This window comes from Bradyrhizobium sp. LA6.8, from assembly GCF_040547935.1.
Taxonomy (GTDB): domain Bacteria; phylum Pseudomonadota; class Alphaproteobacteria; order Rhizobiales; family Xanthobacteraceae; genus Bradyrhizobium; species Bradyrhizobium barranii.
The window spans coordinates 56,708-113,519 of the sequence record NZ_JBEPQQ010000011.1 but is presented as its reverse complement, the minus strand read 5'-3'; the positions used below and the strand labels follow the sequence as shown (position 1 = coordinate 113,519).

At 65.1% G+C, this 56,812-nt stretch carries 49 protein-coding genes and 1 pseudogene (2 of these 50 cut by a window edge); 19 read left to right on the top strand and 31 right to left on the bottom strand.

The features are described 5' to 3' along the window. From phnE to phnC, 3 genes are all read right to left on the bottom strand, one after another. Window positions 1-671 carry the 5' portion of a phosphonate ABC transporter, permease protein PhnE gene (gene phnE, locus ABIA90_RS38205; protein WP_166348426.1) on the bottom strand. 214 nt of this gene lie to the left of the window's left edge, so only the first 671 of its 885 coding nucleotides appear in the window; its start codon is at window positions 669-671; its stop codon lies off the left edge, out of view. A 76-nt stretch (window positions 672-747) separates the two neighbouring features. Further along, complete coding sequence (gene phnD / locus ABIA90_RS38200) at window positions 748-1,683, bottom strand: phosphonate ABC transporter substrate-binding protein (RefSeq protein WP_063979768.1); 936 nt, start codon at window positions 1,681-1,683, stop codon at window positions 748-750. Window positions 1,684-1,742: 59 nt separating this feature from the next. After that, a complete protein-coding gene (gene phnC, locus ABIA90_RS38195; protein ID WP_354121424.1) occupies window positions 1,743-2,552 on the bottom strand; it encodes a phosphonate ABC transporter ATP-binding protein in 810 nt (269 codons plus the stop codon). Between the two features lie 174 nt (window positions 2,553-2,726). On the opposite strand from phnC, the gene ABIA90_RS38190 reads away from it, so the two are divergent. The 3 genes and pseudogenes from ABIA90_RS38190 (at window position 2,727) to ABIA90_RS38180 (ending at window position 5,304) form a co-directional block, all read left to right on the top strand. Next, window positions 2,727-3,398: an LbetaH domain-containing protein gene (locus ABIA90_RS38190; RefSeq protein WP_354121423.1), complete on the top strand. Its 672-nt coding sequence runs from the start codon at window positions 2,727-2,729 to the stop codon at window positions 3,396-3,398. After that, window positions 3,395-4,587 (top strand): annotated as a pseudogene (locus ABIA90_RS38185) (alpha-D-ribose 1-methylphosphonate 5-triphosphate diphosphatase). The gene ABIA90_RS38190 and the pseudogene ABIA90_RS38185 overlap by 4 nt, the downstream one beginning before the upstream one ends. Before the next feature lie 18 nt (window positions 4,588-4,605). After that, window positions 4,606-5,304: a DUF1045 domain-containing protein gene (locus ABIA90_RS38180; protein WP_354121422.1), complete on the top strand. Its 699-nt coding sequence runs from the start codon at window positions 4,606-4,608 to the stop codon at window positions 5,302-5,304. A 3-nt stretch (window positions 5,305-5,307) separates the two neighbouring features. Here the strand turns inward: ABIA90_RS38180 and ABIA90_RS38175 are convergent, their stop codons facing one another. The 7 genes from ABIA90_RS38175 to ABIA90_RS38145 all read right to left on the bottom strand — a co-directional run bounded on the left by ABIA90_RS38175 (window position 5,308) and on the right by ABIA90_RS38145 (window position 12,882). After that, window positions 5,308-5,916, bottom strand: coding sequence for a hypothetical protein (locus ABIA90_RS38175; protein ID WP_085965313.1), 609 nt, complete (start codon window positions 5,914-5,916; stop codon window positions 5,308-5,310). An 83-nt stretch (window positions 5,917-5,999) separates the two neighbouring features. Further along, entirely contained in the window at window positions 6,000-7,400 is a 1,401-nt protein-coding gene (locus ABIA90_RS38170) for a selenium-binding protein SBP56-related protein (protein WP_028159106.1), read from the bottom strand. Window positions 7,401-7,692: 292 nt separating this feature from the next. Continuing rightward, window positions 7,693-8,631: a dihydrodipicolinate synthase family protein gene (locus ABIA90_RS38165; RefSeq protein ID WP_354121421.1), complete on the bottom strand. Its 939-nt coding sequence runs from the start codon at window positions 8,629-8,631 to the stop codon at window positions 7,693-7,695. Between the two features lie 117 nt (window positions 8,632-8,748). After that, window positions 8,749-10,830, bottom strand: a complete 2,082-nt coding sequence (locus tag ABIA90_RS38160) for a methyl-accepting chemotaxis protein (protein ID WP_354121420.1) — start codon at window positions 10,828-10,830, stop codon at window positions 8,749-8,751. A 121-nt stretch (window positions 10,831-10,951) separates the two neighbouring features. Beyond that, window positions 10,952-11,722: an enoyl-CoA hydratase gene (locus tag ABIA90_RS38155; RefSeq protein WP_354121419.1), complete on the bottom strand. Its 771-nt coding sequence runs from the start codon at window positions 11,720-11,722 to the stop codon at window positions 10,952-10,954. An 11-nt stretch (window positions 11,723-11,733) separates the two neighbouring features. Beyond that, a complete protein-coding gene (locus tag ABIA90_RS38150; protein ID WP_354121418.1) occupies window positions 11,734-12,183 on the bottom strand; it encodes a MarR family winged helix-turn-helix transcriptional regulator in 450 nt (149 codons plus the stop codon). A gap of 45 nt (window positions 12,184-12,228) precedes the next feature. Continuing rightward, the gene (locus ABIA90_RS38145) at window positions 12,229-12,882 is read right to left on the bottom strand and encodes a TetR/AcrR family transcriptional regulator (RefSeq protein ID WP_354121417.1); all 654 of its coding nucleotides are present in this window, start codon (window positions 12,880-12,882) and stop codon (window positions 12,229-12,231) included. A gap of 91 nt (window positions 12,883-12,973) precedes the next feature. Here ABIA90_RS38145 and ABIA90_RS38140 point away from each other — a divergent pair, with 91 nt between their 5' ends. Continuing rightward, window positions 12,974-14,233: an HlyD family secretion protein gene (locus tag ABIA90_RS38140; protein ID WP_354121416.1), complete on the top strand. Its 1,260-nt coding sequence runs from the start codon at window positions 12,974-12,976 to the stop codon at window positions 14,231-14,233. Continuing rightward, a complete protein-coding gene (locus tag ABIA90_RS38135; RefSeq protein WP_354121415.1) occupies window positions 14,181-15,794 on the top strand; it encodes an MDR family MFS transporter in 1,614 nt (537 codons plus the stop codon). The genes ABIA90_RS38140 and ABIA90_RS38135 overlap by 53 nt, the downstream gene beginning before the upstream one ends. Window positions 15,795-15,948: 154 nt before the next feature. Here the strand turns inward: ABIA90_RS38135 and ABIA90_RS38130 are convergent, their stop codons facing one another. Next, on the bottom strand, window positions 15,949-17,610 hold the full coding sequence (locus ABIA90_RS38130; protein WP_354121414.1) for a tannase/feruloyl esterase family alpha/beta hydrolase: 1,662 nt from the start codon (window positions 17,608-17,610) through the stop codon (window positions 15,949-15,951). A 307-nt stretch (window positions 17,611-17,917) separates the two neighbouring features. On the opposite strand from ABIA90_RS38130, the gene ABIA90_RS38125 reads away from it, so the two are divergent. The 4 genes from ABIA90_RS38125 (at window position 17,918) to ABIA90_RS38110 (ending at window position 22,397) form a co-directional block, all read left to right on the top strand. Next, the gene (locus ABIA90_RS38125; protein ID WP_354121413.1) at window positions 17,918-18,976 is read left to right on the top strand and encodes a toxic anion resistance protein; all 1,059 of its coding nucleotides are present in this window, start codon (window positions 17,918-17,920) and stop codon (window positions 18,974-18,976) included. A gap of 65 nt (window positions 18,977-19,041) precedes the next feature. Continuing rightward, window positions 19,042-20,631, top strand: coding sequence for a substrate-binding domain-containing protein (locus ABIA90_RS38120; protein ID WP_502916673.1), 1,590 nt, complete (start codon window positions 19,042-19,044; stop codon window positions 20,629-20,631). Further along, entirely contained in the window at window positions 20,632-21,288 is a 657-nt protein-coding gene (locus tag ABIA90_RS38115) for a 5-bromo-4-chloroindolyl phosphate hydrolysis family protein (RefSeq protein WP_354121412.1), read from the top strand. Continuing rightward, window positions 21,288-22,397, top strand: coding sequence for a hypothetical protein (locus ABIA90_RS38110; RefSeq protein WP_354121411.1), 1,110 nt, complete (start codon window positions 21,288-21,290; stop codon window positions 22,395-22,397). Before ABIA90_RS38115 ends, ABIA90_RS38110 begins: the two co-directional genes overlap by 1 nt. A 26-nt stretch (window positions 22,398-22,423) precedes the next feature. Here ABIA90_RS38110 and ABIA90_RS38105 read toward each other — a convergent pair whose 3' ends face one another. From ABIA90_RS38105 to ABIA90_RS38070, 8 genes are all read right to left on the bottom strand, one after another. Continuing rightward, on the bottom strand, window positions 22,424-23,878 hold the full coding sequence (locus ABIA90_RS38105) for a GntP family permease (RefSeq protein ID WP_354121410.1): 1,455 nt from the start codon (window positions 23,876-23,878) through the stop codon (window positions 22,424-22,426). Between the two features lie 3 nt (window positions 23,879-23,881). Next, a complete protein-coding gene (locus ABIA90_RS38100) occupies window positions 23,882-24,901 on the bottom strand; it encodes a patatin-like phospholipase family protein (protein WP_354121409.1) in 1,020 nt (339 codons plus the stop codon). A 109-nt stretch (window positions 24,902-25,010) separates the two neighbouring features. Beyond that, the gene (gene serA / locus ABIA90_RS38095; protein WP_354121408.1) at window positions 25,011-26,255 is read right to left on the bottom strand and encodes a phosphoglycerate dehydrogenase; all 1,245 of its coding nucleotides are present in this window, start codon (window positions 26,253-26,255) and stop codon (window positions 25,011-25,013) included. A gap of 120 nt (window positions 26,256-26,375) precedes the next feature. Then, window positions 26,376-27,608 carry a rhodanese-like domain-containing protein gene (locus ABIA90_RS38090; protein ID WP_354121407.1) on the bottom strand — a complete coding sequence of 411 codons (1,233 nt, stop codon included), beginning with the start codon at window positions 27,606-27,608 and terminating at the stop codon, window positions 26,376-26,378. 73 nt (window positions 27,609-27,681) lie between these two features. Further along, entirely contained in the window at window positions 27,682-28,863 is a 1,182-nt protein-coding gene (locus tag ABIA90_RS38085; RefSeq protein WP_354121406.1) for a PepSY-associated TM helix domain-containing protein, read from the bottom strand. Then, entirely contained in the window at window positions 28,856-29,881 is a 1,026-nt protein-coding gene (locus tag ABIA90_RS38080; RefSeq protein WP_354121405.1) for an extracellular solute-binding protein, read from the bottom strand. The genes ABIA90_RS38085 and ABIA90_RS38080 overlap by 8 nt, the downstream gene beginning before the upstream one ends. Before the next feature lie 2 nt (window positions 29,882-29,883). After that, a complete protein-coding gene (locus tag ABIA90_RS38075) occupies window positions 29,884-32,220 on the bottom strand; it encodes a TonB-dependent siderophore receptor (protein ID WP_354121404.1) in 2,337 nt (778 codons plus the stop codon). Window positions 32,221-32,422: 202 nt separating this feature from the next. After that, window positions 32,423-33,307 carry a dihydrodipicolinate synthase family protein gene (locus tag ABIA90_RS38070; RefSeq protein ID WP_354121403.1) on the bottom strand — a complete coding sequence of 295 codons (885 nt, stop codon included), beginning with the start codon at window positions 33,305-33,307 and terminating at the stop codon, window positions 32,423-32,425. A 178-nt stretch (window positions 33,308-33,485) separates the two neighbouring features. Here ABIA90_RS38070 and ABIA90_RS38065 point away from each other — a divergent pair, with 178 nt between their 5' ends. Together ABIA90_RS38065 and ABIA90_RS38060 are read left to right on the top strand one after the other, a co-directional pair. Further along, a complete protein-coding gene (locus tag ABIA90_RS38065) occupies window positions 33,486-34,898 on the top strand; it encodes an FAD-binding oxidoreductase (protein WP_354121402.1) in 1,413 nt (470 codons plus the stop codon). 8 nt (window positions 34,899-34,906) lie between these two features. Then, window positions 34,907-35,602: a GntR family transcriptional regulator gene (locus ABIA90_RS38060; RefSeq protein WP_354121401.1), complete on the top strand. Its 696-nt coding sequence runs from the start codon at window positions 34,907-34,909 to the stop codon at window positions 35,600-35,602. 6 nt (window positions 35,603-35,608) lie between these two features. On the opposite strand, the gene ABIA90_RS38055 is transcribed toward ABIA90_RS38060, so the two are convergent. Both ABIA90_RS38055 and ABIA90_RS38050 read right to left on the bottom strand, forming a co-directional pair. Then, window positions 35,609-35,749, bottom strand: a complete 141-nt coding sequence (locus ABIA90_RS38055) for a hypothetical protein (protein ID WP_162131457.1) — start codon at window positions 35,747-35,749, stop codon at window positions 35,609-35,611. A gap of 190 nt (window positions 35,750-35,939) precedes the next feature. Continuing rightward, window positions 35,940-36,878 (bottom strand): DMT family transporter, encoded by a 939-nt coding sequence (locus ABIA90_RS38050; RefSeq protein WP_354121400.1) that lies wholly within the window; start codon window positions 36,876-36,878, stop codon window positions 35,940-35,942. A 348-nt stretch (window positions 36,879-37,226) separates the two neighbouring features. Between ABIA90_RS38050 and ABIA90_RS38045 the strand changes: the two genes are divergently transcribed. From ABIA90_RS38045 to ABIA90_RS38035, 3 genes are all read left to right on the top strand, one after another. After that, complete coding sequence (locus tag ABIA90_RS38045) at window positions 37,227-39,248, top strand: YgiQ family radical SAM protein (protein ID WP_354121399.1); 2,022 nt, start codon at window positions 37,227-37,229, stop codon at window positions 39,246-39,248. A gap of 227 nt (window positions 39,249-39,475) precedes the next feature. Next, on the top strand, window positions 39,476-39,934 hold the full coding sequence (locus ABIA90_RS38040; protein ID WP_247313775.1) for an Rrf2 family transcriptional regulator: 459 nt from the start codon (window positions 39,476-39,478) through the stop codon (window positions 39,932-39,934). Next, on the top strand, window positions 39,931-40,644 hold the full coding sequence (locus ABIA90_RS38035; RefSeq protein WP_354121398.1) for a class I SAM-dependent methyltransferase: 714 nt from the start codon (window positions 39,931-39,933) through the stop codon (window positions 40,642-40,644). The genes ABIA90_RS38040 and ABIA90_RS38035 overlap by 4 nt, the downstream gene beginning before the upstream one ends. 60 nt (window positions 40,645-40,704) lie before the next feature. Here the strand turns inward: ABIA90_RS38035 and ABIA90_RS38030 are convergent, their stop codons facing one another. The 3 genes from ABIA90_RS38030 to ABIA90_RS38020 all read right to left on the bottom strand — a co-directional run bounded on the left by ABIA90_RS38030 (window position 40,705) and on the right by ABIA90_RS38020 (window position 42,611). Next, on the bottom strand, window positions 40,705-41,499 hold the full coding sequence (locus ABIA90_RS38030; RefSeq protein WP_224516823.1) for an alpha/beta hydrolase: 795 nt from the start codon (window positions 41,497-41,499) through the stop codon (window positions 40,705-40,707). 590 nt (window positions 41,500-42,089) lie between these two features. Next, window positions 42,090-42,407 (bottom strand): DUF1488 family protein, encoded by a 318-nt coding sequence (locus tag ABIA90_RS38025; protein WP_256376441.1) that lies wholly within the window; start codon window positions 42,405-42,407, stop codon window positions 42,090-42,092. Between the two features lie 3 nt (window positions 42,408-42,410). Continuing rightward, window positions 42,411-42,611: a hypothetical protein gene (locus tag ABIA90_RS38020; RefSeq protein WP_224580952.1), complete on the bottom strand. Its 201-nt coding sequence runs from the start codon at window positions 42,609-42,611 to the stop codon at window positions 42,411-42,413. Window positions 42,612-42,942: 331 nt separating this feature from the next. Here ABIA90_RS38020 and ABIA90_RS38015 point away from each other — a divergent pair, with 331 nt between their 5' ends. Continuing rightward, a complete protein-coding gene (locus tag ABIA90_RS38015; RefSeq protein WP_354121397.1) occupies window positions 42,943-44,034 on the top strand; it encodes an AraC family transcriptional regulator in 1,092 nt (363 codons plus the stop codon). A gap of 78 nt (window positions 44,035-44,112) precedes the next feature. Here ABIA90_RS38015 and styB read toward each other — a convergent pair whose 3' ends face one another. Both styB and styA read right to left on the bottom strand, forming a co-directional pair. Next, window positions 44,113-44,598 (bottom strand): styrene monooxygenase NADH-dependent flavin reductase subunit StyB, encoded by a 486-nt coding sequence (gene styB, locus ABIA90_RS38010; RefSeq protein WP_248880360.1) that lies wholly within the window; start codon window positions 44,596-44,598, stop codon window positions 44,113-44,115. Between the two features lie 24 nt (window positions 44,599-44,622). After that, complete coding sequence (gene styA, locus ABIA90_RS38005) at window positions 44,623-45,873, bottom strand: styrene monooxygenase subunit StyA (protein ID WP_354121396.1); 1,251 nt, start codon at window positions 45,871-45,873, stop codon at window positions 44,623-44,625. Between the two features lie 107 nt (window positions 45,874-45,980). Between styA and ABIA90_RS38000 the strand changes: the two genes are divergently transcribed. Together ABIA90_RS38000 and ABIA90_RS37995 are read left to right on the top strand one after the other, a co-directional pair. After that, window positions 45,981-46,910: a LysR family transcriptional regulator gene (locus tag ABIA90_RS38000; RefSeq protein ID WP_354121395.1), complete on the top strand. Its 930-nt coding sequence runs from the start codon at window positions 45,981-45,983 to the stop codon at window positions 46,908-46,910. Between the two features lie 30 nt (window positions 46,911-46,940). Next, entirely contained in the window at window positions 46,941-47,963 is a 1,023-nt protein-coding gene (locus ABIA90_RS37995) for an LLM class flavin-dependent oxidoreductase (RefSeq protein WP_354121394.1), read from the top strand. 40 nt (window positions 47,964-48,003) lie between these two features. Here ABIA90_RS37995 and ABIA90_RS37990 read toward each other — a convergent pair whose 3' ends face one another. The 5 genes from ABIA90_RS37990 to ABIA90_RS37970 form a co-directional block, all read right to left on the bottom strand. Further along, on the bottom strand, window positions 48,004-48,444 hold the full coding sequence (locus ABIA90_RS37990; RefSeq protein ID WP_354121393.1) for a hypothetical protein: 441 nt from the start codon (window positions 48,442-48,444) through the stop codon (window positions 48,004-48,006). A 165-nt stretch (window positions 48,445-48,609) separates the two neighbouring features. Next, window positions 48,610-49,911 carry an aminotransferase class V-fold PLP-dependent enzyme gene (locus ABIA90_RS37985; protein ID WP_354121392.1) on the bottom strand — a complete coding sequence of 434 codons (1,302 nt, stop codon included), beginning with the start codon at window positions 49,909-49,911 and terminating at the stop codon, window positions 48,610-48,612. 136 nt (window positions 49,912-50,047) lie between these two features. Further along, complete coding sequence (locus tag ABIA90_RS37980; protein ID WP_354121391.1) at window positions 50,048-50,371, bottom strand: hypothetical protein; 324 nt, start codon at window positions 50,369-50,371, stop codon at window positions 50,048-50,050. Between the two features lie 148 nt (window positions 50,372-50,519). Further along, on the bottom strand, window positions 50,520-50,678 hold the full coding sequence (locus ABIA90_RS37975) for a hypothetical protein (RefSeq protein WP_231143684.1): 159 nt from the start codon (window positions 50,676-50,678) through the stop codon (window positions 50,520-50,522). Window positions 50,679-50,821: 143 nt separating this feature from the next. Next, window positions 50,822-52,978, bottom strand: a complete 2,157-nt coding sequence (locus ABIA90_RS37970) for a GumC family protein (RefSeq protein ID WP_354121390.1) — start codon at window positions 52,976-52,978, stop codon at window positions 50,822-50,824. Between the two features lie 155 nt (window positions 52,979-53,133). On the opposite strand from ABIA90_RS37970, the gene ABIA90_RS37965 reads away from it, so the two are divergent. Together ABIA90_RS37965 and ABIA90_RS37960 are read left to right on the top strand one after the other, a co-directional pair. Next, on the top strand, window positions 53,134-53,319 hold the full coding sequence (locus ABIA90_RS37965) for a hypothetical protein (protein WP_354121389.1): 186 nt from the start codon (window positions 53,134-53,136) through the stop codon (window positions 53,317-53,319). Between the two features lie 311 nt (window positions 53,320-53,630). Further along, a protein-coding gene (locus tag ABIA90_RS37960; RefSeq protein ID WP_354121388.1) for an NAD-glutamate dehydrogenase crosses the window boundary here: on the top strand, window positions 53,631-56,812 show its 5' portion. The gene runs 1,645 nt beyond the window's last position; 3,182 of the gene's 4,827 nt are visible here — the first part of the coding sequence; the start codon lies at window positions 53,631-53,633; its stop codon lies off the right edge, out of view.

Genomic DNA, 56,812 nt, shown 5'->3' with positions numbered 1-56,812 from the left:
GCGTAGCTGGCATAGCCCGCGGTCACCTGCGGCACGATGGCGAAGCGCATGCAGGACAGCCAGCTCGCACCGGTCGAGCGGATGCCTTCGACCGGCTTCATGTCGGCATTCTCGACGATCTCGGAGAACAGCTTGCCGAGCGCGCCGGTGGAGTGGATCGCGATCGCGAGCACGCCGGCCATCGGCCCGAGGCCGAACGCGATCACGAAGATCAGCGCGAAGACGATGCCCGGCACGGTGCGGGCGAATTCGAGCAGGCGACGCACCACGAAGCGCAGCCAGGGCGACGGTGACGTGTTCTCGGCCGCGAAGAAATTCAAGGCGAAGGCGAAAGTCGCGCCGATCAGCGTGCCGACATAGGAGATCAGCAGCGTCTCGCCCAGCATCTTCAGCCATTTGCGCCAGCCCCACAGCCACTCGCCGGCATCGGTCCAGACCCGCTGGCCGCTGTCGAGCGTGAGGATGCGGTCGAAATAGCTGATGAAATTGCCGAAATGGGCAAAGAAGGTGCGCAGGTTCACTTCCGCGCCGATCGCGGCAAGAAACAGCGCTGCGGCAAAGATCACCAGCCCCAACAGGAGTCGGAGCCGCTTGCGCGCGACCGCCTGGCGATAGGCCGCGTTCAGCACGGCGAGCTGCTGCTCGGGAAGGATCGAAACCGCGACGGTCATCTGGCCAGGAAAGGTGGTCGATCAAAGAGAAAGAGCCGGGTCCATCGACCCGGCTCCAGTGCTATCGTCCCGAAACTCAGGACGCCTTCTTCTTACGCAGTGCATCGACGAACTTGATCAGCTCGATCGTGCCATCCCAGTCCTTGGTGGTGGCGGGATGAAAACCCTTCTTCTGGCCGTCCTGGAGGCGATCGAAGGCCGCCTTGTCCTTGGCCGGCGCGTCGAAGAACGCCTTGGCGATCGCCGCCTTGGCATCTTCCGGCAGGTCGGAATTGTAGGCGTAGGGGCCGTTGATGATCGGCGCCGACTTGTGGATGATGCGGAAATCGTCCTTCTTCATCGGCGAGCCGTCGGCGTTCTTCAGCATGCCCTTGGTCAGCATCTGCGCCAGCGTGGAATCGTCATCGCTGGTCCACTGGTTGGCCGCAACGTCGACCGTGCCCTGCGCCAGCGCCAGGATCGCGTTCTCGTGGCTGCCGGTGAAGACGACCTTGCTGAAATAGGTGTCGGCATCCGTGATGCCCATCTTGTCGAGCTCGAAGCGCGGCACGTTGTTGCCGGAGGTCGAGTTCGGGTCAACGAGGCCGAGGTTCTTGCCCTTGAGCTGGTCGACGCTCTTGTAGGGGCTGCTCGCCTTGACGAAGAACACCGAGTAGTAGCCGGTCGAACCGTCGGCATTGATGTCGTTGGCGAAGGCATCGGTCTTGACGCCGGTCAGGCGGGCGCGGGCGAACGACGCCGAGCCGTAGCTGGCGATATGGATGTTGCCGGCGCGCTGGCCTTCGATGACCGCGGCGTAGTCGTTGGCGATGCGTAGCGTGACCTTCACGCCCAATTCCTTGGAGAGATAGTTCATGAACGGCGCCCAGCGCTCGGTCACGCCCGAGGCGTTTTCCGCCGGAATGACCGCGAAGGTCAGTTCGGGATATTTGGCTTTCCAGTCGTCGGCGGAGGCCGAGGTCGTGAACGCGAGCGCGGCGGCGCCGGCAAGAACCAGTCTGCGAGTGATCATGATACCCTCTTCATCGGTTGGGGTCGGTTGACGCAAAAATTGGCAGTTACAGGCGCAGCTCAGGCGGCCGCGGCCGTTCCGAGCGCCGGCACGCCTTCAGGCGCCGGCACAGGCATTCCGCCCATGACGTCGGAGGCTTCGAGATCGTAGAGCTCGCGCGCGACGTGGTCGGTCAATTCGGCCGGCGCGCCGTCGAACACCACGCGCCCCTGCGCCATGCCGATCAGGCGATCGCAATAGCTGCGCGCGAGATCGAGCGAATGCAGGTTGCAGAGTACGGTGATGCCGAAGTGCTTGTTGATGCGCAGCAGCGCATCCATCACGATCTTGGTGTTCCGCGGGTCGAGCGAGGCGATCGGCTCGTCGGCCAGGATGATGTCGGGCTGCTGCACCAGCGCCCGGGCGATCGCAACACGCTGCTGCTGGCCGCCGGAGAGCTGGTCGGCGCGCTGGGCGGCGAGTGAGGCGATATCGAACTGTTCGAGCGCCGACATCGCCAGCGCCTTGTCGTGCTCGGGCCAGGTCTGCGTCAGCGAGCGCCAGGCCGGCATCGTCGCGAGGCGTCCCATCAACACGTTGGTGAGCACATCGAGCCGGCCGACCAGGTTGAACTGCTGGAAAATCATCGCCGCGCGCGCCCGCCACTGCCGCAATTCCTTGCCGCGCAGCGCGGTAACGTCGAGGCCGTCGAACAGGATACGGCCCTGCGTCGGCGTCGCCAGGCGATTGATCATGCGCAGCATGGTCGACTTGCCGGCGCCGGAGCGCCCGATCACACCGACGAAGCCGCCGGGGGAGATTTGAAACGAAGCGTCGTCCACCGCGGCTTTTGCGCCGAAGCGGCACGTCAGACCTTCAACCACCAGCATAGAGGGCTCCAGAGTAGCTGGCTGCCACCGCTAACGCTGGCGCTTGACACTTGTGTGACACCGGCGCTGCGGTGCGGCGATCCTACACACCTCTTCCCCTGTCATCGCATCGTCATGACATTGTCATCAGGCCGCTCGAAGAGGTACGCCCGCCCTCGACCTATCGGATGTAGCATGGCCGGCAAGACGCTCTCGGTTCAACCGACCATCGACCCTTCGGCGAAGCTGCATGAGACCAGTCTCGGCACCTATACCGAAGTCGGTGCGCGCACGATCCTCACTGAAGTCACGATGGGCGATTACTCCTATGTCGTGAACGACGCCCAGATCACCTACACCACCATCGGAAAATTCTGCTCGATCGCGGCGATGACGCGCATCAATCCCGGCAATCATCCGATGCATCGCGCCACGCAGGCGCATTTCACCTATCGTTCCAGCGCCTACTTCGAAGGCGAGAGCGACGACACCGAGTTCTTCGACTGGCGGCGCCAGCATCACGTCCATATCGGCCACGACGTCTGGATCGGCCATGGCGCGATCGTGCTGCCCGGCCGCAACATCGGCACCGGCGCCGTGATCGCGGCCGGCGCCATCGTCACCAAGGACGTGCCGGCCTACACCATCGTCGCCGGCAATCCGGCGCGCATCGTGCGGCGGCGGTTCTCGGAAGACGTCGCCGGACGGCTGGCCCGGCTCGCCTGGTGGGACTGGGATCACGACAAATTGCGTGAAGCACTGCCCGATTTCCGCAAGCTCGGGATTGAAGATTTCCTCTCGGCATATGAAGCACGGGCAAGCTCCCTCACCCGTTCCCCTGCCAGCAAACGAAGCGCGGTCGCTTGACAGACATCTTCCTTGAGGGCGGCCGGGCCCTGATCGGCTCCGAGCTCGTCGAAACTTCCATTCTGGTGTCCGGCGCGGACATTGCGCAGGTCGATGCCTCTCGCGGCCGTGCGCGGCTGGCGATCGATGCGCGCAACCTGCTGGTGCTGCCCGGCATCGTCGATCTGCATGGCGATGCCTTCGAGCGCCAGATGATGCCGCGCGCCGGCGTCGACTTTCCGATCGACGTCGCCCTCGCCGACAGTGACCGCCAGGCGATCAGCAACGGCATCACCACCGTGTTTCACGCCACGACCTGCTCATGGGAGCCGGGCCTGCGCAGCGCCGGCAATGCGCGCGCCCTGATGGAGGCGATCGAGCGGCAGCGACCGCATTTCGCCGCCGACACCCGATTCCACCTGCGGCACGAGACCTACAATCTGGATGCCGAGACCGAGATCGGCCAGTGGCTCGCCGAGGGCCGCGTCGACCTGTTCGCCTTCAACGACCACATGGACGGCACCGTTGCCGACATGGCCAAGCCGCGCAAGCGCAACCGCATGGTCGAGCGCACCGGCCTCTCGGGCGAGGAATTCGACCGGCTGGTCGAGCGTGTGCTTTCGCGGGCCAGTGAAGTGCCGGCTTCCGTGTCGCGGCTTGCCGCAACTGCTCGCGCAGCCGAGGTGCGGATGCTCTCGCATGACGATGCGACGCCGGCGATGCGGCAGGAGTTTCGCGAGCTGGGCGCTGACATCGCGGAGTTTCCGATCAACGAGGAGACCGCGCGGGCGGCCGCGTCCGCCGGCGATGCCATCGTCTACGGTGCGCCGAACGTCGTGCGCGGCGGCAGCCATACCGGCTGGACTCGGGCATCCGACATGATCGCGAAGGGGCTCTGCTCGGTGCTGGCGTCTACTATTACTATCCCGCGCAGCTGCTCGCCGCGTTCCGCCTTGTCGCCGACGGCGTGCTGCCGCTGCCGAAGGCCTGGGATCTGGTCTCTGCGGGACCAGCGCGCGCGACCGGCCTTGCCGATCGCGGCGTGCTCGCGGAAGGATGCCGCGCCGACATGCTGCTGGTCGACGACAGCATACCGCTGCGGCCGCGGCTGATCGCGGTGGTATCAGGCGGAAAGCTCGTGCATCTCACCGATGCGACGCGACTGCTCGCTGCGGCGGCGACGCCGCGCGAGGCTGTCGTTGCGGCCTGAACCGGTTATGCTCGGGCGATGACAGATTTTCCCCGCTACGCGATCTACTTTGCCGCCGGCGCCGACAGCGCCCTCTCCCGCTTCGGCGCCGAGCTGCTGGGCTACGATGTCTACACCGGTGACGAGATGCCGTTCCCTGCCGACGCATCGCGTGTTGCGCCGGACTGGCGCGACGTCACGGCCGATCCCCGCAAATACGGTTTCCACGGCACGCTGAAGGCGCCGATGGCGCTGGCGCCAGGCAGGACTGAAGCCGAGCTCGTCGCAGCCTGCGTGGCCTTTGCCGGCAAGGCGCGGCCGATGCCGTCAATCCGTCCGGTCGTCGACTCCATCAGCGGCTTCATTGCGGTGATTCCGACCGAGCCGGTGGGTGCGCTCCAGCAACTTGCGGCCGATTGCGTCCGCGAATTCGACGACTTCCGTGCGCCCATGACGGCGGAAGACCGCGCGCGGCGCAAGCCCGACAAGCTCACCGAGCGGCAGCGCGACTATCTCGACCGCTGGGGTTACCCGTACGTGATGGAAGAATTCCGCTTCCACATGACGCTGACGGGACGGCTGGATGCGGAACGGCGCGGGCCGATCCTGGAGATGCTGCGCGCGAGGTTTGCGGCGCTCAGTCTCGAGACGCTGGCGATCGACCGGATCGCGCTGTTCAAGCAGGATGATACCAAAGCGCGCTTCCGCTTTGTCGGCGAGTGGGCGTTGGCGAAATAGGCCTCAGCGCCAGCTCGCGAGATTGAAGGCGAGCGCCACGGCGCCAACCAGAATGAGGCTGGTCGCCCAGATTGCATCCAGATTGAACCAGCTTCGCGCGACGAACCTCAATCCCAGATAACGGTAGACCAGCCAAGCCAGACATCCGCCGGCACTGACCATGGCGACAACGTGCACCAGGGACACCAGCACCGCCATCCCGAGACTTGTCTTCAGAAGACTTGCCTTCATCAGCGCGCCCGCCGCCTCATGGCCGGCATCGAGCTCGAAGGCCTGGCAGAGCCCGAGATAGATCGGCACGAGCATCAAGGCCGCGCCGTGAGCAATGGCAACGGCGAATGACCAGAGCGCCAATTGCGTTGGCGGAATTCGTGCCAGCGTGCGCGGATGGCGCCGCTCGATCAGCCGATAGACGCCGAAGCCGATGACGAGAAGGCTCGCGCCGAGCTGGATCGAACGCTGCCACTCGGCCAGGACGAGCAGGAACGCAAACGGCAGCAGCACGAGAAGTGTTGCCAGGAGATGTCCGGCCGCCAGAGCCCACAACGCGCGGAACAGCGCGCGCGGGCTCTTGTCCATGAGCCCGGCCGAAACGGCGAGCGGCCATCCCATTCCCGGATTGACGCCGTGATAGAGACCGCTCGCAACAAGAGCGAGCCACAGCCAGCCGAGCGGCCAACTCCCGTGCTGCCAGCCTAGGCCGACGGGTAGCAAAAGGAGTCCGTCGAGCAATCGCCGCCCTCCAGCCTGATCTGGTGCGCACGATATCCGTCGGGGAAGCTCACGAAATAGTCCTTGGCGAGCTCGAGGCCGCCGTCGCGACCGACATTGGCCATGACTTCCACACCCGGAACTCCATCGGGATAGAATTGGTCGTCCCAGGTGGAATACAGCGAATTGGTCCAGTACACGCGCTTGCCGTCGCGGCTGATCTCGACCATCTGCGGACCGGCCGCAAATGCCTTGCCGTTCGGATGGGGCGTGCGGCGCGCGATGCCGCCGATGTGAACCGAGCCCGCAAGCTTCGGCTTTCGCGGATCACTCACATCGTACTGGCGCATTTCACCCGTGCCCCAGCACGAGACATAGAGAAACCGGTCATCCATCGACAGGTCGATGTCGGTCACCAGCGGCGGCACGGCGCCAAATCCCTGCAGCAGCGGCGGGAGCTTTTCCTTTGGCGCGGGTTCGGGCGGAATCGTCGCCGTCTTCTCCGCATGGAATTTTCCGCCTTCGCGCCACCAGGTCCAGATCGATGCTTCGAGGTTGGTGGTGTCGACCACAACGCCAACGAAGCCGTATTCGCGAACCGGATCGTGCGCGGGCCGCACCTCCAACGCCATCTGATGATTGGCGCCGAGGTCGATGGTCTGCACGTTGCGACGGGCGCGGAGATCCCAGAAGTGGAGACGATGGCCATATTTGTTCGCCAGCAGATCTTCCGCGACGATCCCGTTCTCGAACTGCGGCGGCAACGCCCATTCGCTCGTCACCATGTAGTCGCGCGGCAGGTTCCACCAGAAATCATAGTGCAGCGTCTGCGGACCGCGGTCGATCTCCCACCGCCCAAGGACCTCGAACGTCTCGCAATCCATGATGAAGACGCCTGGAGGCCCGTTGGTGCCGTCCTTGCCGCCGCCGCCCAGCGTGCTCACATAGACGCCGTCCGGCCCGCAATGGATGGTATGCGGCCGCGAGTAGCCGGTCTTCTTGAAGATTTCCTCGGGCTCGATGATCTTGTGGATTTTGGCTTTGGTCGGATCGGGCTTGGTATCGATGATGTAGATCCGCGACGAGCGTATCCCGGGGATGATGAGATAGCGCCGCTCGATGAAGGCGTGTCCGGCGAGCGGCGACAAGGCGGAGGAACAGGCATTCCAGCCGAAGTGATGAAACTCATCGCCCTTGTTGGGCATCGTCACCGTGTGGACGATTTGGCTGTAGGTCGGCGATCCCGGCTTGACGTCGATGACCGCGAGAGCATCCGGTTTTGAGAAATCCGGACTGAGCAGCAGCGTGTAGGCAAAGTTCTCTGCAGGTGCTTCCATCGCCAGCTTGGGCGATGCGTGAAAGGTGGGATCCGGCCTCATCGTCATGGCACTGCCTCCCTGTTTCGTCGGCTCGCTCCAACCTGGCTCGAAATAGCGGCATAATGAAGAGCTGCTCAGCGACGTCTTGAGAAGCTCCGCGGACCTGGTTGGCGAGCGTGCAAGGAGCGTACAATATGTCATCGCCGGCGTGCGGAAAACCGCCCGAACCGCGCTAATTCGACGCCCTCAGCCAGACGGAAGCCGGCGGGATCAGGCCAGCGCGCACCTCACACTCGGCATCGTCCCCGCGTAGGCGGGGACTGCCGAGAGACCTGGCGACAACCGAGCGGGTACGGCGCTACTTGCCCCACCGCAACGCCAGCGCATCCCGCTCCTTCGCCAGCTCCAGCAGCCCTGCCCGCGTCGCCGGGTGCAGCGGCTGGAGCGGATGCCGCACGGCGTCCGATTTGATCACGCCGCCGGCCTGCATCATGGCCTTGCAGGCGATCAGGCCGCATTGGCGGTTTTCGTAGTTGATCAGCGGCAGCCAGCGCTCGTAGGCGGCCTTTGCCTCCTCACGCTTGCCGGCGAAATAGGGATCGATGATCTGGCGGATGCCGTCGGGATAGCCGCCGCCCGTCATCGCGCCGGTGGCGCCGGCGTCGAGATCGGCGAGCAGCGTGATGGCTTCCTCGCCGTCCCACGGGCCTTCGATATCCTTGCCGCCCGCCTCGATCAGGCTGCGCAGCTTTGCAGCCGCGCCCGGCACCTCGATCTTGAAATAGCGGATGTTGGCGAATTCGCGCGCCAGCCGCGCGAGCAGCTCGACCGACAGCGGTGTGCCCGCCACCGGTGCATCCTGGATCATGATTGGAATGTTGATCGCACCCGAGAGCACCTTGAAGAACTCGACGATGCCTTTCTCGGGCACGCGGAAGGTCGCGCCGTGATAGGGCGGCATCACCATCACCATGGCGGCCCCCGCCGCCTCCGCCTGTTGGCTGCGCGCCGCGCAGACGGCGGAGCTGAAATGCGTGGTGGTGACGATCACGGGAACCCGGCCCGCGACATGCTCCAGCACCGCATGCATCACGGTTTCGCGCTCGGCATCGGTGAGCACGAACTGCTCGGAGAAGTTGGCGAGGATGCAGAGACCATTCGAGCCCGCATCGATCATGAAATCGATGCAGCGGCGCTGGCCCTCGAGGTCGAGCTCGCCGCGCTCGTCGAAGATGGTGGGCGCAACCGGGAACACGCCGCGATAGGGGCGCTGGGCGTTGTGTGGGGTGGCCGGCATCGAACTCTCCATCCTTGATACGTCTGTTGCTGCACTCCCGCAGCGGCACAGATGTACCCGCCGCGTGAAGCGGCGGCAATGCCGTTCGCGCGACGCCCAGACGGATGACGATCGAAGTTATGCGGTCTTCACGGCCCCCAGAAAACCTTCGACCGCGACGCGAAGACGATCGGCATCGCCCGACATCTTCTTCACGGATTCGGACAGCACCGTGCCGGCGTTGCCGGTTTCCTGGTTGAGCCTGGCGACGCTGCCGATGGTGTCGGTGACCTCGCGGGTGCCCTGGGCGGCCTGCTGGAAGTTGCGCGAGATCTCGGTGGTGGCCGCGCGCTGCTCCTCGACGGCGGCTGCGATCGCCGTCATCTTCTCGTCGATGCCGCTGATGGCGCCCCCGATCGAGCGGATGGCGGTCACGGCCTGGCCCGTCGCGCCCTGGATCTCCTCGACCTGGCGCGAGATTTCTTCGGTTGCGGTTGCGGTCTGCGCGGCGAGGCTCTTGACCTCACCGGCGACCACGGCAAAGCCGCGGCCGGCCTCGCCCGCACGCGCCGCTTCGATGGTCGCGTTCAGCGCCAGGAGATTGGTCTGGCCGGCGATGGCGTTGATCATCTTCACGACCTCGCCGATCCGGCTCGCGGTCTGATCGAGGATCTCGACCGTCGCGTTGGTCCGCTCGGCCTGCGAGACGGCCTCGCGCGCCTCGCGGGCGCTCAACTGCACCTGTGCGGAGATCTCGCCGACGGACGCGGAGAGTTCCTCGGTCGCGGCCGCGATGGTCTCGAGATTGTTGGTGGCCTGCTCGGCCGCGGAGGAGACCGCCGCGGTCTGGCTGGTCGATTCCGAAACCAGCGTACGCACATCGGTCGCCGTGGCATCGAGCTCCCTCGCCGACGCCGCGACGCTGTGGATCACCGCCTGCACGGTGTCGTCGAAGCTGCGGCATGCGTCGTCCACGGTGCCGGAACGGGCGAGTTGCAGCGCCTGCTGCGATTCGCGTTCCTGGCCCAGCCGCTCGGCGGTCGCCGCGCTCTCGCGCAGGCTCTCGAGCGCGGCAGCCATGGTGCCGAACTCGTCGGGATATCGGGATCGCGGCACGGGCGTCGCATAATCACGGGCGCCGATTCGCGCGATGGCGTCGAGGATGGCGCGGACCGGGCGCATCAGGCGATTGCGCACCACGTAGACGCCGGCGAGGGTCACGGCGAGCGCGAGCAGAAACGCGAGCGACTGCACGATGAGGTTGGTGAGCGCCTTGGTCTGCACGGCCTCGGCACGCGCGATCGACTGATCCAGCGCTTTGGTCGCGACCCCGACAATGAGCGGGAACGGCGACTGGCAGAGCGTATTCCACTCCGAAGCGGGCATCGCGGGCTTGCCGCTGCCGTCGAGATTCTTGGTGAGATCGCCGATCTGCTTCAGGACGCCATCGGTCTTGGTCTTCGCGTCCGACGCTGCCGTCACCAGCTCCGCCGTCACGTCGGGCGCAGCCAGCAACTCGGCCATGCCCGCCCAGCCGGAGGCGATCGTGCCGTCCCATTGCGCCACCGACCGCTTCTGAACGTCGTCGAGCGGCTTGCTGCTGTTGATGTTCGAGCGAAGCGACGAACAATGGACTCCATAGCGGTCGCGCACCTGCCAGGCGAAGCGGCGGACCTGGATCATGCGGGCGATGTAGGGATCGTTCATCCAGGCGCGGTTCGACACCGCGGTGGAGGCGAAGTTCGCCGTGTCGATGACCTTGGTGACGGCATCGTACCAGGAATTGGTTCGCTCCATCTTGCGCTCGGCGCGCGGAAGCTTAGCCTCGTCGTAGAACAGCTGGAATTGCGGCGCGGCTTCGTTCCAGCGCTGCTTCAGCGTGCCGGCGAGCTCGTCGCGGCGTGCGAAATCGACGGTCGAGAGCGCGGCGCTGATCCCTTCATAGCCGCCCTGCTCGGCCTTCTCGGCTTCGGCGAGTTTTGCCTTGGGATCGTCCTCGCCAAGGATGGCGCTCTGGGCATCGCCACGATTGTTGCGCAACGCGAGCACGCCATGGAAGATCGCCTTGTCGGCAGCGGCGAGCCGCGCCGTCTCGAGACTGTCGCTGTAGCGACCGAACGCTCCGAACATCTGGATCGCCGTAGAGGCCAGCGCACCGGCGGCCAGCAGGGCCATCAAGGTCAGGAGAAGCGAGCTTACCGATTTCTTAAACATTGCCATGAGTCAGGGGGCCTGCATTGTACTGCCGGCCACCCTGCATCGCGACATGCCAAGGATCGGTTAAGGTTTTAGTCAAATTGCCAGAAGTGCCCAGTCTGTAAGCGCTGTAAGACTAGCGAAATCAGGCAACCTTGGTGAAATCCGGCGGCCGGCGCTCGGCGAAGGCGGTGAAGGCCTCGCGTGCTTCCGCCGTGCGCAAACGCTGCGCGAATTGCTCGCCTTCGGCATTCATCTGCGCGACCAGCGCCTCGCCGTTGCGCATCAGCTTCTTGGTCGCAGTAAGCGCGCCGGCCGGCTGGCGAGCGAGCCGCTGCGCCAGCGCGAGCGCCTCGGCATCGAGCTTGTCGAGCGGCACCACGCGATTGGCAAGGCCCCATTCCAGCGCCGACCTCGCCGGTACGGTCTCGCCCAGCGCGAACATCTCGTAGGCGCGGGCGTAGCCGATGCGCGCCGGCATCAGCAGGCTCGAGGCGGCCTCCGGCACCAGCGCGAGGCTGACGAAGGGCGTCGACAATTGCGCGTTGTCGGCGAGCACGACGAGGTCGCAATGCAGCAGCATCGTGGTGCCGACGCCGACGGCGCGCCCCTGCACGGCCGCGACCAACGGCCGGGTGCAGCGCGCCAGCGACTGGATGAAGCGCTCGACGTTGCGGCTGCCTTCGGACTTGCCGGCTGCCACGGCGGCGAATTCGCCGACATCGTTGCCGGCGGTGAACATGTCACCCTCGCCGCGGATCAGGATCACGCGGGCGGACGGATCGAACTCGGCGGATTCGATGGTGTCGGCGAGCTTGCCGTACATCGCATCCGTCAGCGCGTTCTTCTTGTCGGGGCGCGCCAGCGTGAGGGTGAGAATTCCGTTGTTGTTCTCGATCCGGACGTGCTCGGTCATGGTTCTCTCCTTTATTCGTCGGAAGGTCTTGGAAACTTGTCCTGAATGCTGGTCAGCCAGCGCGCGACGATGTCGATCTCCGCGCTGGTAAATCCGTCTGTCAACGCGGCGTTGATCTGCGCCGCGTCGGTCTTCGCCTGCGCCAGCACGGTGCGCCCCTTCGGCGTCAGCCATACGCGCCAGGCCCGACCATCCTCGCGATCGGCCCGCCGCTCGACCAGCCTTGCCGCAGCACCGCGATCGACGAGGCCGGAAATTCCGGCCGGCCCCATGTCGAGCGCCGCGCCCGCCTCGCCCATCAGCACGCCGTCCTGCTTGCCGAGGATGAACAACAGCCCCGCCTGCGCCGGCGTGACCTCGTTCTGCGGCTGCGCCGCCATCCAGCGCTGCAAGCGGCGTTGCGCGACGTTCAGGAGGTAAATAAGCCGATGATGCCTCGCCGCGGCCTCTTTATTTCGCATGCGAAATAGATAGCCGAGCCGGATCGGATTGTCAAAGGGAGACGGCTACGCGGCGCGGCAGCCATCGAGGAACAGGGACGCGCAGGTCTGCACGCGGCGCTCGATCTGCTTGCGTGACGGCAGCGGCATGCCCCCATAGATCGCCGCGCGCTGCGGCGCCGATGCGACCATGCCGATCAGCATGCCGGCAACTTCCTCCGCATCGTCGATCGCGATGCGCTTGCGCTTGACCTGGACGCGCAGCCAGCCCGCGAGCGTCCTGACGGTGCGGGAAATGCCGTTGTTGTAGAAGTTGGCGGCGAGCTCGGGGAACGCGGCGGATTCCTGCAGCACCATGCGCTGCAGCGCCACGACCTCCGGATCGAGTGCGAGATCGGCGCAGGCCAGCAGCGCGGCACGCAGGCCTGTCTCGATATCGACCTCGTCGCTTCCTTGCAGATCGACGGCGGAGAGCAGCTGCTCGAGCCTGTCCGCGCACATCGCCTCGAACAGTGCGGCCTTGCCCGGAAACAGGCGATAGAGCGTCTTGGTCGAGATGCCGGCGCGGCGTGCCAGCTCTTCGGTGCTGGTCGCGGCATAGCCGTCGACGGCGAAGGCGTTGCGCGCTGCGTCGAAGACGATCCGCCTCGTCTCCTCGTCGCTGCGCAGTTGCGGCCGCCCGCGGGGGCGGCATTCACCTGAAGGTTTTGCCTGAGCCATGCTTTTAAATGACGCCTGTCATTCCATTGACAATTCCAAAGCTAGTCTCATTTTGGAAATCGTCAAGTTTCCTAATTCAGGGGAGCCGGCCATGACCGTCCACACCACCCCATCTGCTGCGACCCAAATCGCTATTCCAGCAACCGTGCCGGAGGGCGTCCTGCCCACCACGGCAACCGGCGTCCGCCGGCAAAAACTCAATCTCCGCAAGCTGTTGCTGATGGGCGCGGCGATCGTCGCGCTGGCCGGCGCGAGCTGGTACGGCTACGACTACTGGACCGTTGGGCAGTACCTCGTCTCCACCGATGACGCCTATGTGAAGGCCGACAACACCACGATCGCGCCGAAGGTCAGCGGCTACCTCGACCGCGTCCTGGTCGGCGATAACGAGCATGTGAAGGCCGGCCAGGTGCTCGCCAGGATCGACGATCGCGACTTCCGGGTCGCGCTCGACCAGGCCAAGGCCGATGTCGCCGCCGCGAATGCGACGGTGACGAGCAAGCAAGCGCAGCTCGAGGTCCAGCAAGCCGTGATCGCGGCGGCAAGAGCGACCATCGATGTCGACAATGCCGCGAAGGTTTTCGCGAAGCAGGAGAACAAGCGCTACACCGATCTTGCGGCAACGGGTTTCGGCAGCGTGCAGAACGCGCAGCAGGCGCAAGCGCGCGACGCCGGCGCAGACGCGGCGATCCAGCGCGATATCGCCAATCTCACCTCCGCCCTGAAGCAGGTCGATCTCCTGAACGCCGAGATATTGCAAGCCAGGGCCGCCGCCGCGCGCGCGGCCGCACTCCAGCGTCAGGCCGAGCTCAATCTCGGCTACACCACGATCGTCTCGCCGATCGACGGCGTGGTCGGCAACCGCTCCTTGCGCGTTGGCCAATTCGTGCAGGCGGGCACGCAACTGATGGCGATCGTGCCGGCCGAGGGCGCCTATGTCGTCGCCAATTTCAAGGAGACGCAACTCACCCACGTGCAGGCCGGCCAGGCCGTCGATATCGAGGTCGACACCTTCCCGGGCCAGGTCGTGCACGGTCACGTCGATTCCATCGCGCCGGCGAGCGGCCAGGAGTTCGCGCTGCTGCCGCCCGATAACGCCACCGGCAATTTCACCAAGGTGGTGCAGCGCATCCCCGTCAAGATCGTACTCGATGCCGCGCACAGCCCCACGATCGCGCTGCGGCCGGGTATGTCGGTGATCCCGACCATTGCAACACGTTCGACCGCGCCGACCGCGAATGCGGCCGTGACGCCCAAGACAAACGTAAAGGCGAAGCTCGTTTCCGGAGGGTCGTGCCATGTCAAACAGCCTCTCACTTTCGACGCCAGCAACACCGGTCGCGACGCCTGACCCGGCAATAGCCGACCCGAACCGCGCGAGTGCCGCGATCTGGATCGCCGTGCTCGCCGCCATGATCGGCTCGTTCATGGCGATCCTGAACATCCAGATCACCAACGCCTCGCTGGCCAACATCGAGGGCGGCATTGGCACCGGCGCCGACAACGGCTCCTGGATCTCGACGTCGTATCTGATCGGCGAGATCATCGTGATCCCGCTGACCGACTATTTGAGCCGCGTGTTCTCGTTCCGCCGCTACATGCTGGCGAGCGCGACGCTGTTCGCGGCGTTCTCGGTCGCCTGCGCCTTCACACATGATTTGCCGTCAATGATCGCGATGCGCGGCCTGCAGGGCTTTGCCGGCGGCGTGCTGATCCCGATGGCGTTCACGCTGGTGCTGACCAAGCTGCCGAAGCCGCAGCAGCCGGTGGGTCTTGCGATCTTCGCGCTGTCCGTCACCTTCGCACCCGCGATCGGCCCGACCATCGGCGGCTATCTCACGGAGAACTACGGCTGGCGTACCATCTTCTTCGTCAACGTGATCCCGACCGCGGTGATGGTGGCGGCGCTCTATCTGACGCTGGAGAAGCAGAAGATGCAGCTCGGTCTCTTGAAGGAAGGCGACTGGGCCGGCATCTTCACCATGGCGATCGGGCTGTCGGCACTGCAGGCCGTGCTCGAGGAAGGCAACAAGGACGACTGGTTCTCCTCGCCCTTCATCGTCAAGCTCGCCGTGATCGCGGCCGTCAGCCTGACGCTGTTCGTCACGATCGAGCTCGCGATCGAGAAGCCGCTGATCCGGCTGCGTCTCCTGACGCAGCGTAATTTCGGCTTCGGCACCATTGCGATGACGATGGTCGGCTTCGCGCTGTTCGGCTCGGTCTATATCCTGCCCGCCTATCTCGGCCAGGCGCAGGGCTACAACGCCGAGCAGATCGGCAACGTGCTGGCCTGGACCGGCCTGCCGCAGCTCGTGCTGATCCCGCTGATCCCGAAGCTGATGCAACGCTTCGACACGCGCTATATCGCGATCACCGGCCTTCTGATCTTCGCCTATAGCTGCTTCATGAACACGGCGATGTCGCCGGACTATGCCGGCGACCAGCTCTGGATTCCGAACATCGTGCGTGCCGTGGGACAGGCCATGGTGCTGACGCCGCTGACCTCGGTGCTGACAGGCGGCATCGCGCCGCAGGACGCGGCCGCGGCCTCCGGCATCAGCAACATGTTCCGCAATCTCGGCGGCGCGATCGGCACGGCGACGCTCGCGACCATCATCACCAAGCGCGAGCAGTTCCACTCCAACATCATCGGCCAGTCGGTCACGCTCGGCCGCGAGGAAGTCCGCACCCGCATCGCGCAGATGACGGATTACTTCATGGCCCACGGCGTGCCCGACCCCCACGCCGCGCGCGAGCAGGCCATCATCGCGCTCGGCAAGACGGTGAAACGCCAGGCGCTGGTGATGGGCTATTCCGATGCGTTTGCGGTGATCGGTATCGTGCTGGTGATCGCCGCGATCGCGGTGGTGCTGACCCAGCGCGTGAAGGCGGCCGGTGGGCCGGCGCATTAGGCTCTTCTTCCCCCTCTCCCCGTCCCTACGAGGAGAGGTCGGGGTGAGGGGCCTCTCTCCACACGTGAGATCGTCGGGGGACCTGTACCCCCTCACCCGGATCGCAAGAGCGATCCGACCTCTCCCCGCAAGCGGGGAGAGGTGAAGAGCCGCCTCACGGCGCGCAGGTGAAGCTGGACGCCTCCGTGACCGGGCCGCTCTTGTAACGCGGCCAGGACGGCCAGCGGCACAGCGGCATCGCGCGCAACACGGCAAATGACGGCGCCTCGACCTTTTGCTCAGAGACCTCCAGATCGCCGGGCGCCTTGCCCTTCTCGACCCAGTCGACCAACGCGCTCAGCATGTCGACATTGGCCGGCGCGCCGGAGCCGACATGGTCGACGCCGGGCGCGGTGTAGAGCCGCGCGAATTCCGCCGTCTCGGCCTTGCCGAGCTTGCGCTCGACGCTCTCGAAATAGCGGATGCCGGCATAGGGGCTCTGCGCATAGTCCGCCATGTGTTCGAGCATGATCAGCCGGCCGCCGCGGCCGCGAAAACGGCCGAGATCGGGGTCGGTTGAATCCATCAGGCTCGAGACCTCAATCAGCCGCGCCTTGTGGTCCTCCACCTTGTAGGTGGTGACGTCGAGCTTGGGATCACGCGCGAACACATATTGAATGCCGCCGGCGCCGTAGATCCAGGCGATGCCGTTGTTGGGTGCGGGCGGCTGCGCCGGCGGCGCGCTGCCGAGCCACCACGCGGACCAGCCGCCGGTCGGACCGATCGCCGGCGTGTCTTCGCCCGAGACGCCCCAGCCCGGATAGTCATCGAGGTCATTGGCGAGCACGAACGGGAATTTGTAGGTCCCATGCAGCGTGCTGACTGCCTTGATCTGCGCCTCGGTCAAGCACTGATCGCCGGCCTTGCCGGCCTCGCAGCGCAACGTCTCGACCTTGAACACGGCCTTGCAGGCCACGGGATCGTGCACCAGCGTCTTATCGGAGCCGTCGGCCTTGTCGCAGGCAGTGCGCACCGCATCGGCAAAGAGCTTGACCTGCGCCGGATTGATCCAGCCCTCGCCCATGGTCACAAGGCCCGAGCGCGTACCGGCATGCTGCAGGCCGACCCAGTTGATCACGGGCACGCGGGCGAAGATGCCGTCGAAATCGTCGGGGTAACGCTGCGCCATGGTGAGGCCTTCGCGGCCGCCCTCGGACGAGCCCATGAAGTATATTTTTCCCGGCTTCTTGCCGTAGGCGCGCTCCATCAGCGCGACCGCTGCGTCCCGCACCTTCTTGTAGGCGCGATGAGCGAAATTCTCGAAGGCTTCGTCGTTGAGTGCGAAGACCTGCGGCGGCTCGCCCGGCCTGGACTCATGGCCGGAATCGGTGCCGTAGGTGACAAAACCGCGCGCCAGCGGCGACGGCTTGTCGAACGGATGGGCCGGCGGCAGCCCAAGGCCGGTGATCAGCACGCCGTTAAAGCCGCCACCGCCATACTGGACGGAGCGCCCATTCCATTCGACGGGGAGGTTGACCTGGAATTTGATCGGCGGCGCCTTGGGATCAATGGGGTCGATATGGCCGAGCACCTTGCAGAAGGCGGGATTGGCGGGCGTGACGCGCCCCGACGGGGTCGGCCCGCGTTCGGCAACAGCCAGTTGTGTCGGCGCCAGCAATGTCGCGGAATCGATCTTCACGGCATCGGCGCCGCCGATGAGCCCTTTGCAGACCGTGTCCGCATCCTCCGCCAGCGTCGCGGCGAACGCGCTGCTCGCGCTCATCGCGGCCACGGCGCCGGCAAGCCACACACTCAGCTTCGCAATCCTGCGCGCCATCGTTTCCATCCCTGCTGCCTTGTTATCGTTCAGACGGTCGATTCAATGCGTCGGATTGCTGGCCGTCAATCGCCGCGACACGCGCCGCGATCGCCATCAACGGAAACATCGCCCCTGCTCACCAGCCCGGCCGCCCCACGGGCCCATAGAGATATGAATTCCATGGGAAATCTTGCCCCTGCCCCGAACTCGGAAAGCCTCGCGACCGACCAATCCACAGGCTGTCATCAATCTGTCATACGACCTGGGGTTACCTGCCTGTCTCGTCGGCATGCTATGCATGACCGTGCAGAACAAGGAGCAAGTGGTGAGCGAAACGATCAATGTCCCGGCGTTACCGACGGATGCCTCTGTGGTCGCACGCATCAAGTCCGAGATCGACATTTCGGACCGGTCGCGCCTCGTGACGTTCGGCGAGCGCGCGCAGCGCTCGGTGGTCGAATTCGCCGACCGCATTCTCGCCCAGACCCAGAACCGTGAGCTCGGCGCCACCGGCAAGCTCCTGACCGACATCCTCGGCAAGGCACGCGGGCTCGATCCGGCCGATCTCAAGGACAAGGGGTTTCTCACCCGCCTGTTCTCGTCGGCCGAGGCGCGGCTGCGCCGCTTCACCGAACAGTTCAACGACGTCGCCTCGCAGATCGACAGGGTCTGCGTCGATCTCGACCGCAACAAGGAAGTCCTGCGCCGCGACATCGCCCTGCTCGACGACCTCTACGAACAGACAAGAGGCGCGCTCGGCCAGCTCGATGCCCATATCGCCGCCGGCAAGGCCTTCACCGAAGAGTTCCGCGGCGGCAAGCTCATCGAGATGGAGCGGAGCGCGAAAGCGCAAGCTGCCGGCAGCGACGCCATGCTCGCCGCGCAAACCTATCAGGACGCGGTCCAGGCGCTCGACCGGCTGGAGAAGCGCGTCTTCTATCTCCAGCAGGCGCGCCAGATCGGCATCCAGCAGCTGCCGCAGATCCGCATCGTTCAGTCCGGCGACGAGACGCTGATCGAGAATTTGCAGGCCACCACCGAGCTGACGATCCCGGTGTGGAAGCAGAAAATGATCCTGCTGCTCGGCCTGAACCGGCAGAAATCGGCGCTGGAGCTGCAGAAGACCATCACGGACGCGACCAACGAGATGATGCGCCAGGCGTCCGAGATGATGAAGACCCAGGCGATCGAGATCGAGAAGCAGTCGCAGCGCGGCATCGTTGACATCCAGACCCTGGAGAAGACCAACCGGGATTTGATCGACACCATTGCGGGCGTGCTCTCGGTGCAGCAAGAGGGCCGCAACAAGCGCGCCGAGATCGAGCATCGGATGGCAGAGCTGACGGACGAATTGAAGTCCGCGATCTCCAAGGCCACGCCTTGATGAGCCTCACGCAACGGTTTCTCGATGAAGCGTCTGCATAAGAACTGCGGCATGAAGGCACGCGCATGAGAACTTTCCGTTTCCTGCGGCGCCCGCTGGTGCTGCTTGCGGCCGTGCCGCTGATGGCCGCGCTGCTGTCGGGCTGCGGCGGCCCGGGGCCGCAATTCACAATTCTCTCGGGCTCGGAGAACGACATCCTCGAGCCGCTGGTGCAGGAGTTCTGCAAGTCGCGTAGCGCGACCTGCACCATGCGCTATCAGGGCTCGCTCGACATCGCGCTCGCACTGAAGGCCGGCGATCCCGGCGCCGACGCCGTCTGGCCGGCCGCCTCGATCTGGATCGACATGTTCGACACGACGCGGCGCGTGAAGATGGTCAAGTCGATCGTGCAGATGCCGGTCATTCTCGGCGTGCGCCGGTCCAAGGCGCAGGCACTGGGCTGGATCGGCGCCAAGGTGACGGCCAAGGACATCCTCGCGGCCGTCGAGGGCGGCAAGCTGAAATTCCTGATGACGTCGGCGACGCAGTCGAATTCGGGCGCCGCCGCCTATCTTGCGATGCTGGCGGCCGGCATCGGCAAGCCCGATTTGATCGAGGCCGGCGATCTCGACAAGCCCGAAGTGCTGGCGACGGCGCGCGGATTGCTGAAGGGCGTCGAGCGCAGCGCGGGCTCGAGCGGCTGGCTCGCCGACCTCTATCGCGACGGCGAGCGCAGCGGCGCGCATTACCAGGCGATCTGGAACTACGAAGCCGTCATCAAGGAAACCAACGACAAGCTGATCGCCGACAACCACGAGCCGCTCTACGCGATCTATCCCGCCGATGGCGTGGCGATCGCCGACTCACCGCTCGGTTTCGTCGATCGCGGCCGCGGCAAGGACGTCGAAGGCTTCTTCACCGATCTGCAGGCCTTCCTGCTCAACGGCGACGCGCAGGGCAAGATCGCCAAGACCGGCCGGCGCGTCGAGATCGGCCGTGCCACGCCTCTTGCGGCCGACCCGAAGACGAATCTCGATCCATCGCGACCGGTGACGGTGATCCGTCCGCCGGAGCCGGCGGTGATCCAGAAGGCGCTGCTGATCTATCAGGAAGCGTTGCGGCGGCCGTCACTGACCGCGCTCTGCCTCGACGTCTCCGGCAGCATGCAGGGCCCGGGCGAGACTCAGCTGCTCGACGCCATGCGCTTCCTGCTCACGCCGGCGCGCACGCGCGAGATGCTGGTGCAATGGACCAAATCGGATCAGATCCTGATCATGCCGTTCAGCGATCACGTCTTGTGGACGGCGCGCGCCAGCGGTGAAGACAACGAGCAGGCCGGCCTGCTCGCACGCGCGCTCGAATTGCGCGCCAACGGCGGCACCGACTTCTATACCTGCGGCGCGCAGGCGCTCGCCTTGATGAAGCCGCTGCTCCAGGACGGCCAGCATCTCCCGGCCATCGTCATCATGACGGATGGCAAGAGCCAGGGGGCGATGTCGACGTTCGAGAGCGCATGGCGCGCCGATGGTCATCGTGTGCCGGTGTTCGGCGTGACATTCGGTTCCGAGGTCGATCGGGCCCAGCTCGACAATCTGGCAAAGCTGACCGGAGGCCGCGTGTTCGACGGCAGCAAGAGCCTCACCGATGCGTTCCGCGCCGTACGAGGATACAACTGAATGGCCGCAATGCCGCCCGGGCTTGGCTGGATCGCCGGGGGAGTGGCAGCCGCGGCGCTGCTGCCGTCGCTCGCGATCGGGCTCGCCATGCCGTTCTGGATCGCGCTCGCGATCAGCGCGGCCGCCGGGGGCGGTATCGTCGTGGCGCTGGCGCCGCGAAACCGGTTTGCCGCACTGGAGGCCAGCGGCGTCGCACGCGGCAAGATCGAGTTCGCAAACGAACTGCTGGCCGAAGCAGAGCCGCTGGCCGAGCGGATGGAATATACGGCATCGGCGATCCGCACCCGCGCGGTCGCCGATCGCATCCGCCACCTGGTGCAAATTGCGCGCGACATCTTCGCAGCCATCGAGCGTGATCCGCTGCGGCTCGACCGGGTGCGCCGGTTCCTGACCTACTATCTGCCCCGCGCGGCCGAGATCGCCGAAGCATACCGCGCGCTCGAGAAGAGCGCCGTGCCCGACACCGCGCGCCTTGCGGCCACGGGCGACATGATCGACCGGCTCGACGGCGCCTTCACGCGCTACGCCGCCAATCTTCAGGATGCCGACCTCGACAAGCTTGATATCGAGCTGAAGCTGCTGAAAGGCTCGCTCGACGAGGACATCGGCCCGACGCCGCCGGCGGCCCCGGTCAAGACCAAGAGAGGAACCTCCTGATGGCTATCTCGCGCCGCGCCTTCGGCATCGGCCTCGTCGCTGCGAGCGCGGCGGCGACCGGCGGCTATGTTTATCTGCGCGAGCATCCCGAAATCGCCGGCCGCTTCGGCGAAGCCAAGCGGCTGTTCGGCTTTGCCGGCGGCGAGAAGGAGGGATTTCTCGCCAACGCTCGCGTGAAGAACGTGCTGGAGCGCCGTTTCGGGCTGATCCTCGACGGGCGCCGCGCGGGCTCGGTCGAAATGGTCCGCGAGCGCGCGCTGCTCGACCAGAAGCCGCAATTCCTCTGGCCGTCGTCGTCCGTGCTGGTCGAAGTGGCGCGGTCCTCGGGCGTCAAGATCTCGCGCGACCAGGTGATCTTCAACTCGCCGATCGTGCTCTATTCCTGGGATCGCATTGCCGAGGGCCTCGTGAAGGGCGGCATCGCCCAGCCCGCCGGCGGGCCGCGCTACACGGTCGACCTGTCAAAGCTGCTCAAGGCCATCATCGCGGGGGAGAACTGGTCCGCGATCGGCGTCGCAGACCTGTTCGGTCGCGCCCGCGTGGTCTCGACCGATCCGAACAAATCCAACTCCGGCTTCATGTTCGCCGGCCTTGCGGCGAGCCTGTTGTCGGGCGACGTGGTGATGCCGGAGACGCTGAGCAAGATCGATGGCGATGTCGCCACCGTGTTCCGCCGCATGGGTTTCAAGCCGCCATCCTCGGGCAAGCTGTTCGACGACTATGTCGCCGGTGGCGCGGGCGCGCAGCCCCTGATCGTCGGCTACGAGAACCAGCTCGTCGAGTGGGTGCTCCAGGACGCCGAACGCTGGAAGCGGCTTGAGGCCAACGCGCCCGCAAAACCCGTCATCCTCTATCCGCAGCCCACCGTATTCTCGGCTCACCCGCTGATCAGCGTCGAACGCCAGGCCGACGATCTCGTCGAGGCCCTGATGAGCGAGAGCCTGCTCGAAATGGCCTGGGAGGACCACGGCTTCCGCGGGCCGCTCGGCACCATCGGCAAGGCGCGCAACGCGTTGCTGCAGTCGCGCCTGCTGGAACGGATCGACGCGGTGCTGCCGATGCCCGACGCGCCGGTGATGCTGGCCCTGCTCGACCGGCTGGCGGCCTAGGCAGCCGCCTGCGGTTGCGCGTTGGTTCAGAACGATCCCAGCGCACTACCCAATGCGATTACGGCGACCAGCGCCAGCAGCGACGTCACGATCCCGACCATTACGATGTCGAAATAGCTGTCACGGTGCGTCAGGCCGCAGATCGCGAGCAGGCTGACCACCGCGCCATTGTGCGGCAGGATGTCCAGCGTCCCCGAGCCGATCACCGCGACGCGGTGCATCAAGGCAGGGGCGATGCCGGTGCGCGCGGCGAGCTCGACATAGGTCTGGCCGAGCGCGTCCAGCGCGATCGTCAGGCCGCCTGACGCCGACCCGGTCAGCGCGGCCAGGATGTTGGTCGCAACCGCTAGCGAGACCAGCGGTCCGCCTTCGATCGCCAGCACCCAGTCCCGCACGATCGTGAACGCCGGCAGCGAGGCGACGACCGCACCGAATCCGACGAGGCTGGCGACACTGAACGCAGGCAGGACCGATGCATTGGCCCCGGCGTCCATGGTGCGGCGAAGCGCCGGCAGGCGGGCCCGGTTCAGCACGATGGTCGTGACGATGGCCGCAGTCAGCGCGACCGCGACCGACCACACGCCTGCGACGGCCGCGAGCGTCGTTTCACCAAAACGCTGCTCGGCGAGATAGCTGACATCGAGCCGCGGCAGCACCACGAGCGACATCACCAGATTCACGATGACGACCACGATCAGCGGCGCGATCGCACTCCACACGGGCGAAGGCCGCTCGCTGCGCTGACCGTGCTGGAGTTCCGCCGGATCGAACTCGCGCGCGGTCGTGGCGCGCTCGCGCACGAGTTCGTCGGCGGCGGCGCGCTCGGTCGCGCCCTCGACGTCGTCGCCATAGCCTTCTCCGGCACGGCGCGCCGCAGCTTCGGCGCGGTGCAGCCACCACAACCCTGTCACGAGCATGATGAGGGAGGCGATAATGCCGAGACCAGGCGCTGCGAACGGCGTCGTGCCGAAGAACGGCATCGGGATCGCATTCTGGATCGACGGCGTGCCCGGCAACGCCGACATGGTGAAGGTCGACGTCCCCAGCACGATCGCAGCCGGGATCAGGCGACGCGGGATCGAAGCCGCGCGAAACAGCGAGCGGGCCATGGGGACGATGACGAAAAATGCAACGAACAGGCTGACGCCGCCATAGGTCACCGCGGCACCGGCGAGCACCACCGCCAGGATCACGCGACGCTCGCCGAGGCGCTCCGCCATGAAGGCGGCGACCGACGTGACCGCGCCGCTATCGTCCATCAGCTTGCCGAAGACCGCGCCAAGCAGGAAGATCGGGAAGAACTGCGCCAGAAATCCGGCCGCATGCACCATGAACACCTGGGTCAGGTTCGCAAGCAGCGGCTCGCCGCCGAACAACGCGGCAACGAGCGCTGCGAACGGCGCCAGCAGAAGCACGCTCCAACCGCGAAAGGCGAACAGGACGAGCAGGCCGAGCCCGACGAGGAGGCCGAGAAGACCCATGTCTCAGCACTCCGACAGCAGGACGTCGAGATCGGCGGTCGATTGCCGGCCGATGTCGGCACCGTGCGCGGCGAGAAACGCGTCCGCGGCCAGGCGCCCCTCGGCGCGCAGCATCGAGACGAACTCCCATTCGGCGTTGAGCTTGGATGACGCGCCGAACTTCGCCAGCATGTCGCTCTTGACGCGGTGGGTCCGCATCTTAGCCCAGCGCGCGCCCTCGCCGCTGCCGGGGTCGGCCGCCTGGCGCAGCAGCGCGATCATGCGCAATTCCTTCATCAGGGGCGAATTGAACGAAATCTCGTTCAATCGATTGAGAATCTCCGCAGCCGTCCGCGGCTCTTCGAGCGTTTCGGTCGGATTGATCTGCACCAGGATCGTGTCGTGCGCATCGCTTTCGCGAATGAGCGGCGTGATCGTGGGGTTGCCGGCGAAGCCGCCGTCCCAATAGGGCTCGCCGTCGATCTCGATCGCGCGGAACATGGTCGGCAGGCAGGCCGATGCCAACAGCACGTCCGCCGTGATCTCGGCGTTGCGGAAGATCCGTCCGCGCCCCGTACGCACCCGCGTCGCGGTGATGAACAGCTTGATCGGCGAACTCGCCAGCCGCTCGAAATCGATGCTCTCGGACAGCACCGACCGCAAAGGATTGTAGCCGGTCGGATTGAGATCATAGGGCGAAAGCACCCGCGACATCAAATCGGTGAGGATGTAGGCCGGCGACGTATCGAGCGTCCAGCGCCCCATCAATCGATCGAGCGGCGAGCGCTGGAGCGGACTAAAGGCGGCAGCCTTCGAAACGCGGCGCCAGTATTGTTCGAGCGCCTCGCGTGCCCCCCCGGCGCCGCCGGCCGTCCAGCCGTCCGCCAGCACGGCCGCGTTCATCGCGCCTGCGGAGGTTCCGGAGATCGCTGCGATCTCTAGCCATCTCTCTTCCAGGAGGCGGTCGAGCACACCCCAGGTGAAGGCGCCGTGCGAACCGCCGCCCTGAAGCGCGAGATCAATCAGTACGGCGTCGCGTTCCATGGCGGACACTCACGCAACTGAAGCTCAAATTCGACGTGATTGTAGCACGCCGAGGATGACAGCAGTGTGGGAGCAGTGGCCGCAAGATGCAACCGAAACGTCGGGCGATTCAGTGCTCGAATACCAGCCGTGCGCCGACCGTGCCCTCAAGCGCGCGGATCTGCGCAAGCAGCGCGCCTGAATCCTCGCCCCCGAGGTCGGCGTCGAGCACGACGTAGCCGAGGTCGCCGGCGGTCTCCAGATATTGCGCGACAATGTTGATGTCGCGCTGGAGGAAGACCTCGTTCAGCCGCCGCAGCATGCCCGGCACGTTGCGATGGACATGGCTGAAGCGCGCACCGGCGGGACGTAAGTGCAGTTGCACCTCCGGGAAATTCACCGCGCCCATGGTCGATCCCGTGATGAAATAGTCGACCAGTTTTCGCGCGACTTCCCCGCCGATGCGCTCTTGTGCTTCCTCGGTCGAGCCGCCGATATGCGGGGTGAGGATGACGTTCTCGAGGCCCTGCACCGGGCTCTTGAAGCGATCCGCGTTCGAGGACGGCTCGACCGGAAACACGTCAATGGCTGCGCCGGCGAGATGGCCGTCGCGCAAGGCGCCGGCGAGCGCATCGAGATCGACCACGGTGCCGCGGCTGTTGTTGATCAGGAACGAGCCTGCTTTCATCGCCCGCAGCTCCTTCTCCCCGATCATGCCTGATGTCTCCGGCGTCTCGGGCACGTGAAGGCTGACGACATCGCTCTGCGCCAGCAGCTCTTCCAGCTTCTCGACCGGCTCGGTGTTGCCGTGGCGGAGCTTGTCGGTGCGGTCGAAATAGATCACCCGCATGCCGATCGCCTCGGCCAGCGTCGAGAGCTGCGAGCCGATATTGCCGTAGCCGATGATGCCGAGCGTGCGGCCGCGCACCTCGCGGCTGCCGGTCGCCGACTTGTCCCAGCCGCCCTCATGGGCCGACACCGAGCGCGGGAAGATGCGCCGCAGCAGCATCACGATCTCGCCGATCACGAGCTCGGCGACGCTGCGCGTGTTGGAAAACGGCGCGTTGAACACGGGAATGCCGCGCTTGCGGGCCGCCAGGAGATCGACCTGGTTGGTGCCGACGCTGAAGCAGCCAACCGCGAGAAGCCCGTCCGCGGCCGCGAGCACCTCATCGGTGATCTGGGTGCGCGAGCGGATGCCGAGCAGCGACACGCCCTTCAGCGCGCGCCGCAGGTCTTCGCCGTCCAGCGCCTTGGTCAACCGCTCGACATTGGTGAAGCCCGCGCTCCGGAACAGGTCGACAGCGCTGTCATTGACGCCTTCGAGCAACAGCGCCTTCGCGTTCCGCTCGGGGCTTTGGCCTGGGGCTGGCATGGAATCTCCGTAGGTCACAGCTTTGCCGCAGCTCATAGACCGCGGGGGAGATGCAGCACAATAGGGTTTGGATATGGGGAGAAGATGGCGGGGCGGTAAGTGTTTACGGTGGCCGCCCGGTCAAATGACGTAAAACCCATGCGTGCCGTCGAGACGCAGCTGCTCGACCAAGCCATATTCCCAGTCGAGATAGGCCTGCATCGCGCGCTCGGCGACGTCAGTGCCCTCATAGGGCCGGCGGTAGCGGTGCGCCGGATCGGGCTTTGGCAGCACGCGCGGCGGGCTGACCTCGCGCCCTCCCTCGTAACCGCCTTCGAGGACGTAGACCTCCCAGCCCATCTGCGCGAGCCAGGATGCCGTCATGTCGGCACGCACGCCCTTGTCGTCAGTCAGGAGGATGCGCGCGCCGCGCACGGGGGCGGCCATGTCGGTTTCCTGGACGAGCTGGCCGCCGGGATAATGCCGGAAGCCGGGGAGATGGCCAGCCGCAAACTCCTCTGCGTCGCGTACGTCGAAACAATAGAGCGTGCGGTCGGTCTGCGCTGCGAGCGCTTTCGCCTCGTTCGCGCCGATGTGGCGAACACCGGCGCGATAGGCGACATCGCGCGCGTTGGCCGGGCCCCCCTCGAACGGCCCGATCGCGCCACGCCGGTCGGCGCCATGATCGAGCGTGTGCCGCGCCAGCGTCCAGCCGATGGTACCGTTGCGCAGCGCCCGCACCTTGTTGGGCACGCCGGCATTGATCAGCGACTGCGTGCCGATGATCGAGCGCGTGCGCCCGGCGCAATTGACGATGATGGTGGTCTCAGGATCGGGCGCGGCCTGCCCTGCCCGCAGCACCAGCTCCGCACCGGGCACGCTGACCGAGCCCGGAATGTTCATGGTCGCATATTCGTCGAAGCGGCGAACATCGAGGATCGCGATGTTGGCCTTGTCGGCGATGAGCTTGGCGACCTCGTCGGCGCTGAACGACGGCGTGTGGCGGCGCGCCTCGACCAGCTCGCCGAACGCTTTCGAATAGGAATTGACGTCCTCGAACACCTGATAGCCCGCCGCGCGCCAGGCCTTCAGCCCGCAGTCGAGCGCGCTGACATTGGTGTAACCGAGCGCGGCAAGCCGTTCGGCGCCGGTTGCAACAAGCCCCTCGCCATCATCATAGAGCACGATCGCGACGTCCCTGCGCGGCAACCGCAGCTCGGCCTCGATCGCGATCCGGTCCGCGGCCATGTTGGCGGCAAACAGCGGATGGCCGGTGGCGAAGCCGGCCTCGTACCTGAGATCGAGCAGCGCGATCTCCTCGCGGAGCAGCAGCGCGCGGCGGATATCGGCGGGGGCGACGGTAGGGAGCTTCATGGCGTGAACCCTGGCAAGTACGGCCAAGGGCTTTTGAACGATTGTCGCGCGCTTGGCTAGCCTTCGCGGCCGTTCACTCGCCCGGAACCAGCCGCCCGAGCGGTGGCTGCGCGGGACGCCGCAGCCTGCGGCGCGACAGATAAAGCAAAATGCCGGTTACCGAGAACAGCGGCATCAACGCTGCTGCAATCATGAAGGCGAGCTTGCCGGGCCAACCCAGGAACGCGCCGCGATGGATGTCGAGCACATTCGCGATGATCTTCTCGCCGAGCGTCTTGTCGGCATAGCGCTCCGCCGAAATCACCTGCCCCGTGACCGCATCCACGCGGAATTCGTCGCGCGTGGTATCGAGCGTCGAATCCTTCGGCCACGACCGGATCCGGATGACCGTGCCGGGTTCGGCGGGCAGCGTCAGCAGCGCTTTGGAGAAACGATCGCCCTCCTCGCGCTGGAGCGTCGACCACGCAGGATCAAATCCCACCGCCTGAACCGGCTCAGGACGCCCTGCCGCACGCAGCTGCTTCGGCTGCATCTTCGCGGCGGCAACGTGCGGGCGCGACAGCAGCCAGACGACGCCGTCCTTGTACCAGTCGAACGAGTACCAGAGCCCGGTCAGCGTCATCACCAGATAGATCGGCAGCACCCACGTGCCGATCACCGCGTGCAGCGAACGGTGCAGGCCGCGGCCGCTGAGCCCGAGATTGGGCTTCAGCCACATCTTCACGCTGCCGGCGCGGCGCGGCCAGCGCAGCACGAGGCCCGAGATGAGCATGACGATCAGGCCGAGCGCGGCGATGCCGGTGATCTGGCGTCCCCACCCCTTGGCATCGCCGGGGATCAGCAGCCAGCGATGCAGCCTGCGCACAGTCGCGAAGAACTCCTCGCCACGCGGCGCACCCAGCACGTGCGCGTCGTAGGGATCGACATAGAGCGATGTCGGCCGCGCGCCCTGCTCGTCGCGCGCGAAGCGGACACGCACCGCCGCGGCCGGATCGCTCGACAGAGTGACGGCCGAGACCTTGCCGAGGTCCTGCCCCGCCTTCAGCCGGGCCACCAGTTCGTCCGGCATCAGCGCCGGCACCTGGCGCAGCGCCACCTGCATGATACCGCTATTCAGATAGTCGCCGATCTCGTCCTCAAAGCTCATGATCGCGCCGGTCAGCGCGATGATGGCCAGCAGCAGCGCAAGCACGAGGCCCGCGATCGAGTGAATCTGGTGCAGAGCGGCCTTGATGTGATGCCCCACCCTACTCATCGAAGCCAACCTTCTTGATCAGCGAGATCGCAGCCTGCTGATGTGCGGCGATCTGGTCGATCGAAATTGCATCGGCGATGAACGTGCCCATTTCGGCAACGATGGGTGCACGCTCCGCTGCTGCGAGCACGGGATATTCCAACTCGGCAGCGGCAAAGATCCGCTGCGCTGCCGGCGTGACAAGGAATTCGAGGAATTGTCGCGCCAACGCCGGATGCGGCGCCTGTTTCGCGATGGCCGCGCCGGTGAGGTTCACATGCGTGCCGCCGCCCTTGAATGTCGATGGCACCGCCTTGACCTCCATCGCCCAGGCACGCCAGTCGGCCCCTTCGCGTCCGTCGCGCAATTGCGCCAATGCCACGGTGTTGCCGATGCCGATCTTGCACGTGCCTTGCGCGATCTCGCGGATCACGTCGTTGTCCTTGCCATCAGGCTTGTGCGCGAGATTGGCCTTCAGCCCGGCGAGCCAGGCCTCCGTCGCGGCCTCACCGTGATGGACGAGATAGGCCGCAACCAGCGCGACATTGTTCTGATGCAGCGGCGAGCGCATGCAGAGCTTGCCGCGCCAATCGGGAGCGGCGAGATCTTCATAATCGATCGAAGCAAGGGCATCGTCCCTGCGCGCCATCACGACGCGGGGGCGTATGGCGAGCGCAATCCACTGTCCGCCGCCTCGCAGATTTGCCGGCACAGCTTGCTCGATCCGCGTCGACGACATCGCCTGCGTCAGGCCGCTGACGGCAGGCTGCGTGGTCTTGTCCAGCCCGATCGCCAACAGGACATCGGCGGGCGATGCGGCGCCTTCCGACGCAAGTCGCTTGACGAGACTGTCCTCGACGAAGACGATTTTCACCTTGACGCCGCTGGCTTCCGTGAAGGCCGCAACGACAGGCTCGACCAGGGCAACCTCCCTGGTCGAATAGAGCGTGATCTCCTCGGCGCGGCTCGCACCTGTGGCAGCAAGGCAGGCAGACGCCGCCGCGATCAGGACCGCGATGGCTTTGTGCCGCACCGCCATCGCTAGAACTTCACCGTTGCCGACAGCGACACGCGGCGCGCATCGCCGATCGCGACGTTCAGATTGTTGACGGCGGAGGGATAATAGACGGTGTCGAACAGGTTCTTGACGTTGAGCTGATAGATCACCCGCGTGTTCTGGTATTTCGTCTCATAGGTCGCGAAAATATCGGCGACCACATAGGACGGCAAGAAGAAGCTGTTGATCGCATCACCGGGACGGTCGCCGACATAGCGCGCGCCGCCGCCGAGGCGGAGCTGGCCCGGCAAAGCTGTACCGAAATCATAGACCAGATAGAGCGAGGCCGTGTTCAGCGCGACGTTCTGCAGCTTCATGCCGTAGAGCGACCGATCTTCGGATGCCGTCACCCGCGCGTCGGTATAGCCATAGCTGCCGATCAGGGCCAAACTGTCGGTGAGCCTGCCGGTCACGTCCAGCTCGACGCCGCGCGAGCGGGCGCGGCCGACGGTATGGAGTTCCACCACGCCAGCGCTGTTCGTCTTCGTCGTCTGCACGTTCTTCTTGTCGAGATCGTAGAGCGCCAGCGTACCGGAGATACGCTTGTTCAGATCGAACTTCACGCCGGTCTCGTATGACACGCCTTCTTCGGGCGCGACATTGGAATCGATCACGATGCCGATCGGCGCGATGGTCGAGTTGGGCTTCAGCGATTCGGTGTAGCTCGCATACAGCGAGATCTCGTCGGTCAGCTTGAAGATGGCGCCGCCGAGGGGAAGCACCTTGTCCTGGGACACGTTGGTATTGGTGTAGAACAGTGCCTTCCCGCGCCCGGCGATCTGATCGTAGTCCATGTAGCGCACGCCGCCGACCAGCGCGAACCGCTCGGTCAAATGCAGCGTATCCTGGACGAACAGCGACCACTGTCCGAGCTTGTCGGTCTGGGCGCTGTCACCGGGCACCACGGTCGTGCCCGGCCCAACCAACCCATAGACCGGATTGTAGATGTTGATGGCGGGCGTCGCTTGCCGGATCAGGCTATCGCGGTAGATGGTGCGATACTGGCCGTCGCCGCCGAACACCACCTCGTTGCGCATGTTGCCGAGCCAGAAGCTGCCCGAGACGTAGGATGTTCCGTAGCTGACATTGCTGAGCGAGCCGCGCGTGCCGTCATTGCTGCGCGTCTCCGCACCGGTCGTGAAGTTGATGCCGGTGATGCGGAGCTGGTTGGCGCTGAAGGTCTCGGTGTTGTAGCTGTAGCCAGCGTAGAGCTTCCAGTCCTGGTTGAAGCGGTGCTCGACCGAGGCCTGCAACAGGTCCGACGTGCCCCATGTGTTGTTGAAAGGTTCGTCGAGCCGGCGGTCGGCGGGAATCGCCAGCGGCGCTTTCGTCACCGGATTGAACGCCGTGCCGCGATCGAACGGATAGATGAACTCGCGATGCTCGTAATTGAGCTGGACCGTCGTGTCCTGGCCGTACCAGGCCAGCGACGGTGCGACCAGCATCTCGCGGTGACGGCCGAAATTGCGCCAGTAATCCTCGCTGACGCCGTAGCCGATGAAGCGATAGGCAAGGCCCTGATCGCCGATCGGACCGGTAACATCGAGCAGGCCGTCGGCGCCGGTTTTCGAGGCACTGAATGCCGAGCCGAGCAGCGTGACCGAACCGTGCTGATAGAGCTCCGGGCGCTTGCTGATCGTGTTGACGATGCCGCCGGGATCCATGATGCCGTAGAGCAGCGAGGCCGGCCCCTTCAGAACCTCGACGCTTTCGACCGCGGGATTGAAGCTGCGGCCCTGCACCAGCGGCATGCCGTTGCGCATGATCGAACCATCACGATTATCGCCGAAGCCGCGGCGGATCACCGCGTCCTGGCTTCCGGCGAGCGTGTTGGTCTGAGTGATGCCGGAGACGTTGATGAGCGCATCGTCGATGTTCCGCGGGAGCTGGTCCTTCAACACCTGTTCAGGCACGATGTTGACCGCCTGCGAGGTATCGAGGGGCGAGGCGCCGCTGCGCAGGGTGGTCGAACTCGGCATCGCGCGGTAACCGAGCTTGGCAGCCTGCTGCGCGGCGGCCGCGGCTGCTGCACGTTCCGATATTGTCGGTGCTGCTGGTGTGGCGGCATTCCGGCTGCGCTGGCGCGCGGCGGCTTGCGTCCGGCGCTGGGGCGATTCAGATGCGCGGGCCGGCTTCGGTCGCTGCACCGGCGCTTCCACTGTCACCGGCGGCAGCGCTGACTGCGCCTGCGCGGTCGTCGTGTTCGAGGGGGATTCGACGAGCAGCACCGCTGCGCCGAGGAGAAGACCTGCACGGCTCTTGCCGGCATGATGACGATGGCCGCTGACGCGTTGGCCATCCACGAGGGCACGCACTTTCATTCCACTTCAAGTCAAGAACATTGAAGTGTGCGCCTGTAACAGTCGGCGGGATCGAAGAGAACCGTAGGCGAGCTTGAATCGCTCTAGTGTTGAATCGTTCTAAGCGCATCAGCGCACCGAACGGCAATCACCAATAGACGTCGCAGTTATCGCAACACGCTGCACGCGAATCCGCGGCAACGTGTCACGAAGATTTCATATCTCACGCGATGGCAGGAGCAATCAGCTCGTCAATCTTTCGCTTGAGCTCTACGCCATCGGACGAGGCACGGAACGGCGGGCGTACGCGCAGCCAGCCTGCGTCGCCCGTCTGTGCGGCGAGGATTGCCTTCAGCGTCGCGAGGAACGACGGCGTGTTCAGCACGACATCGGTCGCGGCTTGCATGCGCGCCTCGACGTCCTTGCCGTCAACCATGCCCTTGACCAGCTCGGGCACGACGTTGGCCATGCCGCAGATGGTGCCGGCGCCGCCGGCGGCGATCGCGCGGGTGATGTCAGCTTCGTTGCCGACGGTGATGGCGAGCTCGGGAGCAGCACTACGGAATGCCTGGAATTGCTTGAAGTCGCCGCTGGAGTCCTTCAGGCCCGCAACCACCTTGCCGTAACGCTTGCGCAGGTTCGCAGCGACACTAGTCGGGATCGCAACGCCGGAGACCTGGGGGATGTGATAGAGCGAGGCGCGCAGGCGATCGTCGGCGACGCCGTCGATGATCGCGGCAAAAGCATCCTCGATGCCTTCGGGCGTGACACCACGGTCGAAATAGGGTGGCAGATACAGCACGTGGCGCAGGCCGAGGCCGAGCACGGTGCGCGTCAGCGCGATGCTGTCGGTGATGGCGGGAAAGCCGCCGCCGATGCCGATCCGTTCGGGCGCGACGCCGGCCTTGAGCACGGCCTCGATGGTCGCGACACGCTCATTGACATTGAAGGAGGTGCCCTCGCCGGTGGTGCCGAACAGCACGACGCCATCGACGCCCTTGCTGAAGAGCTGCCTGGCGTGAGCGGCGAGCTTGGCGGAGTCCACGCTGCCATCCGTCGCCAGCGGCGTCGCCGACGCCACCCAGAACCCGCGAATTGCCTCCGTCATCTCACCACCCATTGCTGCGGTCCCGGACTAAGCCCCTGATCTCGAACGATCTTAGGAAGCTTTCCGAGCCTTGTTTTTGCTTTACTTTTCATGTTGTACCTTACATACAAGACGGACGCAAATCCTTTCCACCATCACGGCGCGCATGAGACGCAGCCAGATTCCGAGGAGGTCTCGCATGAACATGGTGAGCCCCATTGAGCGTCCCGATCAGTTGCTTGGCGCCTTGCGCGACAAGCTCGGCGCGGCCGCCGTACTTGTTGGCACCGACGTGCCGGCGCGCAATTGCAACGACTGGAGCGCGAGCCTGCCGCAAACGCCGCTGGCGGTGATCCGGCCGGTCGATGCGCAAGGCGTTGCCGATGCGATTGCGACCTGCCGGCAGGCGCGGCTGCCCTTCGTGCCGCAGGGTGGATTGACCGGGCTGTGCCGCGGCGCATCGCCCGAAGCGGGCTGGGTCGCGATCTCGCTCGAGCGCATGACCGGCATCGAGGAGATCGATCGGGCGTCAATGACGATGACGGTGAAATCGGGCACGCCGCTGGAGACGATCCAGAAGGCCGCGGACGAAGCCGGCTTCTTCTTTCCGCTCGATCTCGGCTCGCGCGGCTCCTGCGCGATCGGCGGCAATCTCTCCACCAATGCCGGCGGCAATCGCGTGATCCGCTACGGCATGACGCGCGAACTGGTGCTCGGCCTGGAGGTGGTGCTGCCCGACGGCACCATCATCACCAGCCTCAACAAGCTGATGAAGAACAACGCGGGCTATGACCTCAAGCATCTATTCATCGGCTCCGAAGGCACGCTCGGCATCATCACCCGCGTGGTGTTGCGGCTGTTCCCGAAACCGCGCTCGACCATGGCGGCGCTGTGCGCGCTGAAGGACTATGCCGCGGTGATCGACTTGCTCGGTGTCGCGCGCAGCGGGCTCGGCCCGCTGCTGTCGGCCTTCGAGGTGATGTGGCCGGATTACTGGGACGTGATCACGAATCGCGCCGGGGTGAAGCCGCCGGTCGCCGCAGGCCACGGTCTCTACGTGCTCGTCGAGGCCCAAGGCACCGACGAGAGCCTGGATGCACCGCGTTTCCAGGCCTGGCTCGAAGAGCTGATGGAGCGCGGGCTGCTCGCAGATGCCGCCGTGGCGCAATCGCTGGCGCAGACGCAGGCTTTCTGGCGCGTGCGCGACATCTGCGCCGAGTTCGGCCAGGTGCTGGGCCCGCACATCTCCTACGACATCGGGCTTGCGGTGGCGCGGATGGACGAGTTCGTCACGCGCTGCAAGGCCGCATTGGCCTCCGGCATCAAGGGGTGCGAGAGCGTCTATTACGGCCATATCGGCGACGGCAATCTGCATCTCGTGTCCTGGGTCACCGGTCTTTCCGTCGAGCGGCAGCCGAAGGAAGAGATGGACGCGATCATCTACGGTCTGGTGCGTGAACTGGGCGGCAGCGTCTCCGCCGAGCACGGCATCGGTACGCTGAAGAAGAAGTGGCTGGGCCATGCGAGGAGCGAAGCCGAGATCGCGTTGATGCGGACGCTGAAGGCCGCGCTCGATCCCGATCACCTGCTCAATCCCGGCAAGGTGATCTGAGACAGCAGATGCGATCGCTCAAGCTCGATACGCCGAAATCGCTGTCGCAGCGGGTGGTGCTGCGGCTGCGCCAGGCCATCATCGACGGCGAGTTCGCGCTCGGCGCCGCCATCTCCGAGGAGATGGTGGCGAACTCCTTCGGCGTCAGCCGCACGCCGGTGCGCGAGGCGATGGGCCAGTTGCAGGCGCAGGGCCTGGTCGTGATCCGGCCGCAGGTCGGCAGCTTCGTGTTCACGCCGAGCGCGGAGGACATCACTGCGCTCTGCACCTTCCGGATCGCGCTCGAGCCCAAGGCCGCCGAGCTCGCGTTCCGTCACGATCGCGACGCCGCAATTGCGACGATGAGCGAGGCAATCGCGGCGATGGAGCCGGCGATCGCGGCGAAGGACAACATCGCCTATGGCCGCGCCGATGCGAGCTTTCACGAAGGGTTGTTCGCGCATTGCGGCAACCGCTATCTCATCGAATCCTACCAGCTCGTCTCGGGCCGCGTCGCCGCGCTGCGCACCAATCTGACGTCGCCGATCGACGTGCGCACCCGCTCGTCCTTCGACGAGCATCGCAAGCTGCTCGATCTGTTCGCGCGCGGCGAGTTCGCGGCCTTCGAAGCGCTGATGACGACGCACATCACCAATTCCGGCCTGGTCTACGCCAAGGCCTTGAAAGTGGAGGCCTTGAAAGTGGAGGCGCTGAAGGTGGACTGAGCGCTTCTACCCCGCGTCCTTCGATCCCGGCCTGTCCAGAAAATCCAGCGCGGTGTTGATCTGTTCGAGCTGGTGCTCGATCTTGTCGCGATCGTCGACCGACTGCGCCTTCTCGAGCTGTTCCACAAGCTTCTGCTTCCGTGACAACAAGTTCTCTATGACCGTACTCACAAGTCCCCCATCGCCCCGAAACGAAGCGTCGAGGCAAAATCCGGTTACGGCACTGGCGCCGGGATGGTCGGGGCGCGCGCGAGCATGGCTCGCATCGGTCCCTTGATCAGAATGTTCGCGGAGGCGGTTGGTTCCTGCGAATGAACCACAACTCCGATCGATGGAACTATTTGCGCAGGCTCGCCCAGACCCCGCCGAGGATCAGCACACCGCCGAACAGATGGATCAGTTTTGGCGGTTCACCGAGAATTGCGAACGACAGCAGGGCGCTCGCGATCGGTCCGAGATAAAGCACGAGCGAGGTTCGGACCGAACCGAATTTGCCGCCGAGCCAGGCAAAGCCGGCATAGGCGAGCAGCCCGGGAACGATCCCGGCGAAGACGTAAGCCGACACCGCTTTCGTGCTGAAGACCTGCGCCGGCGCGGTCCACATCTCGATCAGCGCCTGCGGCAGCGAGAACAGCGCGCCGGCGCCTGCGAACAGGCTCATGCGCGCCAGCAGCGACGCCTTGGGCGCCGCGCGCGATTGCAGCAGCGTGTAGCCGGACCAGCCGAGCATCGCGATCACGACCAGGCCGTCGCCCGCTGCGGTCTCCAGTGCGAACAAGGTCTCCGGATAACCGCCGGAGATGATGAGCAAGGCGCCAGCGAGCGCAAGGGCGGTGCCGAGCCATTGCAGCGGGCCGACATGCTCGATGCCGAGCACCGCAGAGATCATCAGCACCGTGACCGGCGACAGCGCCATGATCAACGCGATGTGGATCGCCGTCGTCGAGATGCCGGCAGCGTAGACCGGGCCGCCGCAGAGGAACATGCCCATGAAGCCGGCGGCGAGGATCGGCCAGATGTTCTTGCCGAGTGGCACGCGGCCGGCGCGGATTTCGGCGAACGCGATCGGCGCGAGCCCGATGGCGACGATGCTCCAGCGGAAGAAGGCGAGCGCGAAGGGCGGGACCGAGCCCGCAAGCCCGCGCGCCAGAATCTGATTTGAGGCCTGTGCGGTCGCCACCAGGATGAAGCCGATCAGCGCAACCGCGCCGAGCCAGGCCTCGGTGGACGGCGCCGCGCCGGCGTCATCACCGCCGTCAAAAGTTTCCTTGCCCATGGAGCAATCGGATATCCGATGTCGGCCGCGGTGAGAACCCGGAAGAGGGATCGCTGGTGTGCATATGCGGCACGCGTACAGTTCCGGGCGGCGAGGCGATGCTCGCCATGCGCAAGGCCGGATCGAGGCGGCGCTGCTGGGACGGTGACTAATCTCCGCCTCGTCGAGAGTGCCGTGCGGATGGTCCGCCAGCATGGCGGCGGCGAGCCGGCCACGACTGCCGAGGTCCGGCAGGGGTTTGCGAACAGTTAACGCGCTCCCGCAAGCCGGTTTGCCCCTGGCGGAACCGCAAATCTTCACGCGCCTGTCGGTTGTATTCGCGGCCCCGGAGTCCTATGCGTAGGCGCCATGAACATCCAGATCATTACCGCCGAAAAGCCCCTGATGGCGCAGGCGCGCCCGCGCAAGCCGGCGCCGTTCCTTCCCATGACCCGCGCCGAGATGGACGCGCTCGGCTGGGATGCCTGCGACATCGTGCTGGTGACAGGCGATGCCTATGTCGACCATCCGAGTTTTGGCATGGCCATCATCGGCCGGCTGCTGGAGGCGCAGGGCTTTCGGGTCGGCATCATCTCCCAGCCCGACTGGCATTCGGCTGATCCGTTCAAGGTGCTCGGCAAGCCAAAAGTGTTTTTCGGCGTCACCGGCGGCAACATGGACTCCATGGTGAACCGCTACACCGCGGACCGGCGCATCCGCAGCGACGACGCCTATACGGCCGGCGGCGAAGGCGGCAAGCGGCCAGACCGCTGCACCGTCGTCTACGCGCAGCGCTGCCGCGAGGCGTTCAAGGACGTGCCGATCGTGCTCGGCGGCATCGAGGCCTCGCTGCGCCGGATCGCGCATTACGATTACTGGTCCGACAAGGTGCGCCGCTCGGTGCTGGCCGACGCCAAGGCCGACCTGCTGCTCTACGGCAATGCCGAGCGCGCCGTCGTCGAGGTGGCCAACCGTCTTGCCGCCGGCGAAGCGCCGCGCGAGCTCAGCGACATCAGGGGCGTCGCGCTGTTCCGCCGCGTGCCCGAAGACTATTCCGAGCTGCACGCCGACGATCTCGACTCCGCCGACGAGGGCGCAACGCGCCAGAAGGGCGCGACCGTCATCCGCCTGCCGGCGCTGGAGCAAGTCGAGCAGGACAAGGAAGCCTATGCGCGCGCGTCACGTGTGCTGCATCGTGAGAGCAATCCCGGCAATGCACGGCCGCTGGTGCAGCGCCACGGCGATCGCGACCTCTGGCTCAATCCGCCGCCGATCCCGCTGACCAGCGACGAGATGGACGCGGTCTACGACCTGCCCTATGCGCGCGCGCCGCATCCGTCCTACGGCGAGGCCAAAATCCCCGCCTGGGACATGATCAAGTTCTCGGTGACGATCATGCGCGGCTGTTTCGGCGGCTGCACCTTCTGCTCGATTACCGAGCATGAAGGCCGCATCATCCAGAACCGTTCGGAAGGCTCGATCCTGCGCGAGATCGAGAAGATCCGCGACAAGACGCCGGGCTTCACCGGCGTGATCTCCGACATCGGCGGCCCCACCGCCAACATGTACCGGATGGCGTGCAAGGATCCGAAGGTCGAGGCCGCGTGCCGCCGGCCGTCCTGCGTCTTCCCCGAGATCTGCCCGAACCTCAACACCTCGCATGACGACCTGATCCGGCTCTATCGCAAGGTGCGCGAGACCAAGGGCATCAAGAAGGTGATGGTCGCCTCCGGCGTGCGCTACGATCTCGCGGTCGAGAGCCCCGAATACATCAAGGAGCTCGTCACTCATCACGTCGGCGGCTATCTGAAGATCGCGCCCGAACATACCGAGCGCGGCCCGCTCGATAAGATGATGAAGCCCGGCATCGGCGCCTACAATCAGTTCAAGCGGATGTTCGATGCCGCGGCCGAGCAGGCCGGCAAGAAATATTACCTGATCCCGTATTTCATCGCGGCGCATCCGGGCACGACCGACGAGGACATGATGAACCTCGCGCTCTGGCTCAAGAAGAACCGCTATCGCGCCGATCAGGTGCAGACCTTCCTGCCCTCGCCGATGGCGACCGCAACCGCGATGTACCACACCGGCGTCAACCCGCTGCGCGGCGTGCGCCGCGGCGGCAGCGACAAGGTCGAGGCGATCAAGGGCCTGCGTCAGCGAAGGCTGCACAAGGCCTTCCTGCGCTATCACGACCCCGACAATTGGCCGGTGCTGCGCGAGGCCTTGATCGAGATGGGCCGCCGCGACCTGATCGGCTCGCGCCCCGACCAGTTGGTCCCAGCGCACCAGCCCCCCGGCACCGGCAAGGCTGCCGGCACGCGGCGACCGGTGCGCCCCGGCGGCAAGACGCAGCGGTTCACGACCAAGGGTCTGCGAGTGATGAAGTAGGCAAGAGCCGGACGAGATCCGGTTTAGCCTGCGGCTGTCGTGCCCCCAAAACAAAAATGTCGAAAACAACCCCATGCACAGTAGACGGCATGAGCGGGATCAATGGCTTAGGCGGTCTGCGGCGACGTTGACCCGTCGGGCAAAACGGGCGCGGGATGGCAACGCGCCCCTTACGCTCGCACCGAAACTGGTTGACTTCGGCGCCATCATGTAACATATGAAGTTACATGAAACGAGATAGCCGATTATCAGGCGTGCTCCACGTCCTGCTGCACATGGCGCAGCAGCCTGGCCCGTTCACGTCCGAGACCCTGGCGAAGGCCATGGACACCAACCCGGTGGTGATCCGCCGCATCATGGCGGGCCTGCGCGACCTCGGTTACGTCCGCTCCGAGAAGGGGCACGGCGGCGGCTGGACGCTGGCTTGCGATCTGTCGAAGGTGACGCTGCGCGATGTCTACACCGCGCTCGGCAGCCCCTCGATACTGGCCATGGGCAACCGGACCGAGGCGCCCGGCTGCCTGGTCGAGCAGGCCGTCAATGCCGCGCTCGATCAGGCCTTTGACGATGCAGAGGCGTTGCTGCTGTCGCGCTTTGCCGGAGTGACGCTGGCGATGCTGAGCGACGATCTGCGCAGGCGCCTGGGTGCGCGAAAGCTTCAAGGCATGAGCGCGCATCACGCGTGACCCGCTCCCCTCAGCAGGACAACATCGTGACCGACATTCAAAACGCGTTTTCCGATCCGCAAATGGTGGCGAAGTACACCGAAGGGCCGCCACGGTTCGTTCCCGGCTACAATTCGATGCTGTCCATGGCGGCGATCCTTTTGGGCGAGCGTGCACGTGAAGATGCGCGAATACTCGTTCTTGGCGCCGGCGGCGGCCTGGAGCTGAATGCCTTTGCGCAAGCGCAACCGCGCTGGACCTTTGATGGCGTGGACCCGTCCGCTGCGATGCTGGATCTCGCGAAGCAGACGCTGGGCCCGCTCGCGCCGCGCGCGCATCTGCATCAAGGCTATATCGACGATGCGCCGGAGGGGCCGTTCGACGGCGCGACGTGCCTGTTGACCCTGCATTTCGTCGATGTCGAGGAACGGCTGCGAATAGCGTCCGAAATCCGCCGCCGCCTCAAGCCCGGCGCACCGTTCGTCGCGGCCCATTTCAGCATCCCCGGCGACGACGATGAACGGCCGCTTTGGCTCTCGCGGTATTCAGCCTTTCTCGCCGCTGCCGGAGTCGAGCCCGACAAGGCGGCCGCCGCGCGAAAGGCGGTCGATGGGCAATTGAGCATCCTGGCGCCCGCGCGAGACGAAGCAATTTTGCGCGACGCAGGCTTCTCCGTCCCAACCCTGTTCTACATCGGCTTCACGTTCCGCGGCTGGGTCGCCTACGCCTGAGACGTCACGGCCTCGTCGACACGTCGCCATGAAGAAGCCAGGCAGGGCCTGCCTCTCGCGCTACTCCGCAAGCCGCGCGAGCGGGCCCGCGGCCGCCTTCTGTTCACCCAGCGCTTGGCCCTGGGCCATGCGTTGGCGGATCATTGCGACAACCGGGCCTACCTGCTCGAAAGCCCGGTCGTGGGCGTCGTCGCCGGCGACCGCCAGTTTCGTCAGGTCGTAGACGTCGATCCGGTCGCGCGCGAGCTCAGTTCGATAAGGCTCCTGGGTCGGGTCGATATCGCCCAGGCGGGCGACGTCTCCCCAGATCGTCTTCGACAGCGAGAGCGCGCCGTCGTCACGCGAGACGAACAACGAGATGGGGGGCCGCGCGCCGCTCATCCGGTTCAGTTGCGAGCGGAAGACATCGACATCCACGTCGGGTGCCACCAGCATCACATTCTTCAGCTTGCTGCGCTTCGACGCGACAGCCGGGGCGCGGATCGCCCGCGTTCGCAGTGCTTCCAGTGCGATCCAATTGCCCATCGAATGAGCCAGGAGATAAACTTCGCCGACGGCAGACGAGGCGTCGAGCGTGCTCAACAGATTGTCGAGCGCGTCACGCGAAAAATTGGCGCTTTCCCGGTCATAGGTATACGCGCGCAGCCTCAGCTCGCCGCGCGATGGCCAGGTGAAAAGCACGGGAACGACCGGCACTTTGGAGTCGTGCACGATCTGCGCGAAGCGATAGACCGCATCATCGAAGCGGTTGTTGAAGCCGTGGACGAAGACAAGCACCTTGTTGCGACCGGACTGCTTCATCGCCGCGGCGACAGACGCAGCGAAATGCGTCTTGTCGAGATAGTCGGCCGACACAGTCGTGAAATCCCGTTGGGGGTCGCCGGGCAGGCTCGCGGGCCACTGCACTTCGCCGATCTTCCGCGCGGCATCTGGCGGGATCGAGACAGTCACCTCGGCAAAGGACAGCTCGTCCGAACGGTCCCCGCTGAACATCTCACCGGGATCGACGTCGGATCGCTTGCGATTGGTGACGACGTAGATCGGGACATTTGTGTTTCCGGGGGCGACCTGCGCTGTCGGAACAAGCACGCCCTGCGACGGACGTCCTGCACAGCCGCCCAGGACTGCTGCGATCGACAAAGCCAACAAAACTGCTGGAGCACTGATGCGACTCGTCCGGACCACCGGCAACACTCACAACTGGACGCAAGAGCGCGATAACTCACCATCCGGGCAACGGAAGGGGCACCGGATATCGACCAGTCTATACCGGCTGAGCGTGCCTGGATGTCACGGCGCGGCAACACCCAGCCGGCGACAACTGCGGAACCCGGTCTTGCAGACCATGGTCGCGTGAAATGTTTAAGAGGGAGATGTCGAGCATCTCACGTGGCACAAATTGCATATGCGTTGCCGTTGCGGCGGCGGCCTTGCTTTGGCGGTCGTCAGAGCGCCTTGACGTGCTTGGAGAAGATGCGGAGCCGCTCGCGCTGCCGCCTGCCCTGCTGTTCGAAAGCGTATGATGCAAGGCGCTCGACCGCGTCGCGGAGACACCTGAATTGGGTCTCCCTTTCGTCGGGACGCGTGCCCTTCGAGCCGTGAAGGTCGTCCAGCGCGACGCTGCTTATCTCGCAGTCGACGATGCTGGCGCCATACGTCATCGTAAACAGAAACGCCATCCGCTCCGTGTCGTAGCCAAGAATCTGGCCGCGCGTCAGAAGCGCTGCGTTTTCCGCTGGGGATACTCTCGGTGGACGCGGCAATTGTCAGCCTACGGCTTCGCCGGTGTCGCACGGCGGCACCTCCGCCAGGCGGCTCGCCTGCGAAGCAAAATCGTTGAACGCTGCGACTGCGTCGCTCATGTTGTGGCATCCGCGGCTGTCGCGCGAGGCGTGAACGCGAAGATCGAACAGCTCCATCCAGAACAGGGGCGCCGCAGCTGAACCGGCTTCAAGCGTTTCGAACATGTTGATCTCGCAATCGCCAACGCGCTCAAGCGCAACCGTCCGTGGGCCATGAGCGATATGAGGAATTCCGAGCAATTTTCCGTAACTTCGCAATATCTTCACGTTTATAGGCGGCGCGCCATCGCAGCTGGACATCAAGGCCTTCGGGCTTTTTCGGGGTGGGTTCGCCCCCGAGTACAGACGACGCACCTAGGGGGACAGATCGCCGATTTAAGTCACATGACACCCGGTTTCTTGTTATCGTGAGCCAATAACTTGATTTTCTATGCCGCGATCCCGATGCGCGAGCCGAGGACTCAAGGCCGCAGCGGCAACGACGAAAGGGTTCGATGTGGCTGCTGCCCGTTCGCCCCAATTGCAAGCCATGCCCAGTGCGACCGGCGGCATCGCCCGCCTGGTGTGGGCCCGCCTGCGCGAAGCCGGCATTCAGGCGGACGGCTTGCTGTCCAAGGCCAGATTGACCCTCGAGCAGATCCAAGACCGCAAGGCGCGGCTGAGCGTTGAAAGCCAGATCAAGTTTCTGGAGCTTGGTGCCGAGGCGCTGCACGACGACGCCCTGGGATTTCACCTGGCACGGGACTTCGACCTTCGTGAGATCGGCCTGCTCTACTATGTCGCGGCCTCATCCGGGACAGTCGCTGAAGCCTTGTCAAAGACGGAGCGCTATTGCCGGCTCGCGAACGAGGGAATTTCACTGCGATTTGCCGCGAAGGACATGGCGATTGCGTTGAGCTATGTCGGCGTGGAACGGCGGTCGGATCGGCACCAGATCGAATTCTGGGTGACCTCTATCATTCGAATCAACCGCGCACTGACCAACCGCCGCGTGGTGCCAAGCCGTGTCAAAGTCGCCCATCGCCGTCGAGCGATGCCCGCGGAGGTCAGGTCGTTCCTTGGTTGCGAGATCGAGTTCGGATCAGACGTCGATGAGATCGCCTTCCCTCAGTCCGTGGGACAGATGCCCATCGAAAGTGCCGATCACCACTTGAACGATCTGCTGGTGACCTTCTGCGAGGAGGCGCTTGCACATCGGCAGCCTGGGGGAGTTTCGCTCAGATCGAGCGTCGAGAATGCCATCGCGCCACTGCTTCCCCATCGCGAGGCACGGGCTGAGGAGATCGCGCGCCGGCTCGGCATGAGCCACCGCACGTTGGCGCGGCGCCTCGCGTCGGAAGGACTGACCTTCACCGGCATTATGGACGAGCTGAAAATCGACCTCGCCAAAAGCTATTTGAAAAAGGACGAGTTGCCGATTTCGCAAACCGCCTGGCTGCTCGGCTATGGCGAAGTCAGCGCATTCACCCACGCCTTCAGGCGCTGGACCGGAATGACGCCACGACAATGGCGTGCCGCGGACGACCCCAAGCGCGCCGACAACGTCAACGATACGCCCCCTCGCGCAAAGAACGCCAGGGCAAGCTAGTCCCGGCGGTAACGCCAAAGCGCCCCGATGCAGCCAGGAAAACACCAGATCCACTCAAGCCGCGGACCGCTGCAACCCTCACCGATCCACCGGCACACCCGGCCCGAGATGATACCGGCTCGAGAAGAACACCAGCGGCGTGGTGTCGCGATAGTCGCAGCTCGAAACTTCGGCGATGATCAGCGTGTGGTCGCTGACATCGACGTGGCGTGTGACCTCGCAGGCGAACCAGGCCATGCAGCCGGACAGGCGCGGCAGGCCGTCGACGATATCGTAATCCGGCGTCGCGCCGGTGTTCGGCTGGCTCGCGAAGTGCCGCGACAGGTCCCGGCCGTGCTCGGGCAGGACGTTGACGCAGTAGCGTCCGGTCGCCGAGATCGCCCGGTGCATGCGTCCCGGCATGACCGACACCAGCACGGTCGGCGGCGACAGGCTGACGGTGACAAAGCTGTTCGCGGTCATGCCGCAGACGCGGCCGTGCTCGTCCAGCGCGGTCAGCACCGCGACGCCGGTCGTAAAGCGCGATGCGGCCTCGCGGAACGAGGCCGGATTGGCGCGCGGCATGTCAATCCCCACTCGCATCGGTCCTCACGCAATCGCCCTGACCGGCTCAGGCGGCGCCGACATGCGCTCGATCCAGGCCTGGATGCGCTGCGGCGTGCAGATGCGGTCCCACTGCCGGTCCGGGTAGTTGAAATTCTCGGTGAACTCGTTGGCCAGCGCCGGGTTCTGGCTCATCGCGCCGATCAGCATGCCCAGCGCTTCCGTCGGCGGCTGCAGCATCACGTTGGTCCAGCGCGAGGCCGCCAGCACGCGATCCTGTCGTTTCAGCTCGATCGTCTCGCACAGGCGCAAGTCGAGCGCATCGGCGTTGACGATCTCCTCGCCGAGCACGAAGGCCGCATAGGAGGCGACATTGGCGCCCTGGCCCATCATGGGATCGACGATCGCATGGACGTCGCCGAGCGCGATCGCGCATTTGCCGTCGTCGAACTCGACCACAGTGTTGCGCACCGTCGGGACCACGCCGCCTTGCAGGAGATCCTGCGGCTGCGCGAGATCGAAGCGCGCGGTGTCGATTCGGTCGTAGGTCGTCGGGTGATGCTTCTCGAGCTTGCCCAGCAGCACCTTCAAGAAGTGCTTCGGGTTGTCGTCGTAGCTGAGCGTCGCCAGTTCCTCCATGTCGCCGCCGGGCACGTTCTCCATCAGCAGCGCGTTGGCGACACCGCCGAACGTAATGGTCGGGATCACGATCATCTCGCCATGGCCGGGTGACACCGAGAGCGTGACGTTCATGGGATCGGGCTGCCGCACGCCGGTGTAAAGCCCGACGCACAGCCGCCGTTGCGGCTGCGAATAGGGCGTGTGCTCCGGCCGGTAAGTGAAGAGCTGGCCCAGCGGGCCCTTGCCGGTCGAGACGACCAGGAGATCGAAACGGGCGACCAGCGGACGAATGTCGCGCTCTTCGATGCGGCGATATTCGATCTTGCCGCCGCGGCTGACAAAATCCTGCATCAGGGCAGGAAGATAGATCCGATAGTCGACGGCGCGGCTCGGCTTCGAGAAATCACCGCGAAAACTCAGCGGCTGCGGAAAATTGAAGACGTGGTCGTGGTAGTAATAATGGTCCTTCGGATCGCTCCAGTGATTGACGCCGAGATAGTCCTCGCGCGCGATCGTCACGTGGTGATGCGCGACGGTGTTGAGCAGGCGGATGTTCTTGTATTCCTCAGGCGGTCGATCCGTGATGATCGTCGCGTCCACGCCGTGCTTCTGCAGGTAAAGCGCGAGATGCAGGCCGGCGATGCCGGCGCCGACAATTCCGATATGGCGTGCCAATTTCGTCTCCTCCCCTGTGAATGCTTGTTTTGAGGGAGCCTAGCGACCCGCCGAGTTGCGCACTACGGAATAAATGGGATATAATTTATTCCAGATCGGAATGAATTATGGACCGGATCGATTGCCTGCGCGCTTTCGTTCGCGCCCTGGAGGGCGGCAGCTTCTCGGCTGCGGCCAAGGAGCTCGGGATCGGCCAGCCCGCGATCAGCAAGCGCATTGCGATGCTTGAAAGCGAATTCGGCACGCAGCTGTTCTCGCGCACGACGCGCACGCTGAAGCCGACGGCCGAAGCGCACCGGATCTACGATCTCGCGCGGCAGATCCTCGACAGCTTTGACATGGCGCGGTCGAGTGTCGAGCAGTCCGCACCCCGCCCGACCGGCACGCTCCGGATCGGCGTGCCGTCGTCGTTCGGACGGCGCTACGTGATGCCCGTCATCGCCGAGTACGTCCGGAATTATCCGGAAGTGCGGATCGACATCCGCTTCAGCGAACGCTTCGTCAACCTGGTGGAAGAAGGCATCGAGCTGGCGCTGCGCATTGGGAACCTGGAAGCGAGCACGCTGGTCGCCCGCCGGCTCGGGACCGTGCAGCGCCATCTGGTCGCGACACCCACCTATCTGCACGGCCGCCCGCTGCCGCGGACACCTGACGATCTCAGCTCGCACCAGTGCATCGTCTATTCACGGATGTCGTCGGCGCACCAATGGGCCTTCGAATCCGAGCATGGCCGTCACGTCGCATCGATCAACGGACCCATTCACGTCGACGACGCCGATGCGATGCAGGAGGCGACGATGCAGCATCTCGGCATCGCAATCCTGCCCGAATGGAACGCCGCTGAGGGCCTTCGCAGCGGCGAGCTCGAACATGTGCTTCCGGACTACACCATCGCCGCGCTGCCCCTGCACGCGGTGTATCCGGAGACGCAGTGGATGTCGCTGCGCGCGCGAAGTTTTCTGGATCTCCTGGTCGACCGCGCCGAGCATTTCGCGCCAGCCCCGTCGCATACCCGCACCGCTGGCGCAGGCGGTTGACGCCGCCCCTGCCATCATTAAATGACGCCCATGAAAAAGATCGGATTTCTGTCCTTCGGACACTGGACGCCCTCGCCGCAATCGCAGACCCGCTCGGCGGCGGACACGCTGCTGCAATCCATCGAGCTGGCCGTCGCGGCGGAACAGCTCGGCGCGGATGGCGCCTATTTCCGCGTGCATCACTTCGCGCGCCAGTTGGCCTCGCCCTTCCCGCTGCTCGCCGCCGTCGGCGCAAAAACCAGCACAATCGAAATCGGCACGGCCGTGATCGACATGCGCTACGAAAACCCGCTCTACATGATCGAGGATGCGGGCAGCGCCGATCTCATCGCCGGCGGGAGGCTCCAGCTCGGCATCAGCCGCGGCTCGCCGGAGCAGGTGATCGACGGCTGGCGCTACTTTGGGTATCGCCCGGCCGATGGCCAGAGCGATGCCGACATGGGCCGGCGCCACGCGGAGGTTTTTCTGGACCTGTTGCGCGGCGAAGGTTTTGCCGAGCCCAATCCGCAGCCAATGTTTCCCAATCCGCCGGGACTGCTGCGGCTCGAACCGCATGCGGCAGGCCTGCGCGAACGGATCTGGTGGGGCGCCGGTTCGAACGCCACCGCGGTCTGGGCGGCGAAACACGGCATGAATTTGCAGAGCTCGACGCTCAAGAACGACGAGACCGGCGAGGCTTTTCATGTGCAGCAGGCCGCGCAAATCCGCGCCTATCGCGCCGCGTGGAAGGAAGCCGGCCACACCCGCGAACCGCGCGTGTCCGTCAGCCGCAGCATCTTCGCGCTGATGAACGATCGCGACCGCGCCTATTTCGGCGGGGAGCGCGGAGGCGAGGACCAGATCGGCTTCATCGATCCGCAAACGCGCGCGATCTTCGGCCGCTCTTATGCCGCTGAGCCGGATGCGTTGATCGAGCAGCTCAAGCAGGACGAGGCAATCGCCGAGGCCGACACGCTGCTGCTGACGATCCCGAACCAGCTCGGCGTCGACTATTGCGCACATGCGATCAAGGCGATTTTGAAGCACGTCGCGCCCGCGCTTGGCTGGCGGTGAGAACGCCGACCGGTTCACTGCGACCGGTTCACTGCGCAAGTCAGGCGATCTCTTGCTGACTCCTGATCTTCTCAAGCCAAGCTGTCAAACGGGGATGTCTCGTGTATCGGCCCTCCAGGCCCGCCAGTTCCTGCTGAAAGACCGGCAGCGAGAGCAGCCGTTCGATATCGGGCTCCCTGATCTTCCAGATCGCCGGCGGAAAGAAGCCATGCACCTTGAGTTCGTAGAGCTCGAAGATCGCGTGAATGATCTCGTGGACCGCCCGGCGCTCTTCCGGTGTGATCTCAATGTCGCCGGCAGCCCCTCGCTCGAGGAATGCCGCGACCGGAAGGCGGCGTCGCAGGTCGGAGACCCGGTCGGAATATCGAAGGAAGATGTCCGCGCCCAGACGCCGATTGTTGGTGTGTAGCGCCGCATAGATCGCAGCCATGCCAACGATGATCGATCCGAGCGTCACGAATCTGAGAATATGGTCGAGCACGCGTCTCCTCCTTGCGCAGGGCACCGGAGTGACAGAGATAAACCAGACCGTGGGCCGATAAAATGGGGCGGCCGAGGCTCATGGACGCCCCGCATCTGACATTTGTCAGATGCGCGGAGGATGAAGTCCCGTGAATTCGTGGTGATGTCACTCCCGCGCCCGGGCCTACCCCGTCTTCGTCCCCGTGACGACAGCGAGCGCCTCGACGAGGCGGTCGAGATCGGCCTCGTCGGTAAAGAGCGCCGGCGTCACACGGATGCATTGGCCCTTGGCGACGCCGGTCCGGCGCACCGTCATGACCTTGTGGCTGTCCCTCAGCTTCACGACGATAGCCTCGTTGTCCGCCTTGCTGGTCTTGCCGGCGAGACGGAAGGACGTGATCGCGCCATATGAGCCGACCTCATCCGGCGTCAGGATCTCGATATCCTTGAAGCCCCGCACGCGGCTGACCCAGTAGTCGCGCAGATATCGCAGCCGGGCTTGCTTTGCCGCCGCGCCGATCTGCTGATGGAGCGCCACCGCCGCGGGCACCGTCAGGACCGTCGCGAAATTGACCGTGCCGGTGTGCACCCGCGAGCGGATGTCGGTCTCCGCAAAATCCTCGTCGCCCATGTCACGATCGATGTCGGCGAGGCGATCCTTCCTGACGTAGAGGAAGCCCACGCCGAGCGGCGCGCCGATCCATTTATGCAGATTGAAGCCGACGAAATCGACGTCGAGCTCGCCCACCCGGAAGTCGATCTGCCCCCAGGAATGCGCGGCGTCGACGATGGTGTCGATGCCCTTGGCCCTGGCCATGCGGGCGATCTCGGCGACCGGCATGACGAGGCCGGTGCGATGGCTGACATGGGTGAGGAGGAGGAGCCTGATCTTGGGATTCGCCTCGAGGGCGCGGGCATAGGCGTCGAGCACGGCCTGGCGGGCGGCCGGCTCCGGCACATCGAACCTGACCACGTCGACACCGCGACGCGCCTTAAGCGCGTTCATCGCGTACTGCATCGAATCGTAGTCGAGGTCGGCGTAGAGCACGCTGTCGCCGGGCTTCAGCTTGTTGTAGCCGCCGATCAGGAGCTGCAGCGCTTCGGTCGCGCCGCGGGTGAGCGCGATCTCCTCGGGCGCCGCGCCGACCGCCTGGGCCACCTTGATGCGCACGGCCTCGAAATCCGCACCCGCGCGCTGCCGCGCGTAGTAGGTGTTCTGATAGTTGACCATGTCGGTCTGGCGAATGAACTCGCGCCTCACCGGCTCGGCCATGATGCCCCAAAAGCCGTTCTCCAGATTGACGACATCCGGCGTCACGGCATAGAGCCCCTTCACCGCCGTCCAATAGGCATTGTCGGTGGCGATGGCGGCCGCCGCTCCGGTCGGCTGCGCCGGCAGACCGTCGGCTGCCATGGCCGGTGCCGCCAGGGACGTGACGGCTGCGGCCGCGAGGCCCTTCAGGATCGACCGGCGGTCGGACGACATTGTCTCATTCAGATGCATATCAGCCCCCACGATGCGCGGCGAAGGGAGCAGCGATCCATAGAGCGCGCATGACGAAGCGATGACAGTTCGATGATGCCCGGCGCGCCCGGTTACATCCCGCTCATTGCCCCGTCGATCATCCCTGCGCCGAGGCCACCGACCATTGCAAGACGTCCGCCATCGCAAGCAATTCCAGCTTCGCGGATGATTTTTCCAGCAACCCGGCTTGCGCAAGGCGCCGGGGATCATTGCGATAGTCCTGAAAGTCCGCATCGGATGCGAAGCTGACGATGTGCACCTCGATCGTGCCATCCGGATTTCGAAGACGACGCTCCACACGCCCGCTGAACGCAGCGAGTAGCGGCAAGACGGCATCCTCGTAGGCGCGGAAGGCCTCGATACCCTCGGGCGGTATGCGGGCAATGAGCACCAGCGTTACGGAGTGAGCTTGACAGGTCATCGCCGCAATCCCGAGCCGAGATAGTCGCGCATTGGAGACGCTGCATCCTGCGGGCGCCGCCTCACGGCGTCAATGGCGGCTCGAACACAGGCGGATACCTTCGAGATGCCCGCTTCGGGCGGGCTCCTCGGGATCAACTCGCGCGATCTCAGAACAAGGCGGCGCTGACGGCCTGTCCGTAGATCATCGCGGCGACGAGGGAGAGCAGCAAGCCCGCGCCCGAGAAGATCACGAGCACCTTTACGGTTTCGACATCAACGTTGGTTCTCGTCGCGCGGGATATCGCCTTTGCCAGTGCAGCCATCATCGCCAGCTCCGAACCGGGCCGCGCGGAGGCGGGCCCTAGTTCATCTAGCGTCATTGGGCGCGTTTGCGTGTGAAGCAGATTACAGGTGCACTTGCGTGCTGCGCCTCAGGCAAAAGCCGCAGCATTGCCACCGGTCGGCGTCGTCAAACCGCCCTGCTTAACGCGCTGCCGTCAGGGTGAGGCGCCACCGAGCCCACGGGCGCGTGATTGACGACGAGACCGGTCGGCACGGTGCCATGTCTCGACAGCGCAGCGGTGACCCGCCGCATCGCCGCCGAACCGAGTTCGCCGGCGCGCACCACCGGGATGATCAGATCCGCGTGTGCGGCCAGCGCGATGGCGTCGGGCTGAAGTGCGAGATTGCTCGCATGGACGACGATCAGATCGAACTCCGAGCGAATATCGTCCTCGGGCCGCGCATCGGCTTTTCTGCCGGCGCTCAGCAGCTCGTCGATCGACTGCAGCCCTGCCGTGGTCGAGCCGTCCTGCCATTCGGTCACCGGAGGCTGGTGACCGGCGAATTCCGGCTGGAGCCGGATCAGCACGCTCATCATGCCCCGATTCACCGCCGCGCGATTGAGCGAGCGCGCAACGGTGTTGCCGCCTGCACCTTTGCCGACCGACAGCACGAGGGCGACCTTGCAGCCACGCACCGGCGCGCGATCGATCCGCTCGAGGAGCGGACGCAGATATGCGCCGAGATCGAGCTCGGCCGAGGCAGTGATCGGCCTTTGCCATACAGTGTTGGCCACGGCGCCAGGCGCCAGATCGGGAATGCGGGCCCAGACAGGCAGGTTCGGCATCGCCTCGGGCTGGCGCGCGGCCGGAACCGGACGCTGGACTTGCGCGTCCGCCGCTTCCGCACGCGCAAGAGTTTGAGCAGGAGTTTGAGCGGCAGCCTCGGCAGGCGCGGGCCCGTCGGACATGCTTCCCATCGCCGCAACGGCGGCCGTCGAGGTCAGGATCGAGCCGATCGCGAGCGCCGCGAGCAGCAAGGCGAGGGGCGGACGCGTCGAGCGCATCGGCGGAATCGCGAGCGAGGCGATCTTGGTCTGGGAGCTCTGCAGCTGGCGCTGCTCGTTGGTCGTCTTGAACCGCGACAGGAACTGCTCGTAGATGTTCTTGTTGGCATCGGCATCGCGCTGCAGCTCCTGCAGCTTCACCAACGCCTGACCGTCGACCAGCATCTGCGTCTCGACCGCCCTGAGCTGCTTTTCCAGCGCGTTCTGCTGCTCGAGCTGAGCCTCATATTCGGACTTCGCCGTGTCGATGTTCTTTTTCCGCTCGACCTCGATCTGCCTGTTGATGTCAGCCAGCTGGCTGTAGGAGATCGCGAGGTCGGGATGGCGGTCGCCGTACACCGCTTTCTTCTGTGCGATCTGATCGTTCAGGGTCGAGCGCTGCGCGCGCAGCATGCTCAGGAGATCCTGCTTCACCGGACCTTCGACATTGGCCTTGAGATCGCGCTGCACCTGCTCGTAACGCGCCCTGGCTTCCTCGGTACGCGCGCGCGCGGCGGAGACCTGCTGATTGAGATCGGTCACCCGCAATTGCTGGGTCGTGGAATCCTTGCCGGCATTGAGGATCTTGTGCTCGAACCTGAAGGCGGCAACGGCATCTTCCGATACGCGCAGGCGCTCGTTCAATGCCTTCAGCCGGTCCTTGAGCCAGTCGGCCGCCTCGTCCGTCGCCTCGGTGCGGACACGGCCCTGGCTGGCGACGAACGCCTCAGCGATGGCATTGGCGTAATGCGCGGCCCGTTCCGCATTGTTCGAGGTGAATGAAATCGCAATGACGTAGGTCAGTCCGCGGCGCGAGATATCGAGACGGTTGCGAAATTTTTCGAGCAGGCGCGTCATGTCGGTGTAACCGCCCGCGATGTCCGCGTCGTCGGCGATCTTGAGCTGCTCGATCAGGGGCCGGAGAAAGCCGTCCGATTTGGCGATCTCGATCTGGCTCTGAAGTGCCGCGGCATCCTGGCCGATGCCCGGCAACACGTCCTGCTCCGAGGTGACGCGCAGCTCGCGGGGATCGACGACGACCAGGGCCGTCGCGGCATACCGGACCGGCAAGACCATCAGGACAATGACGCCCAGGGCGAACAGCGCCAGCGCCAGCGTCAGGATGCGCCGGCCATTCTCGCGCAGGAAAGAGAGCGCACCGGTGACGGTCAGCGATCCCTTGATCAGCGCAGGAGCAGCGCTGTCAGGCTTCGCCGTCGCAGCCCGCGGCGCTTCCCACGAAGCCGCAGGCTCCGTCGGGGCGATGCTTCGCGGAGATGCGCTTCGACCGAACGCCATAGGATTGGACTCGAAATCAACTGACAGCCCCGGTTCAGAGGCTTGCTACACCGTAAATATCCATGGTTAACCGGCGGTTACGGCTGGCGCGCCGTGGTCAATGAACAATCTGTTAACGCGCGTGCCGATGCGCCGCGCTGCATCGGCGCGTCCGGTTGAACCGGGCTGGCGCGACCACCACGCCGTCGATCAATGCCCCATTGCGGCGGTTCGAGGGCGATCATTTCGTCGTCGGCATTGCATTCCTCTTGACGACATTCGAGGTGTCGACGCCGCCTCACCAGGAGGCGGGAACATGGAAAATGGTGGTCGATGGCGTGGAGCTGACCCGCACTCACTAGAGCCCGCTGCAGCGCAATCGGAACGGAGTTCCGGCGCGCCATTCAGAATAAAACCACGAGCTCATACAGATTTGAAATTGCTTGTGATTTTCTCACCTCTATGATTTGGCGGCCGTGGGGGCCGCTGCCGTAGGGAATTACGGCACGCCTCACAACAGCGTGCGCCTTTCGCTCCGGGATCGTAGTATTGTCGTCGGAAGCTGCCGACGCACGAGACCGGGGATCTTGCGTATCCACTCGATCGCGGCGCTCGACGAGATGCACTCCAGAATTAGGCTGAGGATCGCGACTGCGGTCGGACGGCGCGGCAAATGGAGGACATGATGGCGTGGCGTGACGACAAGGCCCGGGCAACCCTGATCCGCGATGCAGCAGGCAGCGTGCCGCCGGGCAAGAGCCCGCGGGCCTTTGCCGAGCCCTTGTTCGGCTACAGCAATATCGAGGATCTCGACAATTACGACGCCGCCTCGCTTGCCGTCCTGGCGGAGCAAGCCTGGGAGCATGTGCAGCGGCGCACGTCGGGCAGCGCCGATATCCGCGTGGTCAATCCGACGTTGCCGAACGGGCGCGAGATTTCCGTGCTCGAGATTCTCAACGACAACATGCCTTTCCTGTACGACTCCACGATGGCGGAGCTCGCCGAGCAGGGCATCGAAGTCACCCTCGTCGCCCACCCGATCATCGCCGTGGAGCGCGATGCCGAGGGCAAGCTGCTGCGGTTCTACGGCGAAGCACTGCCGGAGGGCGCAAGAGGCGCCCGCGAAAGCCTGATTCACCTCCACATCACCCGCCTGGACGCCGACGCCGATCGCCAGAAGCTGATCGACGGACTCACCAGGGCGCTGAACAACGTCCGCGCCTGCGTCACCGACTGGCGCGCCATGCGTGACCGCGTCGAGGAAGCAATCAAGACGTTCGCCTCCAATCCGCCGCCGCTGCCGATCGACGAGGTCGCCGAAGCCAATCAGTTCCTGCAATGGCTCTGCGCGGACAATTTCACCTTCCTCGGCGTGCGCGAATATCGCTTCTCGCCCGACAGCGATGCGTCGGACGACATCACGACCGGCGAAGGCCTCGGCATCCTGCGCGATCCCGACGTGAAGGTCCTGCGCCGCGGCAACGAAATGGTGGTGATGACATCGGAAATCCGCGAGTTCATGCACGAGCCGACGCTGCTGATCGTCATCAAGGCCAATGTCTCAAGCCTCGTCCATCGGCGGATCCGGATGGATTATGTGGGTATCAAGCTCTATGCACCCGACGGCCGGCTCGAGGGCGAATTGCGCGTCGTCGGCCTGTTTACCTCCGGCGCCTATACCCGCTCGGTGCGGCAGATCCCTTATGTGCGCCACAAGGTTGCGCGGGTGCTGCAGCGCGCCGGCTTCGACCCGAACGGCCATTCGGGCAAGGCGCTCATGCATATCCTCGAAGATTATCCGCGTGACGAGCTGTTCCAGATCGACGTCGACACGCTCTACAATTTCGTCATCGAGGTCCTGATCCTCTACGAGCGCCCGCGCGTCCGGGCGCTGGCGCGGGTCGACAAGTTCGATCGCTTCGTCTCCATTCTCACCTTCATTCCGCGCGACAAATACGACACCGACGTCCGCACGCGCGTCGGAGCCTTCCTGTCGCAGGTCTACAAGGGGACCCTGTCGGCCTCCTACGTATCGTTCCCTGAAGGCGCGCTAGCGCGCGTCCATTTCATCATCGGGCGCTATGAAGGCAAGACGCCTGTCGTCGAGCGCGCCGCGCTCGAAGCCGGCATCAGCGCCATTGCCGCGACCTGGACCGACAAGCTGAAGGCCGCGCTCACCGCGTCGACCGACGGCATGCGGGCGCGCATGATCACCAATCGTTATGCCCAGGCCTTTAGCGGCGGCTATACCGAGGTTTTCACGGCGGAGCAGGCCATCGCCGATATCGCCACCATCGAAAGGCTGACGCCGGCCCGCCCGGTGACGATTTCGGTGCACCGCGACAAGGGCGAGGACGATCCCAGGCGCTTCGGCCTGAAGGTGTTCTCCGACGCCGCACCGCTATCGCTGTCCTATCGCGTGCCGGTGATCGAAAATCACGGCCTGCGCGTGGTCGACGAACGCACCTATCAGATCGTGCCCGGCAACCGGCCGGAACCGGTCTGGATGCATGAGATGACGATCGAGACCAGCGACGGCCAGCCGATCGAGATCAATCCGGAATTCAGCCATCGCCTGGAAGCCTCGATCATGGCGGTGGTCACGGATCGCGCCGAATCCGACGGATACAACGCCCTGATCCTGCGCACCGCGCTGGGCTGGCGCGAGGTCTCGACGATCCGGGCGCTGTCGCGCTATCTGCACCAGATCCGCGCTCCGTTCACCCAGGATTACATGTGGGAGACCTTGCGCAAGAACGCCGCGATCACGGCCACCCTCGTCGCACTGTTCCAGACCCGCCTCGATCCGCGCCTCGTGCTTACCGATCGCGAGCGTTCGGCGCGCGAGACGGCCCTGCTTGCCGAGATCGAGGAGCAGCTCAAATCCGTCGCCTCGCTCGATGAAGACCGCATCCTGCGCCGCTTCACCAATCTGGTGCAGTCAACCATCCGCACCAATCTGTGGCAGATCGGCGAGAATGGACAACCGCGTCCGGTCATCTCCTTCAAGTTCGACGCGCGGCGGATCGACGATTTGCCGGCGCCGCGGCCTCTCTACGAGATCTTCGTCTATTCGCCGCGGGTCGAAGGCATTCACCTGCGCTTCGGCAAGGTCGCGCGCGGCGGCTTGCGCTGGTCCGACCGGCCGCAGGATTTCCGCACCGAGATCCTGGGTCTCGTGAAGGCGCAGCAGGTCAAGAACGCCGTGATCGTGCCGGTCGGCGCCAAGGGCGGTTTCGTGCCCAAGCGCCTGCCGCCGCCGTCCAATCGCGACGCCTGGCTCGCGGAAGGCACCGAGGCCTATCGCATCTTCGTGCGCTCGCTGCTCGAGCTCACCGACAATCTCGACGGCGACGCCGTCGTGCCGCCCGATTCCACCATGCGCCATGACGGCGACGACCCCTACCTCGTGGTCGCCGCCGACAAGGGCACCGCCACCTTCTCCGATGTCGCCAACGCGATCTCGGCCGAGAAGAACCATTGGCTGGGCGACGCCTTCGCCTCCGGCGGCAGCCAGGGCTACGACCACAAGAAGATGGGGATCACGGCGCGCGGCGCCTGGGAGGCGGTCAAGCGCCACTTCCGCGAGCTCGGCACCGACATTCAGACCATGCCGTTCACGGCTGCCGGCGTCGGCGACATGTCCGGCGACGTCTTCGGCAACGGCATGCTGCTCTCGCCGGCGACAAGGCTCGTGGCCGCGTTCGATCACCGCGACATCTTCATCGATCCTTCGCCCGACCCTTCGACCAGCTTCGCCGAGCGCAAGCGTCTGTTCGACCTGCCGCGATCGAGCTGGCAGGACTACAACAAGTCGCTGATCTCGCAGGGCGGCGGCGTGTTCTCGCGCACGCT

What these genes read in the sequence shown, in the direction of transcription:
- phnD (WP_063979768.1), bottom strand. Translation starts at nt 1,683, where the DNA reads ATGATCACTCGCAGACTGGTTCTTGCCGGCGCCGCCGCGCTCGCGTTC.
- phnC (WP_354121424.1), bottom strand. Translation starts at nt 2,552, where the DNA reads ATGCTGGTGGTTGAAGGTCTGACGTGCCGCTTCGGCGCAAAAGCCGCG.
- ABIA90_RS38190 (WP_354121423.1), top strand. Translation starts at nt 2,727, where the DNA reads ATGGCCGGCAAGACGCTCTCGGTTCAACCGACCATCGACCCTTCGGCG.
- ABIA90_RS38180 (WP_354121422.1), top strand. Translation starts at nt 4,606, where the DNA reads ATGACAGATTTTCCCCGCTACGCGATCTACTTTGCCGCCGGCGCCGAC.
- ABIA90_RS38175 (WP_085965313.1), bottom strand. Translation starts at nt 5,916, where the DNA reads ATGGGATGGCCGCTCGCCGTTTCGGCCGGGCTCATGGACAAGAGCCCG.
- ABIA90_RS38170 (WP_028159106.1), bottom strand. Translation starts at nt 7,400, where the DNA reads ATGACGATGAGGCCGGATCCCACCTTTCACGCATCGCCCAAGCTGGCG.
- ABIA90_RS38165 (WP_354121421.1), bottom strand. Translation starts at nt 8,631, where the DNA reads ATGCCGGCCACCCCACACAACGCCCAGCGCCCCTATCGCGGCGTGTTC.
- ABIA90_RS38160 (WP_354121420.1), bottom strand. Translation starts at nt 10,830, where the DNA reads ATGGCAATGTTTAAGAAATCGGTAAGCTCGCTTCTCCTGACCTTGATG.
- ABIA90_RS38155 (WP_354121419.1), bottom strand. Translation starts at nt 11,722, where the DNA reads ATGACCGAGCACGTCCGGATCGAGAACAACAACGGAATTCTCACCCTC.
- ABIA90_RS38150 (WP_354121418.1), bottom strand. Translation starts at nt 12,183, where the DNA reads ATGCGAAATAAAGAGGCCGCGGCGAGGCATCATCGGCTTATTTACCTC.
- ABIA90_RS38145 (WP_354121417.1), bottom strand. Translation starts at nt 12,882, where the DNA reads ATGGCTCAGGCAAAACCTTCAGGTGAATGCCGCCCCCGCGGGCGGCCG.
- ABIA90_RS38140 (WP_354121416.1), top strand. Translation starts at nt 12,974, where the DNA reads ATGACCGTCCACACCACCCCATCTGCTGCGACCCAAATCGCTATTCCA.
- ABIA90_RS38135 (WP_354121415.1), top strand. Translation starts at nt 14,181, where the DNA reads ATGTCAAACAGCCTCTCACTTTCGACGCCAGCAACACCGGTCGCGACG.
- ABIA90_RS38130 (WP_354121414.1), bottom strand. Translation starts at nt 17,610, where the DNA reads ATGGCGCGCAGGATTGCGAAGCTGAGTGTGTGGCTTGCCGGCGCCGTG.
- ABIA90_RS38120 (WP_502916673.1), top strand. Translation starts at nt 19,042, where the DNA reads ATGAGAACTTTCCGTTTCCTGCGGCGCCCGCTGGTGCTGCTTGCGGCC.
- ABIA90_RS38115 (WP_354121412.1), top strand. Translation starts at nt 20,632, where the DNA reads ATGGCCGCAATGCCGCCCGGGCTTGGCTGGATCGCCGGGGGAGTGGCA.
- ABIA90_RS38110 (WP_354121411.1), top strand. Translation starts at nt 21,288, where the DNA reads ATGGCTATCTCGCGCCGCGCCTTCGGCATCGGCCTCGTCGCTGCGAGC.
- ABIA90_RS38105 (WP_354121410.1), bottom strand. Translation starts at nt 23,878, where the DNA reads ATGGGTCTTCTCGGCCTCCTCGTCGGGCTCGGCCTGCTCGTCCTGTTC.
- ABIA90_RS38100 (WP_354121409.1), bottom strand. Translation starts at nt 24,901, where the DNA reads ATGGAACGCGACGCCGTACTGATTGATCTCGCGCTTCAGGGCGGCGGT.
- serA (WP_354121408.1), bottom strand. Translation starts at nt 26,255, where the DNA reads ATGCCAGCCCCAGGCCAAAGCCCCGAGCGGAACGCGAAGGCGCTGTTG.
- ABIA90_RS38090 (WP_354121407.1), bottom strand. Translation starts at nt 27,608, where the DNA reads ATGAAGCTCCCTACCGTCGCCCCCGCCGATATCCGCCGCGCGCTGCTG.
- ABIA90_RS38085 (WP_354121406.1), bottom strand. Translation starts at nt 28,863, where the DNA reads ATGAGTAGGGTGGGGCATCACATCAAGGCCGCTCTGCACCAGATTCAC.
- ABIA90_RS38080 (WP_354121405.1), bottom strand. Translation starts at nt 29,881, where the DNA reads ATGGCGGTGCGGCACAAAGCCATCGCGGTCCTGATCGCGGCGGCGTCT.
- ABIA90_RS38075 (WP_354121404.1), bottom strand. Translation starts at nt 32,220, where the DNA reads ATGAAAGTGCGTGCCCTCGTGGATGGCCAACGCGTCAGCGGCCATCGT.
- ABIA90_RS38070 (WP_354121403.1), bottom strand. Translation starts at nt 33,307, where the DNA reads ATGACGGAGGCAATTCGCGGGTTCTGGGTGGCGTCGGCGACGCCGCTG.
- ABIA90_RS38065 (WP_354121402.1), top strand. Translation starts at nt 33,486, where the DNA reads ATGAACATGGTGAGCCCCATTGAGCGTCCCGATCAGTTGCTTGGCGCC.
- ABIA90_RS38060 (WP_354121401.1), top strand. Translation starts at nt 34,907, where the DNA reads ATGCGATCGCTCAAGCTCGATACGCCGAAATCGCTGTCGCAGCGGGTG.
- ABIA90_RS38050 (WP_354121400.1), bottom strand. Translation starts at nt 36,878, where the DNA reads ATGGGCAAGGAAACTTTTGACGGCGGTGATGACGCCGGCGCGGCGCCG.
- ABIA90_RS38045 (WP_354121399.1), top strand. Translation starts at nt 37,227, where the DNA reads ATGAACATCCAGATCATTACCGCCGAAAAGCCCCTGATGGCGCAGGCG.
- ABIA90_RS38040 (WP_247313775.1), top strand. Translation starts at nt 39,476, where the DNA reads ATGAAACGAGATAGCCGATTATCAGGCGTGCTCCACGTCCTGCTGCAC.
- ABIA90_RS38020 (WP_224580952.1), bottom strand. Translation starts at nt 42,611, where the DNA reads ATGTTCGAAACGCTTGAAGCCGGTTCAGCTGCGGCGCCCCTGTTCTGG.
- styB (WP_248880360.1), bottom strand. Translation starts at nt 44,598, where the DNA reads ATGCCGCGCGCCAATCCGGCCTCGTTCCGCGAGGCCGCATCGCGCTTT.
- ABIA90_RS38000 (WP_354121395.1), top strand. Translation starts at nt 45,981, where the DNA reads ATGGACCGGATCGATTGCCTGCGCGCTTTCGTTCGCGCCCTGGAGGGC.
- ABIA90_RS37995 (WP_354121394.1), top strand. Translation starts at nt 46,941, where the DNA reads ATGAAAAAGATCGGATTTCTGTCCTTCGGACACTGGACGCCCTCGCCG.
- ABIA90_RS37985 (WP_354121392.1), bottom strand. Translation starts at nt 49,911, where the DNA reads ATGTCGTCCGACCGCCGGTCGATCCTGAAGGGCCTCGCGGCCGCAGCC.
- ABIA90_RS37980 (WP_354121391.1), bottom strand. Translation starts at nt 50,371, where the DNA reads ATGACCTGTCAAGCTCACTCCGTAACGCTGGTGCTCATTGCCCGCATA.
- ABIA90_RS37975 (WP_231143684.1), bottom strand. Translation starts at nt 50,678, where the DNA reads ATGATGGCTGCACTGGCAAAGGCGATATCCCGCGCGACGAGAACCAAC.
- ABIA90_RS37970 (WP_354121390.1), bottom strand. Translation starts at nt 52,978, where the DNA reads ATGGCGTTCGGTCGAAGCGCATCTCCGCGAAGCATCGCCCCGACGGAG.